This window comes from Leucobacter chromiiresistens, assembly GCF_001477055.1.
Lineage (GTDB): Bacteria > Actinomycetota > Actinomycetes > Actinomycetales > Microbacteriaceae > Leucobacter > Leucobacter chromiiresistens_A.
Map to the genome: position 1 here is coordinate 112,510 of NZ_LDRK01000018.1, position 57,671 is coordinate 170,180.

Sequence of the window (57,671 nt, forward strand, 5' to 3'; positions counted from 1 at the left end):
GCAGCAGTTCGAGGTACGGCTCAGCCGCCGTGCCCGGCTTGAGCGCGATGCCGGCGCGCGCACCGCGTTCGCGGAGGGCGCGCGCGACGGCTACGGGGTCGGCCGCCGCCTCGGCGTGGAACGTCACGGAGTAGGCGCCGAGTTCGGCGTAGCCGGGCGCCCAGCGATCGGCGTCGGCGATCATGAGGTGGACGTCGAGCGGCACCGGCGAGACCGCCTGGATGCGCTCGACGATGGGCGGACCCATGGTGAGGTTCGGCACGAAGTGGTTGTCCATGACGTCGACGTGCACCAGGTCGGCGGTGCGGATCGCCTCGAGTTCGGACTGCAGGTTGACGAAGTCGGCGGACAGGATGCTCGGGTTGATGCGCTGCTCGGTCACGGAGGACAGCCTACGGCGTCGCGGAGGTCTCGTCGGACGCCGGGGCCGGCGAGACCGGCGACGCGGGCGCGGGCGACGCGGGCGCGGGCGACGCGGGCGCGTCGGCGTAGCTCCGGGAGAGCACCCGGTATGCGCGCGTGCCGAAGGCGCCCGCGGCGACCAGCACCATCGCCGCTCCGGCCCACACGAAGATGAGCGCGATGCCGCGGCTCTCCCCCTCCCCGAGCAGCCAGCCCCACTGCGCGGCTCCGGCGGGCTGCTCCATGTACGGCACGACCCAGAACTCCGCGATGGGGGCGATCAGCAGCGAGGTGATCGGCGCCGCGGCCGCCTCGAAGGTCATCGCGAGCCCGAAGACACGCCCCTGCTTCTCGAACGGGACGACCTTCTGGATGACGGTCTGCTCCGCCGCCTCCACCGCGGGCATCATCGCCATGAACAACCAGATCCCGGCGATGAACAGCCACGGCCAGTCGCGCACGGTGAACACCATGCCGAGCACGCCGAGCAGACCGGCGAGCACGAGCATCGTGCGGATCGGGTTCCGCCCCAAGCCCCATTTCGCAACGACGGCGCCGCCGACGATGAACCCCGTCGAGGCGATGCCGAACACGACGCCCCACACCTCGACCGGGAACAGTTCGAGCCCGTACGGGTCGAGCAGCGCCATGAACACGCCGCCGGAGAGGTTGTTGAGCGTCGAGAAGAACACGAGGGCGATCAGGCCGGGGACCGCGAGCATCGCGGTCATGCCGCCGCGGAAGTCGACGGCGCTCCGGTTCGGGTCGTGCACGATCGCGGGCTCCGGAATGCGGAGGGCGAGCAGGTGGAGGATCGGCGCCCCCACGAACACGGTGGCGATGATGATCGTGCCGCCCATGCCGAGCAGCCCGACCGAGAGCCCGCTGAAGACGCTCGTGGCGATGAACGCGAGGCCCTGCACCGTGCCGACGAGCCCGTTCGCGTTCGCGTGCCGTTCCGTCGGGACGAGCAGCGTCACGGTCGTGGCCAGCGCGAGGTTGCGGAGCAGCTCGACGACGCACCCGGCGAGCACGATGAGCGTGAACAGCCAGAACCAGGGGCGATCGAGCCTGAGGAGCTCGCTCTGCGGCACGCCGAAGAAGATCACGCACCCCGTGACGAACGCCACGAGCGACGCGGTGGCGGAGACGAGCATGACCCGCTGCTTGCGCATGCGGTCGACGAGCGACCCGAACCACATCGAGCACACGGCGATGAGGATCATGTACACCGCGCCGAGTACGCCCGTCGCGAGAATGCTGCGCGTCTCGAGGTACACCCAGAACACGACGGCGAACCAGAGGAAGTTCGTCGTGAGGTTGGCCACCGCGGTGTTCACGAGCACGTGCAGGAAGGTGCGCATTCCTCCTGGCGGAGGCGTCGGTGCGATCGGAGGCGGCGCCGGCTCCGACCCGGGATGTTCGTCCATGCTGACAGGGTAAGCCCGGCCTCCGACATCCACCAGACTAGGCGCCGGTCGCCCGCCGTTCCACGAGCGCGATGAACATCGCGTCGGTGCCGTGCCGGTGGGGCCAGAGCTGCACGCTCAGCGACGCGCCGCCGAGATCGATCTCCGAGCGCGCGACTTCGCCCACCACCGCTCGCGCGTCGATCTCGCGCAGCTCGGGGTGGTCTCGGAGCAGGCGATCCAGCGTGACGCGGGTCTCCGCGAGGTGCGGCGAGCAGGTGACGTAGGCGAGCACTCCCCCCGGCGCCAGGTGCGCGGTCGCCTGCCGCAGCAGCTCCGCCTGCAGACGGGTCAGCTCGGGAAGATCGGACGGCTGCTTGCGCCAGCGCGCCTCGGGGCGGCGCCGCAGCGCGCCGAGGCCGGAGCACGGGGCGTCCACGAGAATGCGGTCGAACGCCTCCCCGCCGTAGGCGTCATCGCTCCTGCCGTCGAAGGAGACCACCTCGACGGCGTCCGCGACGCCGCTCACCGACCTCTGCACCAGCTCAGCGCGATGCTCGGAGACCTCGTTCGCGCGCACGCGCGCCCCCGCAGCGAGCGCCTCAGCGCCGAGCACCGCCGTCTTGCCTCCCGGGCCGGCGCAGAGGTCGAGCCACCGCTCCCCGCGGCGCACCGGACGCACGCGCGTGAGCGCCAGCGCGGCGAGCTGCGATCCCTGATCCTGCACGCGCGCGTAGCCGGGGCGGGCACCGCTGGCTGTGATCGCACGCGCGGGATCGCCCGCGCCGATCTCCACCCCGAGCGGGGAGGGGCCGGTGGCGGTCGCACCCGACTCGGCTGCGGCCAGTGCCGCCGCCGCGACGGAGACGCCTGCGCCGGGCAGGATCGCGAGGCTGACGCGCGGGGCGTCGTTGTCGGCAGCGAGCAGTGCGTCCAGCTCGGCCTCCCGCCCCTCCGCGCGCAGCGCGTCCTGCAGTGCCCGGATGATCCACGTCGGGTGCGACGCGAGTGCCGCGCGCGCGTCGTTCGCGCTCGTCGCGGCGTCGGCGATCCGAGCGTCCCACTCGTCGTTCGATGCGCGGCCGATGCTCCGCAGCACCCCGTTCACGAACCCGGCTGCCGCGCGGTTGCCCACGCGCCGCTGCAGCTCGACGCTCTCGTTCACCGCGGCGTGCGCGGCCGTGCGCATGCCGAGCAGCTGATGAGCACCCAACCGCAGCACCGTGCGCGTGCGCGCGTCGATGCGTTCGATCTCGCGCCCCGCGGAAAGTTCGATGATGCGGTCGTACCGACCGCGCCAGCGCAGCGCTCCGGCCGCGAGCTCGGTGGCGAGGCCGGCATCGCGGGCGTCGAGCCCCGCGTCCCGAATGCGACCGGGCAGTGCGAGGTTCGCGTAGGAATCACGCTCCTCGACATCTTGCAGCACCTCGTACGCCACGAGGCGGGCGGGCGAGATCCTCCCGCCGCCGGGGCGGCGCTGCCCGTCGGCTCGTGCGCCGCGCGCGCTGCCGCTCATGCGAGCACCGCGCTGCCGCCGCGTCCGCGCAGCCAGGCGACGCCGTCCATGGCCGCCTTCCCCGCCGGTTGCACGCGCACGAGCTCGAGGGCCCCGTCGTGCAGCGCGAGCATCGCGCGGCCGTCTTGCAGCGACACCGCGCCGACGCCCTCCGCGGCGCCCGCAGCAGACGCGCCCGTGCGGGCTTCGCCCGAGTCCTCGGGCACCGCCCGCAGTTCGAGCACTTTCAGCGGGGCGTGCTCATGCAGCGCATACGCTCCGGGCTCCGGAGTCATACCGGCCCACTGCGCGAGCACCGAGCGGCTGCCGCCGCCGAGCCGCAGGCGGCCGTCGTCCCGGGAGAGCTTCCGGGCGTACGTCGCCTCGCCTGCTTGCGCCTCCCCCGCCCCCGGGTCTCGGTCGAGGGCCGCCACGGCGCTCGTGAGAGCCGCCGTGCCGAACGACGCGAGCTCGGTGAGCGCATCCCCCGCCGGGGTGCCCTCGGCGAACTCGCGCGCGTCCCGCGCGAGCACGTCCCCGGCGTCGAGTGCCGGGACCAGACGGAACACGGTGACTCCGAGGCGCTGCTCGCCGGCTTCGAGCGCCCGCTGCACCGGGGCGGCGCCGCGCCACCGGGGCAGCTCGGAGAAGTGCAGGTTGATCCAGCCGAGCTTCGGCAGGCTCAGGAGCGGCTCGCGCACGAGCCCGCCGTAGGCGACGATCACCCCGAGGTCCGCGTGGAGCTCCCGCACCCACGCCGTCGCCGTCTCATCGAGCCGATTCGCGCGGAGCACCGGGATGCTGAGCGCCTCGGCGGCGACCGCGACGGGTGACGGCGTGAGCACGCGCTTGCGTCCGAGCGGCGCGTCCTCGCGGGTGATCACACCCGCGATCTCGTGGCCCGCGTCGCGGAGCGCTGCGAGGCTGGGCACGGCGAACTCGGGGGTTCCGGCAAAGACGATCCGCATCCCGCCATTCTCCCATGCTCCCGCAGCTCCCCGCGGCGGCCGGGGCAGCGTCACCCGTCGAAGACGCCCCGGTCGTCGAAGCGGAGCTTGAGCGCCTCGGGTCGGGCGCGCCCCGGCCCCCGGCCGCGCGCACGCGACGCCGATCCGGCCGCGTCGGCCACGAGCGCGCCGCGGAGGCGGCTCGCGACCTCCGCTCCGTGGCCGTAGTCGAACCGCACGATCGCACGCACGAGTCCCGACGGGGTGCGCGCGGGGCCGCCGGACGGCAGCGGCGTGGGGCCGAGGTGATCGACGCCGGGGATCGACGCGAGCTGCTGCAGGGCCCGTTCGACCTCATCGGGCCCTCCGCTGACGCTCGCCACGCGCACCGCCGGCGGGTACCTCAGGGCGTGGCGGTCGCGCAGCTCGTCGTGCAGCCACTCCTCCACGCGCCCCGTGACGAACGCCCGCACCACCGGCCCGCCTCCGGATGCCATCAGGCAGAGGCCGTCGGGCGCCGTCAGCGCCGCGGCGTTCTCCCACCAGCGCAGGCAGTCCTCGCCGGCGCGCAGCGTCTCGATGCTGAGCAGGCGCTCCGCGTCGAGCAGCACCACCGCACGGTAGCCGCCCGCCGCAAGCGGCTCGGCGCCGCGGGTGGCGACCACGATCGCGGGTCGGGCGTCGACGCGCTCGCGCGGATGCTCGCCGTCGCTCAGCAGCACCCGCGCCCCCTCGAACTGCCGCTCGAACTGCTCGACGGTGCGCCCGGATCCCATGCCGCGTTCGACGAGGCGGGTGCCGTCGCAGGTGCGGCAGTGCCAGTCGCTCGCGTACTCGCCGCACCAGCGGCAGGAGGCGCGGCCGATCACGCGGAAGCCGATCGGCCCGTTGCAGAAGCCGCACCGGGCGAGGTCGCCGCAGTCCTCGCAGACGGCGACGGGCGCGTACCCGGGCGTGGCGACCTGCACGAGCACCGGTCCGGTGCGCAGCCCCTCCCGGATCGTCCGCGCCGCGAACTCGGGAACCCGGCCCGCGAACGCGTCGGGGGCGAGCGCCGCGTCGGCGTGCACGACCCGCGCCCGTCGGGGCGGGTTGCGCTGCGCGCGCACGTAGCCCAGGTCGACGAGGCGCTGCACCTCGGCGCTCCGCGCGTGCGCCGCGAAGAACAGCCCAGCCGATTCCTGCTCGGCGCGCACCAGCGCCGCATCGCGCGCGTGCACGTAGGGCGAGAGCGGCTCGGCGAGCACGGGGTCGCCGTCGTCCCATATGATGATCGCGCCGAGGGCGTGGGCCGGCGCGTAGACCGCCGACCGGTTGCCGAGGATGATGCGCGGTTCCAGGTCTCGCGCGCGGAGGAACCCGGCGTAGCGCTCGGCGTTCGACTGGCGCGAGTCGACGCGCACGATGTCGTCGTGCCCGAGCGCAGCGAGTGCATCGCGCAGCTGATCGAGGTCTCGGTAGTCGGGGGCGACGAGGATCGCACTGCGCCCGAGCGCGTGCACCGCGATCGCGATGCGCGCCAACTGCGCGGCCCAGCCGCCGACCCATTCGCCCGTGTGCAGGCGGTCGGGTCCGTGGGATGCTGTGAGCGCGAGCCGGGAGCCGGCGATGAGCTGGGCGGCGATGTCGGCTTCGGCGCCCTCCTGCAGGGCCTCCAAGGCCTCCGGTGTGGCATCTTCCTCCGGCGCGGCGGCACCCTCGGACTCGGCGGCGCCCTCGGCCTCGGCGGCGTTCTCAGCCTCGGCGGACTGCTCCCGGGCAGCGGCCGCGGCGAGGTGCTGCTTCTCGACGCGCACCTGGCGCGCCGGAATCGCGAGGCGGAGGATGTCTCCTGCCGATCCGCCCGCCCGGTCGGCGACCGCTCGTGCGAGGCGCCACACCGGAGCCGAGAGCAGCGGGACGAGCGTCACGAGGTCGGCGATCGGCGAGAGCTCACCGCCGAAATCGCTGCGCTCGGCGAACCCGATCACGTACCCGAACGTCTTCCGCTCCTTGGAGCGGAACGGCACGCGGACGCGCTGACCGACGCGGATGTCGTCCGCCAGTTCGGGCGGTATCGCGTAGTCGAACAGGTGGTCGAGCTGCGGAAGCGCCGAGTCGAGGAGGATCTTCGCGACGGGGCGGCCGTTCGCCGCCTCGGCGCTCGTGAAGGGCGAAGCGGGCGCGAACGGCGCGGCCGGCGCGCTCGGATCGGGCATGCCGCGCGCCTACAGGCCCGCGGCGGCCCGCAGCTCGGCGACGCGGGGGGTCGACTCCCAGGTGAACTCGGGCAGTTCGCGGCCGAAGTGACCGTAGGCGCTCGTGCGCGCGTAGACGGGCCGCAGCAGATCGAGATCTCGGATGATCGCCAGCGGGCGCAGGTCGAAGACCTCGCGCACTGCGCGCTCGATGCGGTCGAGAGGGACGGTCTCGGTACCGAACGTCTCGACGTACAACCCGACCGGGTGGGCGCGCCCGATGGCGTACGCCACCTGCAGCTCCGCGCGGGAGGCGAGCCCGGCCCGTACTACGTGCTTGGCGACCCAGCGCATCGCGTACGCCGCCGAACGATCGACCTTCGAGGGGTCCTTGCCGCTGAAGGCACCCCCGCCGTGCCGGCTCGCCCCGCCGTAGGTGTCGATGATGATCTTGCGCCCCGTGAGCCCGGCATCTCCCATGGGGCCTCCGACGACGAAGGGACCGGCCGGGTTGATGAAGAGCTCGGCAGCCGCGCTGGAGAGCTCCACGCGCTCGAGCACCGGGCGGATCACGAGCCGCTCGACGGCCTCGCGCAGCGCAGGCTGCGACATGCCCGCGTGGTGCTGCGTCGACACGACGATGGCCTCGACGCTGGCTGCGCGGTCTCCGTCGTAGCCGATGGTGACCTGCGTCTTGCCGTCGGGCCGCAGCTCGGGCAGCTCGCCGCTCTTGCGCACCTCCGTGAGCCGCTCCGCGAGTCGATGGGCGACCCAGCTCGGGAGGGGGTGCAGCTCGGGCGTCTCGTCCGTAGCGAAGCCGAACATGATGCCCTGGTCGCCCGCGCCCTGCTGGTTCAGCGCATCATCCGCGTCGGCGCCGCTGCGCACCTCCAGCGACGTGTCCACGCCGCCGGCGATGTCCGGCGACTGCTGGCCGATCGACACCGACACGCCGCACGACGACGCGTCGAAGCCCATCTCCGAGCTGGTGTACCCGATGTCGCGCACCGCCTCGCGCACCAGCTGCGGGATCTCGACGTACCCCGTGGTCGAGACCTCGCCCGCGACGTGCACGAGCCCCGTGGTCACGAGCGTCTCCACCGCCACCCGCGCCCCCGGATCCTGCGCGAGCATCGCGTCGAGGATGGTGTCGGAGATGCGATCGCAAATCTTGTCGGGATGGCCCTCGGTGACGGACTCTGACGTGAACTGGCGAAGCGGCACGGTGCTCCTCAAGGTAAAGGCTGACGGCGGACGGATGGAGCCGGAAACAGCGGTGGCGCCGGACCCTGTTCAGGGTATCCGACGCCACCGACACTGCTCGTGAATGCAGCTGAAGATTACACTTCCTCGAGCTCGTCCGGCGCGCTCGCCTCTGCGTCGCGACGCGTCATCGTGAGCTTGCCCTCGACGATCTCGTGCAGCGCGATCGACAGCGGCTTGTCGTCGACGGACGAATCGACCAGCGGGCCGACGTTGTCGAACAGGTTGCCGTCGTGCAGATCCGTGTAGTAATCGTTGATCTGACGTGCACGCTGCGAGGCGAAGACCACCAAGGCGTACTTCGAATCGACCTTCTCGAGCAGATCGTCGATGGGCGGGTCGATGATGCCGTTGGGATTGGCCATGTACACACTCCTCTAGTTGACCGTCCCATCCTACCCGAGGTTTCGGCGCTTCGCTGGGCGCACCCCTCAGCCGAGCAGAGATCGCACGAGCACATGCCCGCGCGGGGTGCGCAGCCGCACCCAGGTCAGCGACCGGGCGACCTCGACGGTCGGCGCATCCTTCAGGAAGCCCATGGCCTCGGCGGCGAAGGCGGCGGCCGCCGGAATTCCGGGCGCCATCTCCAGCCCCCAGACCGATGCGCGCACGCGATGCACGACCGCCTCACCCGGGTCGGCCGGGAGCAGTGCGGCGACGCGCTCGATCCCCTCCGCCGCGACCGAGCCGAGCGACGGCCCGTCCAGGGCGCCCTGCGGCATCCACCCGGAGGTCGGCGGCAGCACACCCGCCCAGGCCGCCAGCGCGCTCGCATCCGGCAGGTCGAGCCGTCGACCGGAGAATCCCAACCGCGCGATGCGATCGAGCAGGGCACGGCCCGGCACGGTCGCGTCGACGGGCGCACCCGGATCCTCGGCGAGCCCGAAGGCCCGCATCACGAGCACGACGGGCACGGAGTCCGTGATGCCCCGCGGAGCCTGCACGCACCCGTACACCGCGAGTGCGCGCCCCCGCGACACCATGCGCACGTCCGGCTGTCCGGCGCGCAGCAGACGTTCGAGGAAGACGCGGAGATCGTCTCGCGTGGCGGCGTCGGAGAGCTCAAGCGTCACGGGCATGACGCCCGAGTCTACCGGCCGGAGATCCGCCGGGCGATGCGGAGCGGCGGAGCGCAGCGACGCGGAGCGCAGTGATGCGCAGCGATGCGGAGCGGCGGAGCGCAGCGACGCAGCAGACGCGCACCGGCGCATAGACTGAGGGCACCGATTCACATCGCGCCGACAACGGAGGATCCATGACCGCGTCGCAAGGTCTCCTGGACATGCTCACCGTCATCGACTCGGGAGCGCGCACGCGCGAGGACATCCTCATCGGCCCGCCGCTGCCCACGCCGCACGGCCGCTCCTTCGGCGGGCAGGTGCTCGGGCAGGCGATCGCGGCAGCCGGGAGCACCGCGCCGCGCGACCGCGAGATCCACTCGATGCACGGCTACTTCCTGCGCCCCGGCGATGCCGATGCCAGCATGACCTTCGAGGTGGATCGCCTGCACGACGGCCGATCCTTCTCCACCCGCCGAGTGCAGGCCTACCAGCACGGCGAAGCGCGGATGTCGATGATCGCGTCGTTCCAGACCGACGACCCCGGGCTCGAGCATCAGGAGCGGCTCGACCTCTCCGGGATCCCCGACCCCGAGTCGCTGCCGACGGTGTGGGACAAGTACGGGCATCTCTCGGGCAATGGTCGTGCGTCGTGGGTGCTCGACCGCCCCTTCGACTTCCGCTACGTCGAATCCGACATCATTCTGCAGGTGGCCGAGCGCACCTCCCGGCAGCGCGTCTGGATGCGGAGCCGGGAGGCGTTCGACGCCTCTCCGCTGCTCAACGCCGCGGCGCTCGCCTTCGGCAGCGACTACCTGCTGCTCGAGCCCGTGGCGCGTCGGCACGGCCTCCCCTGGGCGACGCCGGGAATGCGGGCGGCCAGCCTCGATCACGCGATGTGGTTCCATCGACCGTTCCGCGTGGACGAGTGGCTGCTCTACGAGCTCGACTCCCCGACTTCCCAGGGCGGGCGGGGCCTCGCCCGCGGCCGCTTCTACGACCGCGACGGCGTCCACGTCGCGACGGTCGCTCAGGAGAGCATGATGCGGCTCCCCGCGATCCCGCAGCAGGACGCGTAGCGGGCGCACGGCTCGCAGCCGCGCTCAGGTGCGGCGCAGCTCCAGCGGCGCATCCGTCCACTCGCCGACCGAGGCGCGGCCCGCATCCGAGAGGCGGATCGGCCGCAGCGTCTCCCCGTCGACGATCACGATGTGCGAGATGGCGCGGGCCACCACCGAGCGGTCGGCGGCGGCGCCGTCCACGACCTCGTAGTGCACCTCCAGGCTCGATCCTCCGAGCCGCCCGATCCAGAGCTCCACGGTGATCGGGTGCTCGGAGTACTCGAGCACCCGGAGGTACTCGATCTGCTGACCCGCGACGAGCATCTTCGGCCCGTGCGGATCATCGCTGCGGAAGTGCCGCTCCATGCCGGTGCGCTCCCGGCCGGAGCCGAGCCAGAACGTTCGCACCCGGGCCTCCTCGAGGAAGCGCGCGAAGGCGACGTTGTTCACGTGGCCGTACGCGTCCTGGTCGGCCCAGCGCAGCTCCATGTCGATGCGGGCGCGTGCCATTCCGCCTCCTCTCGTGTGCGCCGCCGATCGGGCGGCGGCGAGGAGGGCGCCGGGCCGGCGGCGCCCTCCTCGCTCGTCGACTAGTCGCGCGTGAGCTTCCGGTAGGTGACGCGGGAGGGCTTCGCCGCCTCCACGCCCAGGCGCTCGATCTTGTTCGCCTCGTAGGCCTCGAAGTTGCCCTCGTACCAGTACCAGTTCGCGGGTTCCTCCTCGGTTCCCTCGTAGGCGAGGATGTGCGTGGCGATCCGGTCCAGGAACCACCGGTCGTGCGTGATGACCACCGCGCAACCGGGGAACTCGAGCAGAGCGTTCTCGAGGCTGGTGAGCGTCTCGACGTCGAGGTCGTTGGTCGGCTCGTCGAGCAGCAGCAGGTTGCCGCCCTGCTTCAGCGTCAGCGCGAGGTTCAGACGGTTGCGCTCACCGCCCGAGAGCACCCCGGCGGGCTTCTGCTGATCCGGCCCCTTGAACCCGAACGTGGAGACGTACGCGCGCGACGGGATCTCGACGTTGCCGACCTTCATGTAGTCGAGACCCTCGGAGACGACCTCCCAGACGGTCTTCTTCGGATCGATGCCGCCGCGCGTCTGGTCGACGTAGCTCAGCTTGACCGTCTCGCCGATCTTCAGCTCGCCGCCGTCGAGGGGCTCGATGCCGACGATCGTCTTGAACAGCGTCGTCTTACCCACGCCGTTCGGTCCGATGATGCCGACGATGCCGTTGCGCGGCAGCGAGAAGGAGAGTCCGTCGATCAGCGTGCGGCCGTCGAAGCCCTTGTTGAGGTTCTTCGCCTCGAGCACCACGTTGCCGAGGCGCGGGCCGGCGGGGATCTGGATCTCCTCGAAGTCGAGCTTCCGCGTGCGCTCGGCCTCCGTCGCCATCTCCTCGTACCGGGCGAGACGCGCCTTCGACTTCGCCTGGCGTCCCTTCGCGTTGGTGCGCACCCACTCCAGCTCCTCCTTGAGGCGCTTCTGGAGCTTCTGGTCCTTCTTGCCCTGCACCTCGAGGCGCGCGGCCTTCTGCTCGAGGTACGTCGAGTAGTTGCCCTCGTAGGGGTAGAGCCGACCGCGATCGACCTCGCAGATCCACGTCGCGACGTGGTCGAGGAAGTAACGGTCGTGCGTCACGGCCATGACGGCGCCGGGGTACTTCGCGAGGTGCTGCTCGAGCCAGAGCACGCTCTCGGCGTCGAGGTGGTTCGTGGGCTCGTCGAGGAGCAGCAGGTCGGGCTTCTCGAGCAGCAGCTTGCAGAGCGCGACGCGGCGCTTCTCGCCGCCGGAGAGGTGCGAGACGATCGCGTCGGCCGGCGGGCAGCGGAGGGCATCCATCGCCTGTTCGAGCTGGCTGTCGAGGTCCCAGCCGTCGACGGCGTCGATGGCCTCCTGCAGCTCCCCCATCTCCGGGAGCAGCTTGTCGTAGTCGGCGTCGGGATCGGCCATCTCGAGCGAGATCTCGTTGAACCGGTCGAGCTTGCCCTTGATCTCGGCGACGCCCTGCTGCACGTTCTCGAGCACCGTGGCATTCTCGTCGAGCTCGGGCTCCTGCATCAGGATGCCCACGGAGTACCCCGGGGTGAGGTGAGCCTCGCCGTTCGACGGCGTGTCGAGCCCCGCCATGATCTTCAGGATCGTCGACTTTCCGGCGCCGTTCGGGCCGACGACGCCGATCTTCGCGCCGGGCAAGAACGCCATGGTGACGTCGTCGAGAATCACCTTGTCGCCGTGCGCCTTGCGCGCGCGGACCATCTGGTAAATGTACTCAGCCATATACACACTCGGGCGCACAGGCGCCCCGAACTCCCTTATTGGAATGGTGGGTTGCGGATCGCCACCACTCTACCGCGCCGGCGCGGACCTCAGCCGATCGGCGCCGTCTCGCCGATGAGGCAGATGTCGCCCGCCGGTCCGACGGCCGGCTCGTTCCGCGCCACGAAACTGCGGTCCTCTGCCACGACCTGCCCGATGAGGCAGTCGGATCCGATGCGCACGGACACGAAGATGTTGTCGGCCGGCAGGTTGGTCTTGCTCTGGTCGAAGCTGACCTGCATCGCCGCACGATCGAATCCGGCGTCGGCCACCGCCTGCACGATCGGGGCGCCCTGCACGGGCTCCGTCCCCGCGCTGAAGACGCGCAGCACCTCGGTGAAGTACGGCAGATTCTCCTCGGCGGTGCCGCCGGGAACGAACTCCGGCGCGGTCTCGGGCGCGGGGGCCTCGGTGCGCTCCGGGGTCTCCGGCTGCGGGCCCTCGAGCAGGGCGCAGCCGCTCAGCAGTGCAGTGCTGAGACCGAGGGCGAGGCACGCGAGCGCGGCGGGACGACGGCGGGAGATCGAGGCAACAGGCACGGCCCCAGTGTACGCACTCCGACTTCGGACGCCCGATACTCGCTCACAGTTTCACTTCCGGCGGTGACCCGCGCATCGCTCCACAGATCGCTGCTTCCGCCACGGCGCGACAGGCTCGCCGGGGCAGGCTGAAGGCGAACGGGCGGATCGGACTCCGCACGGCACGGTCCGCCCGATCACCCCATCCCCGCCCTCAGGGCTCAGCGAAGGAGCGCACCATGTCCACCACTGTCACCGTCATCGGCACGATCGCCACCGATCCGCGCACCATCAGCGCACCAGGGAAGGCGACATTCTGCACGCTCCGCCTCGCCAGCACCGACCGCAGGTTCGACCGCGAGCAGAACCAGTGGGTCGATGGCGAGACCAACTGGTTCACGGTCAACGCCTTCCGCAGCCTGGCGTCGCACGCCGGCGCGTCCTTCCAGAAAGGGCAGCGGGTCGTCGTGCACGGCCGCCTCCGCGTGCGCAGGTGGGAGACCGACGAGAAGTCGGGCACCAGCGTCGAGATCGAAGCCGACGCGATCGGGCACGACCTGCGCTGGGGCGTCACCGCCTTCAGCAAGCGAACGCCCGCCGAGCCCGAAACGGGCGACAACCCCGATCCGGAGACCAGCGACCGCCGCGAGGAGCTCGCAGCAGCCGTTTCCAGCGCGACGCCGCACGGCTGGCCGGGTGAGGCATCCGAGCCGGGGGCCCAGCAGAGCCCCGACACCGAATCAGATGCCGGGGCTCCCGCCTCAGGCGCGAACGCGCTGCGGTCGGCTGCTTAACGCAGATACTGCGAGAACGACGCGCGCACCTTGTTCACCTTCGGCACGGCCACCGCGAGGCAGTAGCCCTGCGTCGGGTTCTTGGCGAAGAAATCCTGGTGGTAGTCCTCCGCCGGGAACACCTCGCCCAGCGGTTCGATCGTCGTGACGACCTCCCCCGGCCAGAGCTCGCCCGCCCGTGCGCGGGCGGCCTCGAACGCCTCGCGCTGAGCGTCGTCCGCCGGGAACATCGCCGAACGGTACTGGGTGCCCACGTCGTTGCCCTGACGGTTCAGCTGCGTGGGGTCGTGCATGGTGAAGAACGCGTCCAAGATCACATCCGACGGAATGATCTCGGGATCGAAGGTCACGGCGACCGCCTCTGCGTGACCCGTGCGGCCGGTGCAGACCTGCTCGTAGCTCGGCCGCGCGGTGTCGCCCCCCGTATAGCACGAGAGCACCTCCGTGACCCCGTTCAGCGCGCGGTAAGCCGCGTCCAGGCACCAGAAGCAGCCCCCTGCGAGTACGTACGTAGTAGTCATGACTCCCCTTCTGCCGGCACCCACCACTCGTCGCCCGGAGCAACGGGAGGACGGCGCTTGTGCTCCGTCGCGCGGTACCGGCGCTCGAGGTTCTCAACGGATTCGTCCCCGATCGTGTTCCCGGTGAGGTAGGCGTCGATCTCGCGGTACGTCACGCCGAGACTCGACTCGTCCGACTGCCCCGGTTCATCGTCGAGCAGGTCCGCAGTGGGAACCTTCTGCCACAACCGCTCCGGCGCCCCCAGTTCCTGCAGCATCGCGGCGCCCTGACTCTTGGTGAGCCCGCCGAGCGGCACCACGTCGGCTGCGCCGTCGCCGAACTTCGTGAAGAAGCCCGTCACCGCCTCCGCCGCGTGATCGGTGCCGATCACCAGCAGGCCGCGGTCGCCCGCGATCGCGTACTGCGCGATCATGCGCATGCGCGCCTTGACGTTGCCCCGATTGAAGTCCGTGATCGGGAGACCCGCCGAGGCGACCGCGTCCGCCATCGCCGTCGTCGCAGGTTCGATGTCCACCGTCACGGTCTCGTCGGGCTGGATGAACGACAGTGCGAGCCGGGCGTCGTCCTCGTCGTGCTGCACCCCGTGCGGCAGGCGCACGGCGACGAACGTCGCCTCCCGCCCCTCCGCACGGAGCCGCTCGACGGCGAGCTGGGCGAGCCGGCCGGCGAGCGACGAATCCTGTCCGCCCGAGATCCCGAGCACGAACCCCCGGGAGCCGGGAACGGCGCGCGCATACTCCACCAGGAAGGCGACGCGGCGCTCGACCTCGCGGTCGGGAACGATATCGGCGCTGACATCAAGGGCTCGGATGATCTGCTGCTGCGTCTCACTCATAGGCCCACCCTACTCCGCCCGCGTTGCGACGGGGTTACACGAGATCCTCGACGGGGAGGAGGCATCGGGGGCCGAGCAGCCCCTTCAGCTCGCCGAACAGATCAGCCGAGATGCGCACCTGCTGCGGGAGTTCGAACACGCGGATCGCCGTGGACGTCATGAGGTTGATCCTCACCTCGCTGTCGCCGCGGTGGCGGGAGAGCGTGTCCTTGAGCTCTTCCATCAGCTTCTCCGTGGCTCGGGCATCGGCGAAGGTGATCGTGAGCGTCGACGCGTCCTCCTGAGCGGAGACGTCGATGGGCTTCACCCCGTACGCGTGCATCGACATGCCGTCGTCGCGCGCGTTCAGCTTGCCGCGCAGGGCGACCACGCTGTCGGGCTGCAGCAGGCTGCCGAACTCCTGATACGACTTGCCCATGAAGAGCGCCTGCACCTCGCCCGTGAAGTCCTCGATCGTGACCATTCCGTAGAGGTTGCCCGATTTTGCGGTGCGATGCTGCACGCTCGTCAGCAGACCGGCGACCGTGACGATCTCGCCGTCGAAGCTCGACGTCGCGTCCGGGTTGGTGATCTGCTGCACCGTCGCGCTGGCCTCCTTGGCGAGCGCGGCGTCCAGCCCGCGCAGCGGATGGTCGGAGACGTAGAGGCCGAGCATCTCCCGCTCGAATGAGAGCTTGTCCTTCTTCGTCCATTCAGGGCGGTCCGGCACCTGCGACACCGCTTCCGCGGGTCCGCCCTGCGCTTCGGCCGCCTCGGCGAAGAGGCTGTCGAAGTCGAACCCGACATTGCCGTTCTCGGCGTCGCGCTTCTCCTTCACCGCGCTCTCGATGGCCGACTCGTGGATCTCGACGAGCGCTCGGCGCGTGCCGCCCAGTCCGTCGAAGGCGCCCGCCTTGATGAGCGATTCGGTGGTGCGCTTGTTCAACGCGGAGAGCGACACCTTCTTCAGGTAGTCGTGGAACGACTCGAAGCGCCCCTTGGCCTCGCGCGCCTCGCGCACCGCGTCGACGACGTGCGTGCCGACGTTGCGGATCGCGCCGAGCCCGAACCGGATGTCGCTCCCCACCGCGGAGAAGTTCGCGAACGACTCGTTGACGGCGGGCGGAAGCACCTTGATGCCCATGCGCCGGCACTCGTTGAGGTAGATCGCGAGCTTGTCCTTCGAATCCCCGACGCTCGTGAGCAGCGCGGCCATGTACTCGGCCGGGTAGTGCGCCTTCAAGTACGCGGTCCAGTAGCTCACTACGCCGTAGGCCGCAGAGTGCGCCTTGTTGAACGCGTAGTCCGAGAAGGGCAGCAGGATGTCCCAGAGCGCCTTGATCGCGGCATCGGAGAAGCCGCGATCCCGCATGCCGCCGGAGAAGCCCGCGTACTGCTTGTCGAGCTCCGACTTCTTCTTCTTGCCCATCGCACGTCGCAGAATGTCCGCCTGGCCCAGGGAGAACCCGGCCACGCGCTGCGCGATCGACATCACCTGCTCCTGGTAGATGATGAGGCCGTAGGTGGTCGACAGGATGTCCTGCAGCGGTTCCTCGAGTTCGGGGTGGATGGGGGTGATCGGCTGGAGCCCGTTCTTGCGCAGGGCGTAGTTCGTGTGCGAATCTGCGCCCATGGGTCCCGGACGGTACAGCGCGAGCACTGCCGAGATGTCTTCGAAGTTGTCGGGCTTCATCAGCCGGAGCAGGCCGCGCATGGGGCCGCCGTCGAGCTGGAAGACGCCGAGGGTGTCGCCGCGGGCGAGCAGCTCGTACGAGGCGGCGTCGTCGAGTTCCAACCGCTCGAGATCGAGCTCCTCGCCGCGGTTCAGCCGCACGTTCTCGAGCGCATCGGAGATGATCGTGAGGTTGCGCAGCCCGAGGAAGTCCATCTTGATGAGGCCGAGACCCTCGCAGGTCGGATAGTCGAACTGCGTGACGATCTGGCCGTCCTGCTCGCGCTTCTGCAGCGGGATGATGTCGATGAGCGGATCGCTCGACATGATGACCCCGGCGGCGTGCACGCCCCATTGCCGCTTCAGGCCTTCGAGACCGAGCGCCGTGTCGTACACCGTCTTCGCCTCGGGGTCGGTCTGCAGCACGGCGCGGAACTCCGCGGCCTCCTTGTAGCGCGGGTGCTTCTCGTCGGTGATGCCGGAGAGCGGGATGTCCTTCGCCATCACTGCGGGCGGCATCGCCTTGGTGAGCTTCTCCCCCATTCCGAACGGGAATCCCAGCACGCGGGAGGCATCCTTCAGCGCCTGCTTCGATTTGATGGTTCCGTAGGTGACGATCTGCGCGACGCGCTCGTCGCCGTACTTCTCGGTCACGTACTTGATGACCTCGCCGCGGCGGCGATCATCGAAGTCGACGTCGAAGTCGGGCATCGAGACGCGGTCCGGGTTCAGGAAGCGCTCGAAGATGAGGCCGTGCTGGAGCGGGTCGAGGTCGGTGATGCGCATCGCGTACGCCACCATGGATCCCGCTCCCGAGCCTCGCCCGGGGCCGACGCGGATGCCGTTGTTCTTCGACCAGTTGATGAAGTCGGCGACGACGAGGAAGTACCCGGGAAATCCCATCTGCGTGATGACGCCGATCTCGTACTCGGCCTGCTTGCGAACCGCGTCGGGAATGCCGGAGGGGTAGCGGTAGTGCAGCCCCGCCTCGACCTCCTTCACGAACCAGCTGTCCTCGGTCTCGCCCTGGGGCACCGGGAACCTCGGCATGTAGTTCGCGGACGTGTTGAATTCGACGTCGCACCGCTCGGCGATGAGCAGCGTGTTGTCGCACGCCTCCGGGAAGTCGCGGAAGATGTGGCGCATCTCCGCGGCTGTCTTCAGGTAGTACCCGGACCCGCTGAACTGGAACCGGTTCGGGTCGTCGAGGCGGGAGCCCGATTGCACGCAGAGCAGCGCGGAGTGGGCTTCGGCATCCGACTCGTGCACGTAGTGCAAGTCGTTCGTCGCGACGAGCGGGATCGACAGATCGCGCGCGATCTTGATCAGGTCGGTCTGCACGCGCCGTTCGATCTCGAGCCCGTGGTCCATCAGCTCGCAGAAGAAGTTCTCCTTGCCGAAGATGTCCTGGAACTCCGCGGCCGCCTGACGCGCCTCCTGGTACTGCCCGAGCCGGAGACGGGTCTGAATCTCGCCGGAGGGGCACCCGGTGGTCGCGATGATCCCGGCTCCGTAGGTCTGCAGCAGCTCGCGGTCCATGCGCGGCTTGAAGTAGTAGCCCTCGAGCGAGGAGTAGCTGGAGAGCCGGAACAGATTGTGCATGCCCTGCGTCGTCTCGGAGAGCATCGTCATGTGCGTGTATGCGCCGGCGCCCGATACGTCGTCGCCCCCGCCGTCGCCCCAGCGCACGCGCGTCTTGTCCGATCGATGGGTGCCCGGCGTGAGATAGGCCTCGATCCCGATGATGGGGTTGAGCCCGTGGTCCTTCGCCTGCTTCCAGAAGTCGAACGCGCCGAAGGTGTTGCCGTGGTCCGTGACCGCGATCGCCGGCATCTGCTGCGCGGCGGCCGCCTCCATGAGCGGCCCCACGCGCGCGGCGCCGTCGAGCATCGAGTACTCGCTGTGGACGTGCAGATGAACGAATCCGTCGGAATCAGACACGGTTGAATCCCCTTTCGCCGCCCATCAAGCGTACTCCGCCCGCGGCGCCGCCGGCATCAGGCGAGCACCCCGCGCACGCGCGGCACGAGTCGCAGCAGCGCCGACGCGATGAGGCTGAGCGCGCAGGCGAGCAGAGTGACGAGTACGACGCCGACCGTCGGCGACGCGATCTCCGTGGAGATTCCGTACTGCCGCAGCGCCCAGAGGAAGAACGGGTGCACGAGGTAGACCCCGAACGACGCGCCCGCGACGAAGCCGATCGCACGACCCCAGCGCGGAGAGAGGCGGTGCGCATCGCCCCACGCCTTCGCGGCGCAGAACACGACGACCGAGACCACCGCGACGTTCAAGGTCGTGAAGTCGAAGAAGCGCTCGTCGGTCGCCCCCGCGTCGCGCGAGACTGCGCTCGTCCCCGCATAGGTGACGCCGATGCCGACGAGCGCGGCGACCGACCAGCCCACGAGCGCGCCGCGGCTCGGCGTCGCGGTGTGCAGCAGATGGCCGAGCAGGAAGTACCCGGCGTAGCCGAGCACCAGGTCGAAGCGCATGGACCCGAGCACATCCCCGAGCAGCTCGCCGAACACGGGGATCCCCGTGAGGAGGGGCAGCACTCCGGCGAACGGCACCGCGAGCGCGACGAAGTACCAGGCGATACGCCGATCCTCCGCGATCCTGCGCAGGATCGGCGTGCCGATGTTCAGCCCGATCAGCGCGAGGAGGAACCACAGGTGGAAGTGCCCGGTGACGGCGGCGGCCGCGAAGTCCCCGAGATCGCCGCTGCCTCCCGGCCCGTACACGTCGAGCGCCGCGTACGCGGAGGACCACACCGCGTACGCGACGAGGAGCCGGGGAATGCGGCGCCGGTACAGGACCCGGAGCGATACGGGCTTCGCCGGATCGAGGAACAGTGCACCCGAGATCATGAAGAAGATCGGGACCGAGAACCGCAGCGCGCTGTTGATCCAGGTCAGCTCGTCCCAGCGCGCGGATTCGACGGGAATCTCGTGCCACTCGGTGATCGCGGCATGGATCATGACGACCGCGAGGATCGCGATGCAGCGCAGCACGTCGAAGTACTCGACTCTCCCGGACGGCGCGCGGCTCGCACGCTCGCGGCGATCCGGTTCCGTCCTCATACCCGTTCACACTATCGAACCTCTCTGGGCGCGCCTCTGAGGGCGCCCAGTCGCCGAGCGGAGCCGGCCAGTCTCCTCGGGGGCCGCGCGGGGTAGGGTGAGCGGGAGATGCGCCTCGGCGGCCGGCAGGCTCCCGCCCCCGTGCGCTACCGACTTCGAGGAGAGAACGTGACCGAGACCGCGCCCGTAGTGAGCGTCGTGATTCCCGTATACAACTCGATGCCGTACCTCACCGGCACCGTCGAGTCGCTCCTGGCGCAGGAGCTCGCCGCCCTCGAGATCATCGCGATCGACGACGGATCGACCGACGGCTCGGGGGCCGAGCTCGACCGCTTCGCCGAGCTCGACGACCGGGTGACCGTCGTGCATCAGGCGAACAGCGGCTGGCCGGGGATGCCGCGCAATCGCGGGCTCGAACGCGCGCGCGGCACGTACGTCCTGTTCATGGACGCGGACGACACGATGGCGCCCGAGGCGCTCCGCCTGATGGTGGCGCAGGCCGATGAGCACGATGCCGACGTCGTGATCCCCCGCTTCGAGGGTACGGGCGGGCGGCAGGTGCAGGCGCTCTTCGAACGACATCCCGAGGGGCCGATCGAGCTCGCCCGCGCGATGGAGACGCTCTCTCCGCAGAAGCTCTTCCGTCGCGCGATGCTCGAGCGCATCGGTCTTCGTTTCCCGGAGGGGCGCGTGCGCCTCGAGGACGGCATCTTCGTCACGCGCGCGTACATCGAGGCCCGACGCATCATGTTCTGCGGAGCCGGGCCGCTCTACTTCATCGCGCTGCGCGACGACGGCGGGAACATCTCGGGCCAGCGCATCGACCCCGAGAATTATGTGGCGTCGTGCCGACGCATCGCCGAGACGCTGCTGGAGGGGACGCCCGATCGTGAGGCGGCAGTCGCGCTCGTACGGCAGTTCTTCGGCCGCAAAGGGCTCCGCTTCTACGCGCCGAAGCGCTGGCTGCGCATGGATGACGCGCAGCGCGCCCGCTGGGTCGCGCTGCACCGCGATTTCCTGCACGACCTCCTCCCGCCCGAGGCCGACGCGCGCATCGCGCACCCCACGGATCGGCGCAAGGTCGAGCTGATCCGGGCGGGCGATCTCGCCGGGCTCGACGCCCTCATCCGCGCGGCGGAGCTGCTGGAGCACACCGGAGTGGTCACGGGAACACGCGCGGTTCCCGGTGGCATCGAGTTGACGGTCGCCGTGCACGCCGCGCACGAGAACGCTCCGTCTCGGCGGGCGGGCGCCTGGCTGCGGGTGCGCCTCGCCGACCGCGTCTACCGTCTGCTCCGTCCCGTCATCACGAGGCGCACCGTGCGCGGGGCCAGCCGGGTGGCGGCCGATCTCCTCCTCCGCGATCGTCCGCGGGCGACGCTGCTCCTCTCCGGCCGCAAGCGGGGGCGGGCGGCGGCCGTTCCCGGCCGCCTCGCTCCCCCGGCTCCCGCCACCGGTGACGCTCCGCGCGACGCGGCGGCGCCCAGATACCGGTTCGTACTGCCGCACGACCTGCTGCGACGCTATCGCGGGGAGCGGGTCGACGCCTGGACCGTGCTGTACGCCGATCGAGCGACGAGCGGCGATCGCGCGCGTCTCACGGCCCAGCCGGGCCTCGACCGTCGCGTCGACGGCGTGCGCGTCTACGCGACGAACCGCGGCAACTGCAGTCTGCAGGTGCGCTCGACTCAGTGACTCCCTCCGCCGAGAAGGGTCAGCCGCCGAGCACGTCGAGTGCGAACCGCAGGTCCGCCGGGTAATCGCTCGAGAAGTGCACCGCCTCGCCGCTTCCCGGATGCCTGAACCCGAGGCGCTTGGCGTGCAACCACTGTCGGGTGAGCTGCAGACGCTCGGACAGCGTCGGGTCGGCGCCGTACATCCCGTCGCCGACGCACGGATGGCGCTGCGCGGACATGTGCACGCGGATCTGGTGCGTGCGCCCGGTCTCCAGACGGATCTCGAGGAGCGAGGCGTAGGGGAAGGCCTCGAGCGTCTCGTAGTGGGTGACCGACGGCTTGCCGTCTCGGGTCACGGCGAACTTCCACTCGTGCCCCGGGTGACGACCGATCGGGCCCTCGATGGTGCCGGCGAACGGATCCGGATGACCCTGCACGACGGCGTGGTAGATCTTCTCGACCTCGCGCTCCTTGAAGGCGCGCTTCAACTCGCTGTAGGCGCGCTCGCTCTTCGCGACGACCATCAATCCGCTCGTGCCCGCGTCCAGCCGGTGCACGATCCCCTGCCGCTCCGCCGGTCCCGACGTCGCGATGCGGTACCCGGCCCCGGCGAGGGCTCCGAGTACCGTCGGCCCCTGCCATCCGAGAGACGGGTGGGCCGCGACGCCCGCGGGCTTGTCGATCACCACGATGTCGTCGTCGTCGTGCACGATGCCGAGATCGGGCAGCACCACGGGAACGACCTCCGGGCCGCGCTTCTCCTCCCAGCTGACCTCGAGCCATCCGCCCGCGGTCAGGCGGTCGGACTTCCCGAGCTCGCGACCGTCCAGCTGCACGCCTCCGTCGGCCGCGATCTCGGCGGCGAAGCTCCGGGAGAAGCCGAGCATCTTCGCGAGAGCGGCGTCCACGCGATCGCCGACGAGCCCGTCGGGAACGGGAAGGCTACGCCGTTCCATGGGGTCCCTCCGCAGAAGTGCTCTCGGCGGCCTCCGGCTCAGTGGAGCGCTCCCGGGGTCGACCGTCGATCCGCACTCCGAGGAGCGAGATCACGACGAACAGCAGCATGCCGGAGACGATCGCGATGTCCGCGATGTTGTAGATCGCCTCCGGGAATCCGAGCCACATCCACGGTGTGGAGATGAAGTCGATGACGTGCCCCTGGGGAAACCCGGGCTCCCGGGTCAGGCGATCGGTGAGGTTGCCGAGCACACCGCCGAGCAGCAGCCCGAGGAAGAGCCCCCACGGCACCGACCGCAACCGTCGGATCTGCCAGAGGATGACGATGACGACGATCGCCGCGAGGATCGTGAAGATCCACGTCGATCCCGTGGCGAACGAGAACGCCGCCCCGGGGTTCCTCACGAAGTGCCAGCGCAGGATCTCTCCCCAGACGGGGACGGTCTGCCCTTCGACGAGATGGTCGACCACCCAGTTCTTGACGAGCTGATCGGCCGCGAACACCGCTGCCGCCACTCCCAGGAGGAGCAGCGGCACCAGCGCTCGACGCTGTGGCCCGGCCGGCGGCTTCACCAGCGGCTCAGAAGCGTCGCTCACGCTCCGGGTTACTGCAGACCGTCGGGCGCACCGGCCGGCTCGGGCGAGCCGTCGAGGCCGCGGAGCTGCGACTGGATGTACGACCGCAGCGTCGAGCGGTACTCGCTCTCGAACTGGCGCAGATCCTTGATCTTGTACTGGAGGTCGCTGCGCTCCTCGCCGAGCTGGCGGAGCTCCTCCGAGCGCTGCTTCTGCGCCTCGTCGACGAGCTGCTTGGCAGTGCGCTCGGCGTCCTGGATCATCTGATCGCGCTTCGCCTCGGCCTCCGAGATCAGCTTGTCGCGCGTCGCCTCGCCCTCGTGGACGTGCTTGTCGTGGAGCTCGAGCGCGAGCTGCAACATGGCGCTGGACTTCACCGCGTCGGGCTGGGGCACGGCGCCGCCCGTCTCGGCGACGGTCTGGCTCTGGGCGGGTGCGGCGGGCTGCGGCGTCGGCGCCGGAGCCTCGACCACGATGGTCTGCTCGGAGGCGGCTCCCTCGGAGTCCGCGCTCTCCGACACCGGCGAGCCCGCCTCGGCTGCAGCGAGCTTCTGCTTCAGCTCGTCGATCTGAGCGCGCAGCTCCGCCTTCTCCTGCTCGTGCTGACGGAGCTCCTCGACGATCGTGTCCAGGAAATCGTCGACTTGATCGAGATCGTATCCGTCGCGGAACTTCGTGATCGTGAACTTCTGGTTCACGACATCTTCGGGAGTCAAGGCCATCGTTACGTCTCTTTCGCTTCGGGACCACTGACGTGGTCTAGAACAACGCTAGCAAATAAAGTCGGGTTCGCGCAGATGCGCAGGTCGCGGTTACCAGGCGGAGAGGATCGCGATCAGGATGAGGCACGAGATCATCGTGAGCAACCACCCGAGATCGAGCGCGACGCGGCCGAGCCGGATGGGCGGGAAGATCTTGCGGAACATGCGAATCGGGGGGTCGGTCACGGTGTAGACGAGCTCGACGAGCACCGCCCATACGCCTCGCGGCCGGAACTGGCGGTTCAGCACCGTGACCCAGTCGAGCACGAACCGCGCCCAGAGCACGAAGGTGAAGATTCTGAGTGCCAGACGGAGGATGAACGCGATCGCGGCGACGATCTCCACGCTCAGGCCGACGGGGCTACGAAGAACGAGCCGCTGTCGTTCTTCTGCGAAAGATCGCTCCCGGTCTCGATGTGCTCGGGCGAGAGCAGGAAGACCTTGCTCGTCACGCGCTCGATGCGTCCGCTGAGCCCCATGGTGAGACCGCTCGCGAAGTCGATCAGGCGCTTCGCATCGCCATCCGTCATCCGGGAGACGTTCACGATGACGGGAATGCCGTCCCGGAAGCTCTCGGCGATGGTCTGCGCGTCGGCGTAGGCGGTGGGGTGCACCGTCAGGATCTCGTTCATCGGCTGCGAAGACGGCTGTCGCGTCGGCGTGACGCGGCGCAGCGGCGTGACCGCGGCCCGCTGGGCCGGCGGACGCGCGGCTTCCGGCTTCGGCGCCGGGGCGGTCTGCGCAGCGCGCGGGGCTGCCGGCTGGGCCGACTCGGCATTCTGGGCGTCGAGGTCTTCCTCGGCGAGGCCCAGGAACACCATGGTCTTCTTCAGCGGGTTGCTCATGTTTTCTCCCAACGGTGCGGTGGTTCGAGACTACCGGGGCTCCGGGCGTTTCCCGGTGATTGCGCTCCCGATCCTCAGGTGTGTCGCGCCGGCCGCGATGGCCTCGCGATAGTCGTGCGTCATGCCCGCGGAGATCGCGTCGGCCTCGGGCGCGAGAGCCCGCACGCGCTCGGAGTAGCTCGCGAGTCGCTCGAACGCCGCGGAGGCGGGCTCGTCCAGTGGTGCCACGGCCATCACGCCGCGGAGCCGGAGCGCGGGAGCCTCGAGCACCCGCTCGGCGAGGCGCTCGAGCTCCTCCGGAGCCGCGCCTCCTCGTGCCGGATCCTCGGTGAGGTTCACCTGGAGGAACGCGTCGATCACGCGGTCGCCGTCGACGAGCGCGTCGACGAGACGCTCCCGGTCGATCGAGTGGATCGCGTGCGCGTAGCGCGCGGCCTGGCGCGCCTTCTTCGTCTGCAGCTGACCGACGAAGTGCCAGCGCAGGTCGAGATCGGAGAGGGCCTCGGCCTTCTCCTGCGCCTCCTGGTGGCGATTCTCCCCCATGTCGCGCACGCCGAGCGCCGCGAGCGCGGCGACCAGCTCGGCCGGGTGGAACTTGGTGACGACGATCAGGTCGACGTCCTCCGGGCTGCGGCCCGCATCCCGGCAGGCATCTGCGATCCCTGCGCGCACGCCGCGCAGACGCTCCTCGAGCCCGGGGAACGCCTCGCCGCTGGATTCGCTCATGCGGACTACCTCAGGAACTCGGGGATGTCGAGGTCGTCGTCGTCGTCACCGTCGAATGCGGGGTCTGAGATCTGGGCCTCGACCGGAGGATTGGAGAGCACCTCGCCGAACTGCCCGGTGGGCGGATTCTGGGATCCCGACTCGCTCGCGGCCGACAGGCCCGAGTACGCCGCGCCGGCGCCGACCGAGGCGGCTCCGGCGGCGGCCGCGGGAGCCGCGACCTCGTCGAGGCTCTCCACGTGGCTGCCGCGCCGACCGCGCTCCGGTCCCGGCGCGGGAGCGGGCGTCTCGTCGTCGAACCCTGCGGCGATGACGGTCACGCGCACCTCGTCGCCGAGGGTGTCGTCGATGACGGTGCCGAAGATGATGTTGGCCTCCGGGTGCACCACATCCTGCACGAGCGTCGAAGCCTCGTAGATCTCGCTCAGCGCCAGGTTCGACGACCCCTGGATCGAGAGCAGCACGCCGTGCGCGCCCTCGACCGACGCCTCGAGCAGCGGAGAGGCGACGGCCAGCTCGGCGGCCTTGATGGCGCGGTCCGCGCCGCGCGCGGATCCGATGCCCATGAGCGCCGCGCCCGCACCCTGCATGACCGATTTCACATCGGCGAAGTCGAGGTTGATGAGACCCGGCGTGGTGATGAGGTCGGTGATGCCGGAGACGCCCGCGAGCAGCACCTGATCGGCCGCGGCGAACGCCTCGATCATGCTGATGCCCGGCTCGCTGATGTCGAGGAGCCGGTCGTTGGGCACGACGATGAGGGTGTCGACGGCCTCGCGGAGCGTGTGCACCCCGGCGTCGGCCTGCGCTGCGCGCCGCTTGCCCTCGAAGCTGAAGGGGCGCGTCACGACGCCGATGGTGAGGGCGCCGATGGACTTGGCGATGCGCGCCACGACCGGAGCGGCGCCGGTGCCGGTGCCGCCGCCCTCACCCGCGGTCACGAACACCATGTCGGCGCCGGCGAGGGCCTCCTCGATCTCCTCAGCGTGGTCCTCGGCGGCGCGACGCCCCACCTCGGGGTCGGCGCCGGCGCCCAGCCCGCGGGTGAGCTCGCGGCCGACGTCGAGCTTGACGTCCGCATCGCTCAGCAGCAGCGCCTGAGCGTCGGTGTTGACCGCGATGAACTCGACGCCGCGCAGCCCGAGCTCGATCATCCGGTTGACCGCGTTCACGCCGCCGCCGCCGACGCCGACGACCTTGATCACCGCAAGGTAGTTCTGGTTCGCTGACACGTGCTTCCTCCGCCCCTAACCTTCAACCTCTACTTAAGGTTAAGAGTTAGTATCGCCGTATACATTTCCTGCGCACCACCGTATGGGCGTGAGCGGTCGCGCACCGCTTGACACGCCGCGCGCCCGCCGAAAGAACGGCGCCCGCTACTCGAAGACCGGCGCCTCGGTCGCCGATACGTCGATGCGCGAGACCGACTGATCCGCGAGCGACGAGAGCATCGCCTGCAGCACCACCGCCTTCCGGCGACTGTCATCGGCATCGCCCCAGATCACCGTGATCCCGCTCGCGAGAGCGAACGTGACATCCTGAGCGCTCGTCGCACTCGCGCCGGTGATCTGCCCGCGGAGATCCGCGGGCATGTCGCGCAGCGCGCGGGAGGCCGATCTGAACGCCGCTGAGCTCAGGTCGGTCAGCGCACCCTCCCCGAGCGGCACGCCGGCCGGCGCCGCGTCGGCGGAGCCGAGCAGCACGCCGGCCGCGTCGTAGAGCTGCACGCCCTCCGAGCCGGCGACCGAGATCACCGGAGTGCGCTCCTCGATGCGCACCACGAGGGTGTGCGGCGGAACGCGCTCGACGGCGTACCGCTGGATCACCGGAAACGGCTCGAGCGCCCGGTGCACCTCGCCGTCGTCGATCAGCGCGAGCGGGCGGCCCTCGAAGCGCTCGAGCGCCTCCTGCACCTTCCCCGCGTCGACGCTCTCCACGCCCGATACCTCGATCTCCCGCACTGCCATGAGCGGCGTGAACACGCCCGCCGCGACGAACAGCACCAGAGCCCCCACCGCCGCGAGTACGACGTACCAGCGCCGCCTGCGCCTGCGGGCCTCGGCCGAGAACCGGCGTCGCTCGCCGCGCGCCTGCCGCCTGCGCTGCCGAGCAGCCGCGGCGAGTCGTCGCTCGGCGACGCGCACGGGATCCTGCCCGGTCCCGCGAAAGCGCTCCAGCATCGGCCGGCGAGGCGCATCGAGCGCCCCGAGGTCGACGGTGGCGTGCTCGTCGCCGAGCGTCGCCCCGGGGCGCAGGGCAGCCGTTCTCGCCGCGCGCACGTCGCTCAGGTCGATCGTGCCGGCGGAGTCGGGGGCCGTCGCCGGCGTCCGCTCCGGCTGCGGCCCGCGGACGCGACTCAGCCGCGGTCGTGGCGGACCGGTCGGGCTCTCCCCAGTCGCCGGAACCGACGCCGGAACCGACGCCGGAGCCGCCCCCGGCCCGTGCCGGCGCTCGTCGAATTCGGTTCCCGACTCCGGGCGAGGGGCATCCGGAGTCCGATCGAAGCCGCCCGGGCGCTTCACCGGGCCTCGAGCTCGAACCGGTCGCGCAGTGCCGCCACCACCTGCGGAATGATGCGGTAGACGGTGCCGCAGCTCATCGTGACCATGACGTCGCCCGGCCGAGCGAAGCGCGCGAGATACGCCGCGGCGTCCTCCCACTCCGGCACGTAGGCCACGCGATCCGCGTCGCGGAAGTCGTCCGAGACCAGCGCCCCCGTCACCTCGGGCACCGGGTCCTCGCGCGCGCCATCCACGGCGAGCACCACCGTGTGATCCGCGCCGCGCTCGAGCACCTCCGCGAACTCCCGATGGAACAGGCGCGTGCGACTGTAGAGATGGGGCTGATGGATCGCGATGAGCCGCCCGTCGCCGACGACCGCGCGCGCCGAATCGAGCAGCGCCGCGACCTCGGTCGGGTGGTGCGCGTAATCGTCGTACACGCGCACGCCGTTCACATCGGCGTGGAACTCGAAGCGGCGCTTCGTGCCCCCGAATGCGGCGATCGCCTGCAGCGCGGCGTCGGCCTCGAACCCGAGGCCCGTGAGCACGGCGAGCGCCCCCACCGCGTTGACGGCGTTGTGCCGGCCGTAGACGGAGAGCTGCGCGTCGTACCGTTCGCCGTCGATCTCGACGGCGAAGCGCACCGGGCCGGAATCGTCGACCTCGACGATGCGGACGTCGGCGTGCTCCGCCTCGCCGAACGTGCGCACCGGGGCGTGCCCGCCCTGCTCGCGCAGCGCGGCGAGCACCTCGAGCGCGCCCGGGTCGTCGGCGGAGATCACGATCTGCTCCCGCGCTCCCCGCGCGAAGTCGACGAAAGCCTGCATGAACGCCTCGCGGGAGCCGTAGAAGTCGAGGTGCTCGGGATCGACGTTCGTGATGAGCGCCACGGCGGTGTCGTAGAGCAGGAAGGACTTGTCCGACTCGTCGGCCTCGATGACGAACAGGTCGTCCGAGCCGGTGCCCGAGCTCACCCCGAGCGACTCGATGACGCCGCCGTTGACGAACGACGGGTCGGCCCCCGCACCGAGCAGTCCCGTCACCACCATGCCGGTCGAGGTCGTTTTGCCGTGCGCGCCCGCGACCGAGACGACGCGTGCGCTTCGCGCCAGCCAGGCGAGGGCCTGCGAGCGGTGCAGCACGGGAAGTCCCGAGGCGAGCGCGCGCTGGTACTCGGGGTTGTCCGTCCAGAGCGCGCCCGTCACCACGAGCGTGTCCGCTTCGCCGACGTTCGCAGCGTCATGCCCGATCGCCACGGGGATCCCGAGCTCGACGAGCGCGTCGGTCGAGTAGTTCGCGCTGCGGTCGGAACCCGTCACGGCGACGCCCGCCTGGTGCATCATGCGGGCGATGCCGCTCATGCCCGAGCCGCCGATGCCGACGAAATGGACCCGCCCGAGTTCGTCGGGAATCTGCAGTTCGAGGTCGGGATAGATCATGGCGCCTCCTCAGCACGAATCAACAGTCAAGCGTACCCCGACGCGAGGCCTCCGCGGATGCGGACCCGCTGCGCGTCGGGAGGCGCTCAGGTTCCGGGCGCGTCGATCGCCTCGCGCACCAGGTCGAACAGCCGCTCGGTGCCGTCCAGGCGTCCGGCTCCGCGCGCGCGCCGCGACATCTCCTCCAGGCGGGCGTCGTCGGTGAGGAGCGGCAGGAGCTCGTCGCGCACCCACTCGGGGGTGAGCTCCCCGTCGTCGACGAGCAGCGCGCCTCCCGCCCCGACGACACCGGCAGCGTTGAACCGCTGCTCGCCGTTGCCCACCGCGTAGGGCACGAGCACGGCGGGGATCCCGAGCCCGGAGAGTTCGCTCACGGTCGTCGATCCGGCCCGGGAGACGGCGAGGTCGCACGCCGCGAAGGCGAGGTCCATACGGTCGCAGTACGGGGTTACGACGTAGCCGGGCACTCCGGGGTCCTCGAGTTCGGTCAGGCCGCCCCAGACATGCAGCACCTGCACGCCGGCGTCGATCAGCGCTCGCGCCGAGCCCGAGATCCCCCGGTTCAGCGCCCGAGCACCGAGGGAGCCGCCCGTGACGAGCAGCGTGCGCCGCTCGGGGTCGAGGCCGAAGTGCCGTCGGGCGTCCGCGCGCAGCGCATCGCGATCGAGTCCGGTGATCTCCGGCCGCAGCGGCATGCCCGTGACGCGCGCCCCGGGCATCGGGGTGCCCGCGAACGTCACGGCGACGTGCGGGGTGCTCCGCGCACCCCAACGGTTCGCCATGCCCGGCTTCGCGTTGGCCTCGTGGATCACGACGGGGACGCGCTCCCGGGCTCCGGCCCGGTAGGCGGGAGCGGCGGCGTACCCGCCGAAGCCCACGACGACGTCGATGTCTCGAGCCCGGATCAGCCGGCGCACCTGCGTCACTGCGCGTGCGAACCGGGCCGGGAATCGCACGGCGGCGAGGTCGGGGCGGCGAGGGAACGGCAGGCGCTCGATGTGCACCAGCTCGTACCCCCGCTCGGGCACGAGCCGGGCCTCGAGGCCCTCACGGGTGCCGAGCACCACGATGCCGGCCTCGGGCTCCTCGCGCCGGATGAGATCCGCGAGGGCGAGCAGCGGGTTCACGTGCCCGGCAGTGCCGCCGCCCGCGAGCAGGTAATTGGTCATCGCAGACCCCTCTCTTCGTCGTGTCGCGCGGCGTCCCGAGCGATCGAGATCACGACCCCGATCGCGATGAGGCAGGCGATGAGGGCGGTGCCGCCGGCGCTGATGAGCGGCAGGGGCACGCCGAGCACGGGGAGCACGCCCACCACGACGGCGATGTTCACGAACGCCTGCCCGACGATCCAGACGAGCACGCCGCCGACCACCGCTCGCCCGAAGCGGTCGCGGGCCCGCACGATGAGCCGCAGCATCACGACGGTCAGGGCGATGAACAGCACGACGACGAGCAGGGCGCCGATCAGCCCGAGCTCCTCGCCGATGATTGCGAAGATGTAGTCGTTGTCGGCAGCGGGCAGCCACGACCATTTCGCCTTCGAGTTGCCGAGGCCGACCCCGAAGAGCCCCCCGCCCGCGAGCGCCCAGAGGCCGTGCGTCGCCTGCCAGTCGATGCCGCTGTAGTCGTCCGTTCCGCCGGCGTGGCTGAGGAGTCTCGCCATGCGGTTCGGGCTCGAGAGCACGAAGAAGGCGACGGCGAGAGCGCCGCCGATGGCAGTCACGCCGAGCGTTTTCCAGCTCATCCCGCCGAAGAACATGGCGCCGAACACCAGCGCGGCCATGATCATCACCGTTCCGAGATCCTTGCCGAGCAGCACGACGCCGAGCGCGATCAGGGCTCCCGGAATGACGACGGGGATCAGCTCGTGGCGCATCTGCCCGAAGAGCGGCTCCTTGCGCTGCATGACGGCGCCGACCCACACCACCAGGGCGAGCTTCAGCGCCTCCGACGGCTGCGCGGTGACGCCGCCGAGCTGGATCCAGTTGCGGTTGCCCGCGACCTCGAAACCGAGGGGGGTGAACACGAGCAGCTGGAGCACGATTCCGAGACCGAAGAGCGCCCACGCGTATCGCTTCCAGAAGCTCACGGGCATCGCGGCGGCGACGAGCATCAGCGGGATGCCGATCACCGCGAAGATGACCTGCCGCCAGAAGCCGCCGAAGAAGCCCTGGTCGGCGAGGTACGAGGTGATGGAGGACGCCGAGAGCACCATGATGAGGCCGAACCCCACCAGCAGGAGGGTGAGCGTGTACAGCGCGATCACGGTGCGGTCCGAGCCGATGCGCAGCATCCCGCCCAGCCGGATCAGGGCCTGGGCGGGAGCACGGCCCGGTTCGCGCTCGCTCGTGCGCGCAGACATCATTCCAGCTCTCGAACCGCGGCTTGGAAGCGTCGGCCGCGGTCTCCGTAGCTCTCGAACTGATCCATCGACGCGGCGGCGGGCGAGAGCAGTACGGTGTCGCCGGGCTGGCCGATGGCGAGGGCCTCGGCCACCGCTGCGGCCATGATGCCCGCCGGATCGCCCTCGGCTTCCGAGACCTCGACGATGGGGCGCTCGCCGAGGTGCCGCCGCAGCGCCTCCACGACGGGCGCGCGGTCCACCCCGATCACCACTGCGCCGCGGAGACGGATCGCGTGGGTGCGCACGAGCTCGTCGATGTCGACGCCCTTGAGCAGGCCGCCGAGCACCCAGACCACGTCGTTCAGCGCCCGGAGCGATGCGTCCGCCGCATGGGCATTGGTCGCCTTCGAGTCGTCGATCCAGCGCAGGCCGCGAATCTCGCCGAGCGGCTGCGCGCGGTGCGGATCGGGCACGAACGAGAGCACCCCCTGCGCGATCTCACCCGGCTCGATGCCCCGGGCGCGGGCCAGAGCGCTGGCGGCGAGCACGTTCTGCACCATGTGCGGTGCGGCGAGACCCCGCTCGGCGAGCTCGGCGACGGTGACGAGTTCGAACGCCTCGCTGCGCCGCTCGGCGTGGTAGCCGCGATCGACGAGGATCCCCTCGACCACTCCGAACCCGCTGCTCGGCGGCGTGTCGAGACCGAAGCTGATGGCGCGGGCGCCCTCGACGACATCGGCGGCCTCCACCATCCGCTCGGTGGCGGGATCGGCGCGGTTGTACACGCACGCGACCTGCGTGTTGCGGTACACCTTCGCCTTCGCCGACCAGTAGGCTTCGGGGCCGCCGTGCCAGTCGAGGTGGTCGTCGGCGAAGTTCAGGCAGGTGCTCGCGTACGGCGAGATCTCGCCGAGCCGCTCGAGCTGGAAGCTGGAGAGCTCGACGACGATCGCGTCGTAGCCCTGCGGATCGCGGAGCGCGTCGAGGATGGGCGTGCCGATGTTGCCCGCCGGAGTCACCCGGAGGCCGCCCGCGGCGAGCATGTGGGCGGTGAGCTGGGTCGTCGTCGTCTTGCCGTTCGTGCCCGTGATGCAGATCCAGTCCGCGATCCGGCCGGTCTTGTCGCGCAGTCTCCAGCCGAGCTCGATGTCCCCCCAGACCGTGACGTCGCGCGCGGTCGCCCAGGACGTCAGGGGGTGATCGGGGCGGTACCCGGGCGAGACGACGACGAGCTCCGGGTCGAACGCCTCGAGATCCGCCAGCTGGGCCTCGTCGTCGCCCTCGATGAGCCACTCCGCGCCGATGACGTCGAGCAGGCGCTCCCGCTCCGGATCGCGCGCGCCGGTGATCACGCGAACGCGGCATCCCAGTTCGACGAGCGTATCTGCGACGGAGAACCCGGTGACGCCGAGCCCGAGCACCGCGACGCGGAGCCCGCTCCAATCGTGGTGCCAGCTCGAGAGCGACTCGACGCGCTCGGCGACGAGCTTCGCGTAGATCGATGCGTCCCCGCTGCTGCTGTTCACGTCTGCTCCCATCACGGCTGCTGCAGCAGCCATTCGCCGTAGAAGGCCCCGACGCCGGCGATGACGAAGAGGGCGGCGATGATCCAGAACCGGACGACCACGGTCACCTCTGCCCAGCCCTTGAGTTCGAAGTGGTGGTGGATCGGACTCATGAGGAAGATGCGCTTCCCGTGCGTGACCTTGAAGTACAGGCGCTGCAGGATCACGGATCCGGTCTCGATGATGAACAGCCCGCCGATGAGGATCAGCAGCACCTCAGTGCGGCTGACGATCGCGAGCGCCGCGATCGCGCCGCCGATGCCCATCGAGCCGGTGTCGCCCATGAACACGTGGGCGGGGTTGGTGTTCCACCAGAGGAATCCGCCGACGCCGCCGAGGAACGCCGCCGCGATGACGGCGAGATCCATCGGATCGCGCACCTCGTAGCACCCGGGCTCCGACGCCGTGCTCGCGCAGCTCTGCGCCGCCTGCCAGAAGCCGATGATGAGATACGCCCCGAATGCGAAGATCGCGGCACCCGCGGCGAGTCCGTCGAGGCCGTCCGTCACGTTGACCGCGTTGGTCGTCGCGGTGACGATGACCATTACCCAGATGATCACGAGGCCCACGCCGATGATCGGCCCGAACGTCATGAAGTCGAAGGGCAGATCGCGGAACACGGAGATGTGCGTCGAGACGGGGGTGATGCCCGCGTCGTTCGCGAACTGGATGCCGAGAACGGCGAACGAGACGGCGATGACGACCTGTCCGACGATCTTCGCCCAGCCCCCGAGACCGGCCGACGCCTGCTGCCGGGTCTTCATGAAGTCGTCGATGAAGCCGACGAGCCCGGCTCCGACCGCCATGAGGATCACGAGGAGTGCCGAGGGCGAGGGCTGCTCGCCCATCACGAGCTTGCCGACGAAGTAGGCGATCACCGATCCGGAGAGGAAGATGAGCCCGCCCATCGTGGGGGTGCCGCGCTTGACCTCGTGCTCCTTCGGGCCGTCGACGCGGATCGGCTGCCCCCAGCGCAGTCGATTGAAGCCGCGCACGAACAGCGGGGTGAGCAGCAGCGAGTACAGCAGGGAGAACCCTCCCGCGATGAGGAGCGCGATCATGCGTACGCCTCCCCGAGTCGATCTCCGAGTCCCTGGAGGCCGGCCGCGTTCGACGACTTCACGAGCACGGTGTCGCCCGCGCGCAGTGTCTCGGTCAGGTAGGCGAAGGCCTCGTCCTGCTCGGAGAAGAACGTGCTCTCGCCGTCCCACGACCCCTCGTTGATGGCGCTGATGTGCAGCTGACGCGCCTCATCGCCCACCACCACGAGTTCGGAGATGCCGAGGCGCACGGCCTGGAGGCCGACCCGACGGTGCTCCTCGATGGAGTACTCCCCCAGCTCGCTCATCGCGCCGAGCACCGCCACCGAGCGGCCCTCCGGCTTGCGGATCTGCGCGAGTGTGCGGAGCGCCGCGCTCATCGAATCCGGGCTCGCGTTGTAGGCGTCGTTGATGACCGTGATGCCGTCGCGGCCGCCGAGCACCTCCATGCGACCCGGTGCGGCGAGCGTCGCAGACTCGAGCGTCGCGACGATGTCGGCCAACGGGATGCCGAGCGCGCGGCCCACGGCTGCGGCGGCAAGCGCGTTCATGACGTGGTGCTCGCCGAGCACGCGGAAGCGCACCGGCAGCGAGGCGCCGTCGGCGTGGATCGTGAACGACGTCCCGGTCGCCGAGGCATCGACGTCGGTCGCGCGCACGTCGGCGCCGTCCGAGAGTCCGAACCAGAGCACGCGGGCGCGCGTGAGGTCCGCCATCTGCGAGACGCGGGGGTCGTCGCGGTTGAGCACGGCGATGGCGTCCTCGGGCAGGTCGCGCACCATCTCGCTCTTCGTGCGGAACGTGGTCTCGATGCCCCCGAACTCGCCGGCGTGCGCGAGACCGACCGTGAGCACGACGCCGATGTGCGGCGGAGCCATCGCGGTGAGGCGGGCGATCTCGCCCTCGGCGCTCGCCCCCATCTCGGCGACGAGCGTCCGCGTGTCGGGCGCGACGCGCAGCATCGTCAGCGGTCCGCCCACCTCGTTGTTGAACGACTTGGCCGAGGCGACCGTGGGGCCCGTCCGCTCCGCCATCGCCGCGACGAGGTTCTTCGTCGTGGTCTTGCCGTTCGAGCCCGTGATGCCCACGATGGTGAGCCCGCCCGCGTCGCGCACGCGGCGGACGACCTCGGTCGCGAGCGCCCCGAGCGCAACAGTGCTGTCGCTGACGAGGATCTGAGGCGCACGCCGATCGACGTCGCGCTCGACGACGAGCAGCGCCGCCCCGGCGTCGACGGCGCGGTCGGCGTAGCGGTGCCCATCGGTCTCCTCGCCGCGGCGTGCGAAGAAGATCTGCCCCGGGCCGATCTCGCGGGAGTCGGTCTGCGACTCGCCGTCGATCACCGTGTCGGGCCCCGATCCGTCGTCTCCGACGATCAGGCGGCCGTTCACGGCGGTCGCGATCTCGGCCAGTGTCAGTGCAATCACGGGAGCAATCCTGCCTCGCGGAGCGCGCCGCGAACTTCGTCACGCGCCGAGTACGGGATGAACCGACCGGCGACCTCTTGATGGTCCTCGTGTCCGGGACCGGCATACAGAATAACGTCACCGGGATCGGCGAGCGAAATGGCGAGCCGCACGGCGGCGCGCGGGTCGCCCTCCTCGATCACGTCGGCGTGCCGGGCGGACCGCGCGCCCGCGATGAGCTGCGCGCGGATCGCCTCGGGCGGCTCCGAGCGGGGGTGGTAGTCGCACACGATGACGGTGTCCGCGCCCGCGGCCGCGATCCTGCCCATCTCCTCGCGCTTCGTGGTGTCGCGGTCGCCATCGGCGCCGAAGAGGAAGATGATCCTGCCCGGTGCGACCTCGCCGAGCGCATCGAGCATCGCTGCGAACGCGCCAGGGGTGTGCCCGTAGTCGACGTAGAAGCGGGGGCCGCTGCTGCCGCTCTCGGTGATCTGCTCGAGCCGGCCGGGGATGAACACCGGGATGCGACCGTGGTCGAGCCCGCGCGAGACCTGCTCGATGGGGATCCCGGCCTCGTGCAGCATGATGAGCGCGAGCGCGGCGTTCTCCGCCATGAAGCGGCCGAACACGGGGACGCTGCCGCGGAAGTGCGCGCCCTCGGGGCCCTGCAGCACGAAGGACACGCCGTCGAGCGTCTGCCGCGTGATCGCGAGATGCCAATCTGCGTCCTGCCCGTACTCGGTCGCGAGTCGCGTCACCGGGATGCGCGACTCGCGCGCGATGCGCTGCCCCCACGGCGAGTCGACGACGACGACGCCGCGCTCCGCGTGCTCGGGTGAGAAGAGCGCGAGCTTCGCCGCGAAGTAGGTCTCCAGGTCGCCGAACTCGTCGAGGTGGTCCTGCGAGAAGTTGTTGAACGCGACGACGTCGAAGTGCACCCCGTCGAGCCGGTGGCGCACCACGGCCTGCGCCGACACCTCCAGCGCGACGCCCGCGACGCCGACCTCGGCCATGCGCGCCAGCAGGCCGTGCAGCTCGGACGCCTCAGGGCTGGTGAGGTTGCTGACGACGACCTCGTCGCCGATCCTCCGCTCGGCGGTGGAGCTGAGACCCGCCGTGATGCCCGCCGCGCGCAGCAGTTCGGCGAGGAGGTAGACGACGCTGGTCTTGCCGTTCGTGCCGGTGACCCCGAAGATTCGCGCCGCGAACCCGTCGGTGCCGTAGACCGCCGCTGCGACGTCCCCGAGAACGGTCCGCGGATGCGCTTCGGAGACGAGTACGGGCAGGTCCGGAGCAGCCGCGGCGGCCAGCTCGGCCCCGGGGGCATCGGTGAGCATGGCACTCGCACCCGACGCCGCGGCCTGGCCGGCGAACTCGGCGCCATGGCGCTGCGCGCCCGGCATGCCCACGTACAGGTCGCCGGGACGGACGTCGCGGGAGTCGAGCGACACCCCGGTCACCGCCAGGCCCGTCGGCAGGCCCGACGTCCGCAGCCCGAACCGATCGACGATCGCGTCGACGGGAACGGGAACGGGGTGCTGCGGGCGAATGCTCAAGGCATCTCCGGTACTCACGGGTGCGGGCCTCCTGGGCGTGATCAATACTCGGTGGGGAGCGGCGAGAACTCCCCCGTGGACGGCGGAATGTGGAATGTGCGGATCGTCGCCTCTGCAGCCTGCCGGAATGCGGTGAGCGCGGCGACGCCGCCATCTCCCGCCGTCGGGAACGCAATCGATGCTACCGCGACGTACTGCGGGTCGTCGGCCGGGAAGATGCCCGCGAACGAGTGCACGTAGTCGGTGCGGTAGAGCCCGGTGTCGGGATCGACCTGCTCGGCCGTGCCGGTCTTGCCCGCGACGCGGTAGCCGGGGATGGAGATGAGGTCGGAGAACCAGCCCTCGGTGGTCACCGTCTCGAGCATGGCCATGACATCGGCGGCGGTCTGCTCCGAGACCGCCGTCTCGGGCTCGCCGTGGTCGGGCTCGGTGACCGAGCCGTCCGCCGCGGTGCACTGCTTGACGATGCTCGGCGGCACGCGGACGCCCTTGTTGGCGATCGTCTGGTAGACGCCCGCCGTCTGCACGATGGTGGACGAGAGCCCCTGGCCGAACATCGTGTTGTACGACGTCTGCCGGTCCCAGTCGCCCGGCTCGTACAGCAGGCCCGAATCCTCGACCGGCATGCCGGCCTGCGTGGCGGTGCCGACGCCGAACCGCTTCAGGTAGTCGTATCGCGTGTCGGCGTCGAGCTGCGCGCCGAGCATCGAGGTGCCGACGTTCGACGACTGCGTCAGAATTCCGGTGAGCGTCCAGGGCATCTCGGGGTGGTTGAATGCGTCGCCGAAGCGCACACCCGGTTCGGGCTCCAGGTAGTCGGGGGTGAGATTCTGCGAGGTGGGGGTGGCCACGCCCTGGTCGATGAGCGCGGCGGCGGTGATCGTCTTGAACGTCGATCCCGGTTCGTACGGCGAGGTGAAGGATCGGGCCTCGCGCTTCCCGGGGTCGGAGGCGTCGACGTCGTTCGGGTCGACGGATCCGTCCTCGGCGACGGCGACGAGTTCGCCCGTGTGCACGTTCATCACGGTGAGCAGGCCGTATTCGGCGCCGACGGACTGCACCTGCTGGTTGATCGCCTGCTGCGCCTCCCACTGCAGGTCGCGATCGATGGTGAGCTGCACGGTGCCGCCGTCCTCGACCTTGCGGGTGACCACGACGCTGCCCGGCAGCGCGACGCCGTCCTCGCTGCGCTCGTAGGTCTCGGTGCCGTCGACGCCGGTGAGGCAGGCGTCCTGCGACAGCTCGACGCCGGCCTGGGGCACGTCGTCGGCGCCGGAGAAGCCGACGATGTTGCCGCCGACCGCACCGTTCGGGTACGTGCGCTTGTGCTGGCTCTCGAACGTGAGCCACGGGATCTCGAGCGCCTTGAGCGCATTCAGCTGGGTCAGATCGATCGAGCGCTGCACGTAGGCGAAGTCGGATTTCGGGTTGTCGCGCAGCGCGTCGTCGACGATCTTTTGGATCTCCGCGCCGCTCTGGCCGGTCACCTCCCCGATCTCCTCGAACGCCTGCGCCGCTGAGACCTCGACGGTGCCCACGCCGCGCTCCGCGTCGAGGCGGTAGAAGACCCCGTCGTTGAGGCGGGTGTTCTTCGGCGACAGCTGCACGTCGTACCGCTCGTCGGTGGTGGCCAGCACCTCCCCGTCGCGGTCGACGATGTCGCCCCGCACGCTCGGTATGGCGACGGGCACGGCGCGCTTGTCCTTCGCGTCCTCGTTGAGGGCGGCGGCCGAGACGACCTGCACGTCGACGAGTCGCACGAGGAACACGAGCGCGGCGACGATGATGATGCCGAGCGCAATGGCTCGACGGAGCGACGATCCGCGCAGTCTCAGCATCCGATACCTCCCGGAGTTCTGCTGCTGCCTAGTGCGTGTCGGGCGCCGGCAGCTTGCCCGTCCACCGTACCGGCGGATCGATGCTTTCGGCCTGTGCGCCCGCGGCCTGTCCCGAGTTGCGCGGCACCAGCAGCCCGGCGGCGTCGACCACCGGCATGCTCTCGAGGGTCGCGTTCGCGACGAGGTTGCCCGACGCCTCCGTCGTCTCGGAATCGAGTGCTCCGAGCACCGCCCCGTCGCTCAGGCGGAGCGTAGCGGGGCGCGAGTTCTGCACCATGCCGAGCGCCGCGGCGTTCTCGGCCAGGTTCTGCGGCGAGGCGAGCTTGTCGACGTTCTGGGAGAGCACGCGCTCCACGCGCGCGAGGTCGCGCTGCTCCACCTCGAGCGCCCGCGTCTCGTAGGCGCCCTGGGAGATCGCGATGCTCAGGCCGAGCTGCGTCGCGAAGATTGTCAGCACCACGCCGACGGCGATGAGCGCCCCGGCGAGCGGGCTGCGCTTCGCGCGCGCCGCCGGTCGCGCTGCGGGCGCGGGCACCGGCCGCAGGTGCCGTTCGCGCTCGGTCGCGGGCGTCCCCGCGGGCGCGCCGAGCCGGAGCGCCGCTGCGTCGAATTCCATCGGCATCGTCGTGCTCATCGTGCGTCCCTCACTCGTTCGGCGGCGCGCAGGCGCACGGGGATGGCGCGCGGATTGCGCGCCCGTTCCGCATCGTCCGCGAGTTCCGCGCCTCGGGTGAGGAGGCGGAACTCGGGCCGATGCTCGGGGAGCTCCACCGGCAGCCCGGCGGGCGCGGTGGAGGCGGTGCGGCGGGCGAACTCGCGCTTGACGAACCGGTCCTCGAGGGACTGGTACGACATCACGACGGCGCGCCCACCGACGCGCAGCAGGTCCAGCGCCGCGGGGATGGCGCGCTCGAGCACGGAGAGCTCCGCGTTCACCTCGATGCGCAGCGCTTGGAATACCCGCTTCGCCGGGTGGCGCTGGTCGCGCACCGCTGCGGGCGTCGCCGCCTGCAGCACGTCGACCAGCTGGCCGCTGCGCAGAATCGGCTCCTCGGCGCGGGCCGCGATGATGGCGCGCGCGTAGCGACCGGCGAGCGGCTCTTCGCCGTAGCGCTCGAAGATCGCGCGCAGGCGACCCTCCGGAGCCGTCGCGAGCACATCGGCGGCGGTCTCGCCGCTGCTCTGATCCATCCGCATGTCGAGCGGCGCGTCTTGAGCGTATGCGAAGCCGCGGTCGGCCTCGTCGAGCTGCAGGGAGGACACGCCGAGGTCGAACAGCACGCCGTCGATGCGGGAGTAGCCGCTGTCCGCGACCGCGCGCGCGATCTCGTCGTACACCGCGTGCACGCGGATCGCCCGATCGCCGAAGCGTGCGAGTCGCGCGCCGGCGAGTTCCAGCGCCTCGGTGTCGCGGTCGAGGCCGATGACGTGCAGGTGCGGGAACCGCTCGAGCAGCGCCTCGGTGTGACCGCCCATGCCGAGCGTCGCGTCGACGACCACCTGCGGCGCCCCGGAGTCCCCGTCGGTCACGGCGGGGGCGAGCAGCTCGATGCAGCGCTCGAGCAGCACGGGCGTGTGCAGCGCGCTCGGATCGCGTGTGTTGTCGTGTGCCATAGCGATTCCGGGCTAGAACATGCCCGGGATCACCTCCTCCTCGATCTCGGAGAACGCCGCCTCCTGCGCTGCCAGATAGGTCTGCCAAGCCTCCGCGTCCCAGATCTCCGCGCGCGAGCCGGCGCCGATGACGGCGAGTTCGCGATCGAGCCCCGCGTATTCGCGGAGGTTCTGCGGGATGGTGACCCGGCTCTGCTTGTCGGGGGTCTCGGGGTGCGCCCCGGAGAGGAAGACGCGAAGGTAGTCGCGCGCCTGCTTGGATGCCAGCGGCGCGCTGCGCAGGCGCTGGTGCATCTGCGCGAACTCCGTCTCGCTGAAGACGTAGAGGCACCGCTCCTGGCCGCGGGTGATCACGAGCCCGTCGGCGAGTTCGCTGCGGAACTTCGCGGGGAGGATCAGGCGGCCTTTCTCGTCCAGGCGCGGCGTGAAGGTTCCCAGGAACAATGGGACCTCCTTTCGCCGACTCGTCCTCGAGCACCAGTTTACTCCACTTTCCTCCACTCTTCCCCTCCGCGCACTGCGAATTGCGCGTTTTTCGCGGGAGATGGCGAAAAGACGCGGGTGCGACCATCCCCGCGTCGGTCACTCGACCGTCGCTCCCACGCCGGAGCAGCCGCGCCACGACGGAGGAACGGACAGTCGGGCAGCTGCGATCGCACCTGAGGGGAGCAAAGTGGAGTGAGCGGGGAACGCCGTACCGAACCGTGCCGCGGGCACGAAAAAAGCGCCAGGTCACCGACCTGGCGCTGCGCGCTGAGTGCGTAGGGGCGGGTTAGCGCTCCCCCTCCATCCGCTGATCCCAGCGGCGCTCCATGCGCTCGCTGAGCGACTCCCGCGACGACTTCGCGGCCCTCGGCCCCGCGCTGGCCGAGGTGATGTCGTCGACCGTCAGCGGGCCCGACGAGCGACGCGACAGCATGAGCACCACGCCGCCGAGCATGATGGCGAAACCGACGAGGCCGAGCCAGAGCAACTGCACCGCGACACCCGCGACGAGAACGCCGATTCCGGCAACCACGACGATCACGCCGAGCACGAGAGACCGGTAGTTGAGGCGGCGGGGCTCGGCGGAACCTGCTTGCAGAACATCGGCTTCGCTCTGGTAGAAGCCGCGCTCCATCTCGTCAAGCAACCGCTGTTCGTGCTCTGACAGCGCCATGACGACCCTCCTGCATCTCGTGAAACGTGGTACCCATCAGTCTACGACCCGTGCCCGTGAGTAGGCTAGGCGCGTGCAAGAAACGACTCGACTCGCAGGCCTCGTTCAGGAGCGCATCGGCGACATTCTCGAACGGCACCGCGACGAGCTCGCCGCCCTCGGAGACGACGCCTCGGCGCTCCTCGACGAAGCGGCGCAGTTCCTCACGGGCGGCAAGCGATTCCGCGCCCAGTTCGCCGTGCTCGGCTACCGCTCCGTGCGCGAGCTCGATTTCTCCGACGGCGTCGACGGCGCCGCCGATTCGGTACTCGACGCCGCCTGCGCACTCGAGTTCTTCCACGCCGCCGCGCTGATCCACGACGACATCATCGACCGCTCCGACACCCGCCGCGGACGCCCTGCGGCGCACCGCGCCTTCGCGGCACTGCACGCGACCGCGCGCTGGGCGGGCGAACCCGAGCACTTCGGGGTCGCCGCAGCGATCCTGCTGGGAGACCTGCTGCAATCGTGGGCCGACGAGCTCATGGAGAGCGCGTGCGACGGCGCCGCCTCCCCGGACGCGGCGCGCGCTGCCCGAGCGCATTTCAACCGCATGCGGAGCGAGGTGGCCGTCGGACAGTACCTCGACGTGCTCGAGGAGCAGCAGCCCGCCTTCGCGGCCCACGACGCGCAGCTCGAGCGCTCGACGCGGGTGCTCGTCTACAAGTCGGCGAAGTACAGCGTCGAGGCGCCGCTGCTCATCGGGGCAGCGCTCGCGGGTGCCGATGAGGAGCAGGAGCAGGCACTCCGCGACTACGGTCTGCCGATCGGCGTCGCGTTCCAGCTGCGGGACGACCTGCTCGGCGTCTTCGGCGACGCCTCCGTCACGGGGAAGCCCGCGGGGGACGATCTCGTGGAGGGCAAGCGCACGGTGCTGGTCACGCTCGCTCGCGAGAACCTTCCCGGCACGCAGCGGCGCATCTTCGACGACCTGCTGGGCAACGACCTCGCGCCCGAGCAGGTCGCGATCCTGCAGCGCACCATTCGCGAGAGCGGCGCCGTCGAACGCGTCGAGCAGATGATCACCCGCAACGTCGAGCGGGCGATCTCCGCCCTGCAGGCGTCGCCGGCACGTCCGGATGCGGGCGAAGCACTCACCCGACTCGCGGATCGGGCGACCCGGCGCGAGTTCTGAGCCGGGCACCGGTCAGCGGGCTCTGCCACCCCGGGTCTCCGTTATGCGGAGCGGCGAGACCGGCGGAGCGCTCACCCGACTGAGATTGCGAGCCCGCCGAGCCGCAGCATCGCGGGAGAGCCTCAGAAGGCGAGAGCCTGCGTCGCGCGGCGCACCGCGCTCTTCCGTCCCGACTGCAGCGAGTCGATCGGGCGCTCCCCGAGCTCCTCGTTGGTCGACAGCATCCAGATCACCGCCTCCTCCTCGGAGAACCCGGCGTCGTTCAGCACGAGCAGTGTGCCGCGCAGCGACGGCAACGGCTCGTCGCCCTGCAGGAACTCCTCGGGAACCCGAACGGCCCCGTCGATGCGGACCGACGCGAGCACATGGTCCTCGATGAGGCGATGCAGGCGGCCGGGCGTGATGCCGAGGCGGTCGACGAGCTCCGGAACGCTGAGCATCGGCGCCGTCGTCAGCGGGCTACGGTCTGAAGCGGTGTTCTCTGCCACGATCCCACTTTGCCAGCGCGTTCCGGCGAGCGCAATCCGACCGCGCCCGGCGCGCATCATGAAACGGTCACCCGAAGTTCCGTAGACTCTCCGGGTGACCTCCGTGCCTTCCGACCCGCTGATCGGGCAGACGCTCGACGGCCGTTACGCGATCAGATCGCGCATCGCCCGGGGCGGCATGGCGATGGTCTACCTCGCAACGGACCTCCGGCTGGAACGCCGCGTCGCGGTGAAGGTGATGCACGAGCACCTCGCGGAGGACGCGAATTTCACGCGGCGCTTCGAGCAGGAGGCGCGCAGTGCCGCTCGGCTGTCGCACCCGAATCTCGTGAACGTCTTCGATCAGGGCCACGACCTCGGCCGCACCTACCTCGTCATGGAGTACCTGCCCAGCATCACGCTGCGCGAGCTGCTGAAGCAGCAGCGCCGCCTCACCGCGGAGCAGTCGCTCGAGATCGGCGAGGCGGTGCTCTCGGGTCTGGCGGCGGCGCACGGGGCGGGGATCGTGCATCGCGACCTCAAACCCGAGAACGTCATGCTCGCCGACGACGGGCGCATCAAGCTGGGCGACTTCGGCCTCGCCCGGGCGGTGAGCGCCAACACCACGACGGGTCAGGCCCTGCTCGGCACCATCGCGTACCTCTCCCCCGAACTCGTCACCCGAGGAGTGGCCGACGCGCGCAGCGACATCTACGCCTTCGGCATCATGCTCTACGAGATGCTCACGGGTGCCCAGCCCTTCGTCGGCGAGCAGCCCATGCAGATCGCCTATCAGCACGCGCACTCAGACGTGCCTGCTCCGTCGCTGCAGAGCGCCGAGGCGAGCCCGGCGCTCGACTCCCTCGTGCTGTGGATGACGCGTCGCGAGCCCGACGAGCGTCCGCGCGATGCTGGCGAGGCGCTCGAATCGCTGCGCGGCATCGCCGGCGCCGAGGCGGGCTCGGGGTCCACCCGGGTGCTGCCGCGCATCGCCGACGAAGGCGCGCCCACTCCCGCGACCTCGGTGCTCGATCCCGCTCAGCGCTGGGCGCTCGCCGGCAATGCCGACGACGCCGCCACGACCGTCGCGCCCGCGGTGGAACCCGGGGTCGAGCCTGCTCGGGCTCCCGCGCCGATCGACCGCGCCGCGGATGCCGGACGGGCGCGGAGACGGCGCGGCCGGATCATCGCGGGGTTCGCCGTGCTGCTGATCGCGACGGCCGGGGCGCTCGGCTGGTGGTTCGGACAGGGCCCGGGGTCGCAGGTCACCGTCCCCGACGTCGCCGGCCAGGAGATCGCCGCTGCGCAGGCCGCGCTCGAGGAGCACGCGCTGGTCGTCACGCTCGCCGAGTGCTCGAGCCTCGAGTATCCGGCCGGGCAGGCGGCCGAGACGGAGCCCGCTTCCGGGTCGCGGGTGGATCGCGGCACCGCCGTGCAGCTCTGCCAGTCGACCGGCCCGCAGCTCCTCCCCGTGCCGACGCTGGTCGGCCTGTCGCTCGATGAGGCTCGGGCGCTGATCGAGGATCAGCGGTTCACCGTCGGGGAGGTGCTCGAGCAGCGCTTCTCCGACGACGAGGCGGACACGGTGCTCGCCGCCCTCGGAGCGAACGGGGACGCGCTCGGCGACACGTACCCGGAGCTCGGCACCATCGATCTCATCACCTCCGCAGGCCCGGTGCCCGACGTGGCCGGCCTGACCGCCGATGAGGCCACGGCCCGGCTCGCCGACAGCTCGCTCACCGTCGATCCCGCAGTGGGCGCCGAATCGTACAGCGCCGACGTGCCGCAGGGTTCGGTCATCTCGCTGCTGCCGCAGACCGATCCGATGCGGCCGGGAGACAGCGTCGGCCTCGAGATCTCGCTCGGCCCCGAGCTCTTCCCCGTACCCGACGTCTCCGATCTCCCCCTGCAGGAGGCGATGGACGCGCTGAGCGCCGCGGGCTTCACCCCGACGACCCTCGTCCCCGACGCGCTGCGCAGCTTCGCGAAGGCCACCGGAACGGACCCGGCCGCGGGCGAGAAGGTCGCCGCGGGCACGGAGATCCGCATCAGGAGCACGATCTCGCTCTGACGGTTCATCGTCGGCGGGCGCGCGCACGGCGCCGCACTCCGGGCGCCCCGCGCAGAGCGCGTGCGCCCCACGCAGAGCGCCCGCCCTCAGTCGCGCTGACGGAGGGCGGGCGCTCTGTACGATCCCACGCGCGCTACGAGATCTTCTTGAGCTCCTCGGCCACCTGGAACGCGAGCTCCAGCGACTGCATGTGGTTGAGACGGGGATCGCAGACCGACTCGTAGCGGGTCGCGAGCGTCGCCTCGTCGATGTTCTCCGAGCCGCCGAGGCACTCCGTGACATCGTCGCCGGTGAGCTCGATGTGGATGCCGCCCGGGTAGGTGCCGACCTCGCGGTGCGCTTCGAAGAAGCCTCGCAGCTCATCCATGACGTCGTCGAATCGGCGCGTCTTGTAGCCGGTGGCGGTGGTCATGCCGTTGCCGTGCATCGGGTCCGTCACCCAGAGCGGCGTCGCGCCCGCGTCGCGCACCCCGGCGAGCAGCCCCGGGAGCACGTCGCGGATCTTGCCCGCGCCCATGCGCGTGATGAACGTGAGACGCCCCGGCTCGCGCTCGGGATCGAGCTTGTCGATCAGGCGCAGCGCGTCGTCGACGGTCGCCGTCGGACCGAGCTTCACCCCGATCGGGTTGCGCACGTGCGAGAGGAACTCGACGTGGGCGCCATCGATGTCGCGCGTGCGCTCGCCGATCCAGAGCATGTGGCCCGAGGTGTCGTACAGGTCGCCGGTGCGCGAGTCGACGCGGGTCAGCGGCCGCTCGTAGTCGAGCAGCAGCGCCTCGTGGCTGACGTAGAACTCGGTCTGCGTGAGGGCGGTGTTGTCGACCCCGCACGCCGCCATGAACCGCAGTGCGCGGTCGATCTCGCCCGCGAGCGACTCGTACCGCTGGTTCGCCGGGTTCGAGACGAACCCCTGGTTCCAGGCGTGCACCTGGCGCAGATCGGCGAATCCGCCCTGCGTGAAGGCGCGGATCAGGTTGAGCGTCGACGCCGATACGTGGTAGCCCTGCACGAGCCGGGCCGGGTCGGCAGCGCGCGATTCCGGCGTGAAGTCGTATCCGTTGACGAGGTCGCCACGGTATGCGGGCAGGGTGACGCCCTCTCGCGTCTCCTCGTTGCTGGAGCGCGGCTTCGCGAACTGGCCGGCCATCCGCCCGACTTTGATGACGGGCATCGACGCCCCGTAGGTGAGCACGACCGCCATCTGCAGCAGCGTCTTGACGCGATCGCGGATGCGATCGGCCGTCGCCGCGGCGAAGGTCTCTGCGCAATCGCCGCCCTGCAGCAGGAACGCCTCGCCGCGCGCGGCGGATGCGAGGCGGTCGCGCAGCTGATCGGCCTCACCCGCGAATACGAGCGGCGGCTGCGACGAGAGCTCTCGGGCCGAATACGCCACCGCTTCGGGATCGGGCCAGACCGGCTGCTGCTTGGCCTCGAGCGCCTGATAGGCGTCGAGCTCCGCGAACGCTCGTTCGGCAGCAGTCTCGTGAATCTGGCTCGTCATGTCGATCCCTTACGTGAGGTGGGTACAGAAAGGTCGCGGCGAGGCGCCGCGACCGTATCAGCCTACTGCCTCATCGGCTCCGCGCGCGCCGCGGGCAGGGCGCCTGCGGCGAACACGGGCGGGATCAGCGGTTGCGCACGCTCGACGCGTAGACGTCCACGTAGGTCTGCCCGCTGAGCTTCTGAATCTCGAGCATGATCTCGTCCGTCACACTGCGCAACACGAAGCGGTCGGCGCTCATGCCGGCGAAACGGCTGAAGTCGAGGGGCTTCCCGACGACGGTGCCGATCCTGCGGATCTTCGGCAGCTTGGCCCCGATCGGCATCGCCTTCTCAGTGTCGATCATCACGGCGGGCACGACCACGGCGCCGGATTCGAGCACGAGACGGGCGACGCCCGTGCGACCGCGGTACAGTCGCGCGTCGGGGCTGCGGGTGCCCTCGGGGTAGATGCCGAGCACGTCCCCGCGATCCAGCACCCCGAGTCCCGTGTTCAGCGACGCCTCGGAGGCCTTGCCGCCCGACCGGTCGATGGGGAGCTGGCCGACCGCGGTCATGAACGATTTCACGAGCCAGCCCTTCACCCCCGTGCCGGTGAAGTAATCGCTCTTCGCGAGGAAGTACACGCGACGGTCGATCATCGTCGGCATGAAGAAGGAATCGATCACCGAGAGGTGGTTTCCTACAATGATCACCGGCCCGGTCGCCGGAATGTTCTCGGCACCCTCCAGCCACGGGCGGAACACCGTTTTCAAGATCGGCCCGATGATCAGGTGTTTGAAAATCCAGTAGAGCACGGCTCACGATTCCTCTCGACTGGGAACACCCTACCCGAGCCGGGGGCTCGGCGGAGGTATGCATATAAGGTGGCAGAACACATGTGCGACGCGCGAGGCCGCGTCGCGAACGACGGATACATGAGTATCGAAGGAGCTGCCGTGAATCAGTCCGAGACCCCGATCCTCGTCCCGCCGGTTCCCGAGGACAACATCACCGACCTCCTGGAGCAGCGGGCGCAGGCGACCCCCGATCGCGCACTGTTCGCGGTGCCCGTCGGCGACGGCTGGCGCGACATCTCCGCCTCCGCGTTCCGCGCGGAGGTCGTCGCACTGGCCAAGGGCCTGGTCGCCTCGGGCATCGAGCCCGGCGACCGCGTCGCGTTCATGTGCAAGACGAGCTACGAGTGGACGCTCGTCGACTTCGCCATCCACTACGCCGGGGCCGTCATGGTGCCGATCTACGAGACGTCCTCTCCGCTGCAGGTGCACTGGGTGCTCGAAGACTCGGGCGCGCGCGCAGTGCTCACGGAGACCGAGGATCACGCCGCGCGCTTCGAGGAGGTCAGAGACGACCTCCCGACCGTGTCGCTGGCCTGGCGCCTCGACCGGGGCGCGCTCGCCGAACTGCGCGAGTCGGGTGCGGCGATCCCCGACGCGGAGATCGACCGGCGCCGCGGGCTCGCTCAGGGTTCCGATATCGCGACTGTGATCTACACCTCCGGGTCGACCGGCCGGCCGAAGGGGTGCGTGCTGACCCACGCCAACTTCGTCGATCTCTCCCGCAACGCCGCTGCGGCGCTCTCCGACGTGGTGCAGCAGCCGGGGGCCGCGACGCTGCTGTTCGTGACGCTCGCCCACGTCTTCGCGAGATTCATCTCGGTCATGTCGGTGCACGCGGGGGTGCGCGTCGGGCACCAGGCCGATACCAGCCAGCTCCTGCCGGCGCTCGGCACGTTCCAGCCGACCTTCCTCCTCGCCGTGCCGCGCGTGTTCGAGAAGGTCTATAACTCGGCCGAGCAGAAGACCGAGGCCGAGGGCAAGGGCAAGATCTTCCGCGCGGCGGCGAAGGTCGCCGTCGCGCACTCAGAGGCGCTCGACGCCGGCAAGGTGCCGTTCGCGCTCGCGCTGAAGTTCCGCCTCTTCGACAAGCTCGTCTACGGCAAGCTCCGCGAGAAGCTGGGCGGCAAGGTGCGCTTCGCGGTGTCGGGATCGGCGCCGCTCAGCCACTATCTCGGTCACTTCTACCGCAGCCTCGGCGTGAAGATCCTCGAGGGGTACGGCCTCACCGAGACCACCGCCCCGGTGACGGTCAATCTGCCCGATCACTTCAAGATCGGCACCGTCGGCCCGCCGCTCCCCGGGCACACCGTCCGAATCGCCGACGACGGCGAGATCGAGGTGCAGGGCATCGACGTCTTCAAGGAGTACTGGAACAACGAGGAGGCGACGCGTGACGCCTTCACGGCCGACGGCTTCTTCCGCACGGGCGACATCGGCTCGCTCGACGAGGACGGCTACCTGACGATCACCGGCCGCAAGAAGGAGATCATCGTCACCGCGGGCGGCAAGAACGTGGCGCCTGCGGCGCTCGAGGATCCGATCCGTTCGAACACCATCATCGGCCAGGTCGTCGTCGTCGGCGACCAGCGGCCGTTCATCTCGGCCCTTGTCACGCTCGACCCCGAGATGCTCGCGCCCTGGCTGAACAACAACGGCGAGGATCCGATGATGTCGCTCGAGGAGGCTTCCGTGCATCCGAAGGTGCTCGCGGAGGTGCAGAGCGCCGTCGACCAGGGCAACGCGTTCGTCTCGCGCGCCGAGTCGATCCGCAAATTCGTCATCCTGCCGACGGAGTTCATCGAGGCGAACGGGCACCTGACTCCGAAGATGAGCATCCGGCGCGACAACATTCTGCGCGATTTCGCCGGCGAGATCTCGGCCATGTACGGCGAGCACCCGCAGACCGAGAACGTCGGCGTCGTCAGCTAGCGGCCCGCCGCGCCGCGGGCCGCGAGGCGCGGCGGGGTCGTGCCCTCGCGTTCAGAACCAGCTCGAGCTGCGGATCTGCCGCATCGCCTCACCGCGGGAGTCGCGGTCGAGGCGCGACAGGTACAGCTTCCCTTCGAGGTGGTCGCACTCGTGCTGCAGCGCTTGCGCCAGCAGTCCCTCGCCGCTGATCTCGACGGGATCGCCGTTCAGGTCGATGCCCCGCACGGTCGCCCGCGGGTGCCGCGGCACCTCGAACCAGAGATCGGGAACGGAGAGGCACCCCTCGCCGGTGAGCACCGGCTCCCCCTCGAGTGAGACGATCTCGGGGTTGATGACGTAGCTGATCTCGCCGTCGATGTTGAGGCTGAAGACGCGCTGCGTGTGCCCGATCTGCGTGGCCGCGAGCCCGGCACGGCCCTCCATGTCCACCGTATCCAGCAGATCCTGCACGAGCGCGCGCACACCCTCGTCGATCTCTGCGACGGGTGCGCACACGGTGCGGAGGACGGGGTCTCCGAAGACCCGGATTTCACGAATCGCCATGGCACCCGAGCCTAGCGCCTCGCCGCGGCGTCGGTCCGCGGCGAGGCGCTCGACTCACCCCTCGGCAGCCGTGATCTCGGCGATGAGGTCGCCCGATTCCAGGCCCCGCGTGCCCGTGAACACGACCCGCTCCACACGGCCCGCCACGGGCGCGGTGATCGCGGCCTCCATCTTCATCGCCTCGATCGTCGCGACCGGCTGACCCGCCTCCACCCGATCCCCGACGGCGACCTTGACCGTCACCGTGCCCGAGAACGGTGCGGCGACATGCCCCGGGATCGCACGATCCGCCTTCTCCGAGAGCGCCGCCTCGACCCGCACCGACTCGTCCTTCACGAACACCTGCCGCAGCTGACCGTTCACCCGCACCATCACCGTGCGCAGCCCCTTGTCGTCGGCCTCCCCGATCGCCTCGAGCGCGACGTACAGGCGCACACCCTTCGCGAGATCGATCGCGTGCTCCTCGCCCGCCTGCAGCCCGTACAGGTAGTCCGCGGTCTCCAGCACCGACACGTCGCCGTGCTGCTCGCGCACCTGAGCGAACTGCTGCGCGGGCTGCGGGAAGAGGAGACGGTTCAGCGCGTCGCGCCGCTCCGCGCTCGAGCCCCGCAGCAGCGCCTCATCGCTCTCCGGCACCGGCGCGACGTCGATGTTCACCGACCGGCCGGCCAGCACCTTCGACCGGAACGGCTCCGGCCAACCCCCCGGGATCTCCCCCAGCTCGCCCGCGAGGAACCCCACCACCGAGTCCGGGATGTCGTACTTCTCCGGGTGCGCCTCGAAATCCGCCGGATCGGCATCGACCGCCGACAGGTGCAGCGCGAGATCGCCCACGACCTTCGACGACGGCGTCACCTTCGGGATGCGCCCCAGCATGCGATCGGCCGCCGCGTACAGATCCTCGATCCGCTCGAAGTTCTCCGCGAGCCCCAACGCGATCGCCTGCTGGCGCAGGTTCGACAGCTGCCCGCCCGGGATCTCGTGACTGTACACCCGGCCCGTGGGGCTCGGCAGGCCCGACTCGAACGGCCGGTACAGCCCGCGCACCGCATCCCAATACGGTTCGAGCGCGAACACCGCCTCCTGCGAGAGGCCCGTATCGCGATCCGTGTCGGCGAGCGACGCCACGAGCGCCGACAGCGACGGCTGCGACGTGGTGCCCGACATCGGCGCCGACGCCGCGTCGACCGCATCCACCCCCGCCGCACTCGCCGCGAGCAGCGTCGCGAGCTGCCCGCCCGGCGTATCGTGCGTGTGCAGGTGCACCGGCAGCTCGAAGCGCTCCCGCAGCGCGGTGACGAGCTTCGCCGCAGCCGCCGGGCGCAGCAGCCCCGCCATGTCCTTGATCGCGAGCACATGCGCCCCCGCGTCGACGATCTGCTCGGCCAGGCGCAGATAGTAGTCGAGGGTGTACTTGTCCTCGGCCGGGCTCAGCAGATTGCCCGTGAACGACATCGCGACCTCGGCGACCGCCGTCCCGGTCTCGCGCACCGCGTCGATGGCGACCCGCATCTGGTTCACGTCGTTGAGCGCGTCGAAGATGCGGAACACGTCCACCCCCGTCGACGCCGCCTCGCGCACGAATGCCTGTGCGACCTGCTCCGGATACGGCGTGTACCCGACCGTGTTCTGCCCGCGCAGCAGCATTTGGATCGGCACGTTCGGCAGCGCCTCCCGCAGCGCCGCGAGCCGCTCCCACGGATCCTCCCCCAAGAAGCGCAGCGCGACATCGTACGTCGCCCCGCCCCACGCCTCCACCGACCACAGCTCCGGCGTCAACCGCGCCACATACGGGGCGACCCGGGCGAGGTCCTTCGTACGCACCCGCGTCGCCAGCAGCGACTGGTGCGCATCGCGGAACGTCGTCTCCGTCACCGCGAGCGCCGTCTGCTCGCGCAACCGCCGCGCATACGCGTCGGGCCCGATCTCCACCAGCAGCTGCCGATTGCCCGCGGGAGCCGGGCGCGACAGATCGGCCGCGGGCAGCTTCGCCTCCGGATCGATCAGCCGCGGCCGAGCACCATGGGGCTGGTTCACCGTCACGTGCGCGACGTGCTGCAGCAGCCGCGTCGCGCGATCCTTCGAGGGATTCATCCGCAGCAGCTCCGGCCGCTCGCCGATGAACTGCGTCGACACATCCCCCGACTGGAACTCGGCATCCGCGAGCACCGCCTGCAGGAACGGGATGTTCGTCGCCACGCCCCGGATGCGGAACTCGGCCAGCGCCCGCTGCGCCCGCCGCACCGCATCCTCGAACGTGCGACCGCGACACGTCAACTTCGCGAGCATCGAATCGAAATGCGGGCTGATCTGCGCACCCACCTCGATCGTGCCCCCATCCAGACGCACCCCGCCGCCGCCCGGCGACCGGTACGCGGTGATGCGGCCGAGATCGGGCCGGAACCCGTTCGCCGGATCCTCCGTCGTGATCCGGCACTGCAGCGCCGCCCCGCGCAGCCTGATGCGATCCTGCGTGAGCTCGAGCTCCTCCAGCGACGCGCCCGCAGCGATCCGCATCTGCGCCCGCACCAGATCCACATCGGTGACCTCCTCGGTCACCGTGTGCTCAACCTGGATGCGCGGATTCATCTCGATGAACACGTGCTCCCCGGCACGCTCCCCGGCCGTGTCGAGGAGGAACTCGACCGTTCCCGCGTTCTCGTACCCGATGGACTCCGCGAACGCGATCGCGTCGCGCGTGAGCTCGGCGCGCTTCTCCTCGCTCATGTTCGGCGCCGGCGCGATCTCCACGACCTTCTGATGCCGGCGCTGCACCGAGCAATCGCGCTCGAACAGATGCACCGTCGCACCCGACGCATCCGCCAGCACCTGCACCTCGATGTGCCGCGGCCGCAGCACCGCCTGCTCGATGAACATCGTCGCGTCCCCGAACGCCGACTCCGCCTCCCGCATCGCCGACTCCAGCGCGTCGCGCAACTCCTCCACGCGCTCCACACGCCGCATGCCACGGCCCCCGCCACCCGCGACCGCCTTCGCGAACACCGGGAACCCGATCTCCTCCGCCCCCGCGATCAACGCATCGATATCCGTCGACGGCGGCGTGGAGCGCAGCACCGGCACACCCGCCCGGATCGCGTGCTCCTTCGCGGCGACCTTGTTGCCCGCCATCTCGAGCGCCTCCCGGCCCGGCCCGATGAACCGGATCCCCGCAGCCTCCGCCGCGGCCGCGAGATCCGGGTTCTCCGACAAGAACCCGTACCCCGGATAGATCGCGTCCGCACCCGACTCGACCGCGACGCGCACGATCTCCGCGACATCCAGATACGCCCGCACGGGATGACCGACCGTGCCGATCAGATACGCCTCATCAGCCTTCAACCGATGCAGCGAATTGCGATCCTCGTACGGGAACACCGCCACCGTCTGCGCACCCAACTCGTGCGCCGCCCGAAACGCCCGAATCGCGATCTCCCCGCGATTCGCCACCAAGATCTTCTGGAACACTCCGCCTCCTTGCTACTGTTCACTCCGCCGGGTGCCCGCACCGTCGAACTGGTTCGATATCAAGATACATGCTCGCCCCCTCGGGGTGAGCTATATGACGCGCGGCGCGCGCCCTCTCCGCGGATGCAGGGTTCGCCCCCGTTCGCCCACGACGAAGTCGGGCGACGCTCGGGTTGAATCCACTAAACTTGCCACGTGCATGTATTGAGTGTGAGTTCCCTCAAGGGCGGCGTCGGCAAGACGACCGTGACGCTCGGCCTCGCCTCGGCCGCCTTCTCGCGCGGTCTGCGGACCCTGGTCGTGGACTTCGACCCGCAGTCCGACGTGTCGACGGGCCTGGCGGTGAACCCCGAAGGCTTCGCCAATGTCGCGAATGTGCTCGAGAGCCCGAAGGAGAAGACCGTGCGCAGCGCGATCGCTCACAGCGGCTGGAACGACTACCACGAGGGCGGTCGGATCGATCTGCTCGTCGGCAGCCCCTCGGCAATCAACTTCGACGGTCCGCACCCCTCGACGCGCGACATCTGGAAGCTCGAGGAGGCCCTGGCGATCGTCGAGTCGGAGTACGACCTCGTGCTCGTCGACTGCGCCCCCTCGCTCAACGCGCTGACGCGCACTGCCTGGGCCGCGAGCGATCGCGTACTCGTCGTGGCCGAGCCGAGCCTCTTCGCCGTGGCGGCGACCGATCGCGCGCTGCGCGCCATAGAGGAGATCCGGCGCGGCGTGAGCCCGCGGCTGCAGCCCCTGGGCATCCTCATCAACCGCACGCAGCCCCAGTCGCTCGAGCACCAGTTCCGCATCCGCGAGCTCCGCGAGATGTTCGGACCGCTCGTGCTGAACCCGCAGCTGCCCGAACGCACCTCGCTGCAGCAGGCGCAGGGCGCCGCGAAGCCGGTGCACATGTGGCCCGGCGAAGCGTCGCAGGAGATGGCGGCCAACTTCGATCTGGTACTCGACCGGATTCTGCGCTCCGCCGGCATGGACGCCGCGCGCGCCGGAGCCTCGAACGCTCCCACGGCGACGGTCGTCGAGAACTGACGCACGGGCTCCGCGCCCGATGCGTCGCGGGTCCGAGCCGAATCGCGCGGCCCGTTCCGCTCCGTCGCGCGCGCAGTGACCAGCACGCAACGTGCTGCGATCACCAGGAGACGATGAGCGTGCGGCGATCAGCGGGAGACGATGAGCGCGCGGCGGAGGCGACGCGCGCTGCGTGCGGATCGTGGAACGGCGCGGCTCAGGAGATCTTGCGAGACTTCCGACGAGCGGCGAGCTCGTCGACTGCGGCATCCGTCGAGGCCTCTTCGCGATGCTCGTCCATGTCGACCAGCGAGGTCTCGACCTCGCGCAGCACCTTCCCCACCGCGATGCCGAAGACGCCCTGGCCGCGGCTGACGAGGTCGATGACCTCGTCGCTCGACGTGCAGAGGTAGACACTGGACCCGTCGCTCATCAGGGTGGTCTGCGACAGGTCGTGCACGCCGGCCTCGTGCAGCTGCGCCACCGCGGTGCGGATCTGCTGGAGGGAGATGCCGGTGTCGAGGAGGCGCTTCACGAGCTTGAGCACGAGGATGTCGCGGAACCCGTAGAGCCGCTGCGATCCCGACCCCTGGGCGCCCCGCACGGTGGGTTCGACGAGCCCCGTGCGCGCCCAGTAGTCGAGCTGGCGATACGTGATGCCCGCAGCTCGCGCCGCGGTCGCACCCTTGAACCCGCCGTCCTGGTTGGGACGCGGGAGCCCGTCGTCGAAGAGCACCTCGGCGTCGACGGAGACGGGGGTGAACGCTGCGGGATCAGCCACGATGCCGGCCTCGGAGAGCGCTTGCGCGGAGGGGATCGCCGCATCGCCGCCCGGGCGCTGTGTGTGCTCCATCGTGTTCCTTTCACCTCGGCGGGCGCAGAATCGCCGCCGAACTTCACCAACGTTATCGAGCGCGCAATGCCGATGCAACGACCGTCGGGTCTCAATTCTCGCGTGTCGACCTCAGGTTGAACTTGAAGGTTGAAATCACGCCGAAATCTGCAGCGTCATGCGCCGCCGATACGCCTCCGCAACACGCCGGAGCGCACCGTCTCGAGGTGATCGGCGATCTCCAGGGCGCCCTCCATCGCGGCGGGCGAAGCCGCGCGCACTCCCCGACTCGACACGGCGTGCGCGATCATCTCGGCATCCCGCTCGGCCGAGACGCGCAGCGCGCGGAGGTGCCGAGGCGTGATCCCCCGCTCCGACAGCTTCAGCAGCGCCGTCACCTGGGCGACGGCGTCGTGCGGAAACACCTCTGCAGCGGGCAGCAGCCCCGCCGCGATCGCCTCGCCGATGAAACGGGCGCTCGCACCCGTGATGCGGCGCAGCTCCTCCCCGCTGAGCACGCGCTTCGGCGCGAGAATGCTCGACGCGCTGCGGGAGGCCGCGCCGGGGATGATCGGGTCGCGCCCGGCATCCAGCTCATCGAGCACTTCGGCGATGACCTTCAGCGGCAGATAGTGGTCCCGCTGGAGGGTGAGGATCAGCCGCAGGCGCTCGATGTGGGCCTGCGAGAACTTGCGGTAGCCCGACTTGGTGCGCTCGGGCGCGACCAAGCCCTGCTCCTCCAGGAAGCGGAGCTTCGATGGAGTGAGGTCGGCGAAGTCGTCTTGGAGGCGCGCCAGCACCTGACCGATGCTGAGGAGTCCTGCGGGATGCTGTCGGGCCTGCGCGGCCGCCACCCTAGTTCTCCTCGGCGAGATCGAAGCGCGAGGCGAAGAAGGTGAATCGGAACTTTCCGACCTGCACCTCCGCACCGTCCGCGAGCACGACCGAGCCGTCGATGCGGGTTCCGTCGCAGAACGTTCCGTTCAACGAGCCCAGGTCTGCGACGGAGAACGCCGTGCCGTTGCGGCGGAACTCGGCGTGACGCCTCGAGACCGTGACGTCGTCGAGGAAGATGTCGACGGCGGGGTGGCGACCGGCCACAGTGACGTCTTGATCGAGCAGGAAACGGGCTCCCTGATCGGGGCCGCGACGCACGACCAGAAGCGCTGCTCCGGAGGGCAGCGCCTCGACGGCCTCGCGCTCATCGATCGTCAGATCGGTCGCCCGCGTGCGAATGATCGCGCTCAGATCTTCTCGGAACTGCTGGGTCGATCGCACCTCGGTGCTCTCAGCGCGACGGGCATGACTGTCGCTGCTCATGTCCTCACCCACTTCTCCACTCGGGGCCTCCGCAAGCCGTTCGACTCGGTGCATCTACGCTATCGCAGGCGAGGGGCGCGGCGCACCTCGATGATCACTTTTGTGGCATTGCGCGGCGCGCCGTCCACGAACTTCCCGGCTATTCGTGAGATTCGAGAAATGCGTACACCTCGTGCGCATCGACTCCTGGGAACGTGCCCGTCGGGAGCGCCGCGAGCAGGCTCGTCGGCGTCGCAGCCTCCGGCCACGCCGCGGCCTCCCACTTCCGGGTCAGCTCGGCCGACGCCTGCCGGCAGCACTGGTCGTCGGGGCAGAAGGACTGCGACCGGTGGGCGGTCTCCCGCCCCCGGAACCACTTCACATCCGAGAAGCGCACGCCGACGCTCACGGAGTACAGCCCCTCCTTCGCCTTCTCGACGCGCGACGTGCACCAGTACGTTCCGCCGGCCGCCATGTCGGTGTACTGGTACCAGGGGTTGAAGCGGTCGGGCTGCCCGAACACCGTGCGAGCGGTCCAGTTGCGGCACACCATGGCGCCCTCGAAGTTGCCGAGCGCGTCGGAGGGGAAGCGGACCCCGTCGTTCTCGTACGCCTTGATCAGCGTTCCCGACTCGTGTGCTTTCATGAAGTGCACCTCGAGCCCGAGCCGCTCGCTCGCGAGGTTCGTGAACCGGTGCGCCGCCATCTCGTAGGAGACGCCGAACGCGTCGCGCAGATCCTCCATGGAGATCTGCCGCTGCTGCTTCGCCTCCGAGAGGAGCGGGACCGCAGCGGCCTCGGGGAGCAGCACCGCTCCGGCCAGATAGTTCGCCTCGACCCGCTGCCGCAGAAACTCGCCGTAGCTGCTCGGCTCCTCATGCCCGCAGACCACACTCGCGAGCGCCCGGAGGATCGGCGCGCGAGCGTCGCGCGACGGCACGGCGCCGCTCAGGTACACCCGGCCGTTGCGCCGGTCGATGACCGACCGCGTCGAGTGCGGCATGTCTCCGA

At 70.2% G+C, this 57,671-nt stretch carries 51 protein-coding genes (2 of these 51 only partly in view); 7 read left to right on the plus strand and 44 right to left on the minus strand.

Translation table 11 applies throughout. The annotated features are described in order from the left end of the window. From rpe to NS354_RS04230, 8 genes are all read right to left on the minus strand, one after another. Positions 1–382: the 5' portion of a ribulose-phosphate 3-epimerase gene (rpe, locus tag NS354_RS04195; protein ID WP_058593338.1), read on the minus strand. 281 nt of this gene lie to the left of the window's left edge; only the first 382 of its 663 coding nucleotides appear in the window; it begins with the start codon at positions 380–382; its stop codon lies beyond the left edge, outside the window. Between the two features lie 10 nt (positions 383–392). Then, positions 393–1,766: an MFS transporter gene (locus NS354_RS04200; RefSeq protein ID WP_058593339.1), complete on the minus strand. Its 1,374-nt coding sequence runs from the start codon at positions 1,764–1,766 to the stop codon at positions 393–395. Between the two features lie 103 nt (positions 1,767–1,869). After that, positions 1,870–3,327 (minus strand): RsmB/NOP family class I SAM-dependent RNA methyltransferase, encoded by a 1,458-nt coding sequence (locus NS354_RS04205; protein WP_082677884.1) that lies wholly within the window; start codon positions 3,325–3,327, stop codon positions 1,870–1,872. Beyond that, a complete protein-coding gene (locus NS354_RS04210; protein WP_058593340.1) occupies positions 3,324–4,274 on the minus strand; it encodes a methionyl-tRNA formyltransferase in 951 nt (316 codons plus the stop codon). Before NS354_RS04210 ends, NS354_RS04205 begins: the two co-directional genes overlap by 4 nt. Positions 4,275–4,324: 50 nt before the next feature. Next, the gene (locus NS354_RS04215) at positions 4,325–6,451 is read right to left on the minus strand and encodes a hypothetical protein (RefSeq protein WP_058593341.1); all 2,127 of its coding nucleotides are present in this window, start codon (positions 6,449–6,451) and stop codon (positions 4,325–4,327) included. Positions 6,452–6,460: 9 nt separating this feature from the next. Then, entirely contained in the window at positions 6,461–7,654 is a 1,194-nt protein-coding gene (gene metK / locus NS354_RS04220; protein ID WP_058593342.1) for a methionine adenosyltransferase, read from the minus strand. 116 nt (positions 7,655–7,770) lie between these two features. Further along, on the minus strand, positions 7,771–8,058 hold the full coding sequence (gene rpoZ, locus NS354_RS04225) for a DNA-directed RNA polymerase subunit omega (RefSeq protein WP_058593343.1): 288 nt from the start codon (positions 8,056–8,058) through the stop codon (positions 7,771–7,773). 66 nt (positions 8,059–8,124) lie between these two features. Continuing rightward, a complete protein-coding gene (locus tag NS354_RS04230; RefSeq protein WP_058593344.1) occupies positions 8,125–8,772 on the minus strand; it encodes a hypothetical protein in 648 nt (215 codons plus the stop codon). Positions 8,773–8,948: 176 nt separating this feature from the next. Here NS354_RS04230 and NS354_RS04235 point away from each other — a divergent pair, with 176 nt between their 5' ends. Continuing rightward, entirely contained in the window at positions 8,949–9,830 is an 882-nt protein-coding gene (locus tag NS354_RS04235) for an acyl-CoA thioesterase (RefSeq protein WP_058593345.1), read from the plus strand. Between the two features lie 24 nt (positions 9,831–9,854). On the opposite strand, the gene NS354_RS04240 is transcribed toward NS354_RS04235, so the two are convergent. From NS354_RS04240 to NS354_RS04250, 3 genes are all read right to left on the minus strand, one after another. Then, a complete protein-coding gene (locus NS354_RS04240; protein WP_058593346.1) occupies positions 9,855–10,322 on the minus strand; it encodes an acyl-CoA thioesterase in 468 nt (155 codons plus the stop codon). A gap of 80 nt (positions 10,323–10,402) precedes the next feature. Further along, complete coding sequence (ettA, locus tag NS354_RS04245; protein WP_058593347.1) at positions 10,403–12,085, minus strand: energy-dependent translational throttle protein EttA; 1,683 nt, start codon at positions 12,083–12,085, stop codon at positions 10,403–10,405. Between the two features lie 89 nt (positions 12,086–12,174). Then, positions 12,175–12,663, minus strand: a complete 489-nt coding sequence (locus NS354_RS04250) for a DUF6993 domain-containing protein (RefSeq protein WP_058593348.1) — start codon at positions 12,661–12,663, stop codon at positions 12,175–12,177. Positions 12,664–12,881: 218 nt separating this feature from the next. Here NS354_RS04250 and ssb point away from each other — a divergent pair, with 218 nt between their 5' ends. Then, positions 12,882–13,436 (plus strand): single-stranded DNA-binding protein, encoded by a 555-nt coding sequence (gene ssb / locus NS354_RS04255; RefSeq protein ID WP_058593349.1) that lies wholly within the window; start codon positions 12,882–12,884, stop codon positions 13,434–13,436. Here the strand turns inward: ssb and msrA are convergent. The 4 genes from msrA to NS354_RS04275 form a co-directional block, all read right to left on the minus strand. Continuing rightward, entirely contained in the window at positions 13,433–13,957 is a 525-nt protein-coding gene (msrA, locus tag NS354_RS04260) for a peptide-methionine (S)-S-oxide reductase MsrA (protein WP_058593350.1), read from the minus strand. The two genes, ssb and msrA, sit on opposite strands and share 4 nt — an antisense overlap. Continuing rightward, positions 13,954–14,793, minus strand: a complete 840-nt coding sequence (gene nadE / locus NS354_RS04265; RefSeq protein ID WP_058593351.1) for an ammonia-dependent NAD(+) synthetase — start codon at positions 14,791–14,793, stop codon at positions 13,954–13,956. Before nadE ends, msrA begins: the two co-directional genes overlap by 4 nt. A gap of 34 nt (positions 14,794–14,827) precedes the next feature. Then, on the minus strand, positions 14,828–18,334 hold the full coding sequence (dnaE, locus tag NS354_RS04270) for a DNA polymerase III subunit alpha (protein ID WP_058593396.1): 3,507 nt from the start codon (positions 18,332–18,334) through the stop codon (positions 14,828–14,830). Between the two features lie 107 nt (positions 18,335–18,441). After that, positions 18,442–19,521 (minus strand): acyltransferase, encoded by a 1,080-nt coding sequence (locus NS354_RS04275; protein WP_058593352.1) that lies wholly within the window; start codon positions 19,519–19,521, stop codon positions 18,442–18,444. A 168-nt stretch (positions 19,522–19,689) separates the two neighbouring features. On the opposite strand from NS354_RS04275, the gene NS354_RS04280 reads away from it, so the two are divergent. Beyond that, positions 19,690–21,216 carry a glycosyltransferase family 2 protein gene (locus NS354_RS04280; protein ID WP_058593397.1) on the plus strand — a complete coding sequence of 509 codons (1,527 nt, stop codon included), beginning with the start codon at positions 19,690–19,692 and terminating at the stop codon, positions 21,214–21,216. A gap of 19 nt (positions 21,217–21,235) precedes the next feature. Here the strand turns inward: NS354_RS04280 and NS354_RS04285 are convergent, their stop codons facing one another. The 20 genes from NS354_RS04285 to NS354_RS04380 all read right to left on the minus strand — a co-directional run bounded on the left by NS354_RS04285 (position 21,236) and on the right by NS354_RS04380 (position 41,524). After that, positions 21,236–22,153 carry an RluA family pseudouridine synthase gene (locus tag NS354_RS04285; RefSeq protein ID WP_058593353.1) on the minus strand — a complete coding sequence of 306 codons (918 nt, stop codon included), beginning with the start codon at positions 22,151–22,153 and terminating at the stop codon, positions 21,236–21,238. Then, positions 22,140–22,751 (minus strand): signal peptidase II, encoded by a 612-nt coding sequence (gene lspA, locus NS354_RS04290; protein ID WP_241490330.1) that lies wholly within the window; start codon positions 22,749–22,751, stop codon positions 22,140–22,142. Before lspA ends, NS354_RS04285 begins: the two co-directional genes overlap by 14 nt. Before the next feature lie 8 nt (positions 22,752–22,759). Beyond that, complete coding sequence (locus NS354_RS04295; RefSeq protein ID WP_058593355.1) at positions 22,760–23,452, minus strand: DivIVA domain-containing protein; 693 nt, start codon at positions 23,450–23,452, stop codon at positions 22,760–22,762. Between the two features lie 90 nt (positions 23,453–23,542). Further along, positions 23,543–23,836, minus strand: coding sequence for a YggT family protein (locus NS354_RS04300; RefSeq protein WP_010157353.1), 294 nt, complete (start codon positions 23,834–23,836; stop codon positions 23,543–23,545). Between the two features lie 2 nt (positions 23,837–23,838). Then, entirely contained in the window at positions 23,839–24,336 is a 498-nt protein-coding gene (locus NS354_RS04305) for a cell division protein SepF (protein WP_058593356.1), read from the minus strand. Between the two features lie 30 nt (positions 24,337–24,366). Next, the gene (locus NS354_RS04310; protein ID WP_058593357.1) at positions 24,367–25,062 is read right to left on the minus strand and encodes a YggS family pyridoxal phosphate-dependent enzyme; all 696 of its coding nucleotides are present in this window, start codon (positions 25,060–25,062) and stop codon (positions 24,367–24,369) included. A 5-nt stretch (positions 25,063–25,067) separates the two neighbouring features. Then, positions 25,068–26,294 carry a cell division protein FtsZ gene (gene ftsZ, locus NS354_RS04315; protein WP_058593358.1) on the minus strand — a complete coding sequence of 409 codons (1,227 nt, stop codon included), beginning with the start codon at positions 26,292–26,294 and terminating at the stop codon, positions 25,068–25,070. A gap of 144 nt (positions 26,295–26,438) precedes the next feature. Further along, entirely contained in the window at positions 26,439–27,341 is a 903-nt protein-coding gene (locus tag NS354_RS04320; protein WP_153002104.1) for an FtsQ-type POTRA domain-containing protein, read from the minus strand. 239 nt (positions 27,342–27,580) lie between these two features. Next, positions 27,581–29,002, minus strand: coding sequence for a UDP-N-acetylmuramate--L-alanine ligase (gene murC, locus NS354_RS04325; protein ID WP_058593360.1), 1,422 nt, complete (start codon positions 29,000–29,002; stop codon positions 27,581–27,583). 86 nt (positions 29,003–29,088) lie between these two features. Next, positions 29,089–30,171 (minus strand): UDP-N-acetylglucosamine--N-acetylmuramyl-(pentapeptide) pyrophosphoryl-undecaprenol N-acetylglucosamine transferase, encoded by a 1,083-nt coding sequence (locus tag NS354_RS04330; protein ID WP_058593361.1) that lies wholly within the window; start codon positions 30,169–30,171, stop codon positions 29,089–29,091. Then, positions 30,168–31,364 carry a putative lipid II flippase FtsW gene (gene ftsW, locus NS354_RS04335; RefSeq protein ID WP_058593362.1) on the minus strand — a complete coding sequence of 399 codons (1,197 nt, stop codon included), beginning with the start codon at positions 31,362–31,364 and terminating at the stop codon, positions 30,168–30,170. The genes NS354_RS04330 and ftsW overlap by 4 nt, the downstream gene beginning before the upstream one ends. Beyond that, positions 31,364–32,884, minus strand: coding sequence for a UDP-N-acetylmuramoyl-L-alanine--D-glutamate ligase (gene murD / locus NS354_RS04340; protein WP_058593363.1), 1,521 nt, complete (start codon positions 32,882–32,884; stop codon positions 31,364–31,366). Before murD ends, ftsW begins: the two co-directional genes overlap by 1 nt. Next, positions 32,884–33,972, minus strand: coding sequence for a phospho-N-acetylmuramoyl-pentapeptide-transferase (gene mraY / locus NS354_RS04345; protein ID WP_058593364.1), 1,089 nt, complete (start codon positions 33,970–33,972; stop codon positions 32,884–32,886). The genes murD and mraY overlap by 1 nt, the downstream gene beginning before the upstream one ends. Continuing rightward, the gene (locus NS354_RS04350) at positions 33,969–35,378 is read right to left on the minus strand and encodes a UDP-N-acetylmuramoyl-tripeptide--D-alanyl-D-alanine ligase (RefSeq protein ID WP_058593365.1); all 1,410 of its coding nucleotides are present in this window, start codon (positions 35,376–35,378) and stop codon (positions 33,969–33,971) included. The genes mraY and NS354_RS04350 overlap by 4 nt, the downstream gene beginning before the upstream one ends. Further along, positions 35,375–36,931: a Mur ligase family protein gene (locus NS354_RS04355; protein ID WP_058593366.1), complete on the minus strand. Its 1,557-nt coding sequence runs from the start codon at positions 36,929–36,931 to the stop codon at positions 35,375–35,377. The genes NS354_RS04350 and NS354_RS04355 overlap by 4 nt, the downstream gene beginning before the upstream one ends. A 23-nt stretch (positions 36,932–36,954) precedes the next feature. Further along, entirely contained in the window at positions 36,955–38,751 is a 1,797-nt protein-coding gene (locus tag NS354_RS04360; protein WP_058593367.1) for a peptidoglycan D,D-transpeptidase FtsI family protein, read from the minus strand. Between the two features lie 28 nt (positions 38,752–38,779). Further along, positions 38,780–39,385, minus strand: a complete 606-nt coding sequence (locus tag NS354_RS04365; protein WP_058593368.1) for a hypothetical protein — start codon at positions 39,383–39,385, stop codon at positions 38,780–38,782. After that, positions 39,382–40,365, minus strand: a complete 984-nt coding sequence (gene rsmH / locus NS354_RS04370; protein ID WP_058593369.1) for a 16S rRNA (cytosine(1402)-N(4))-methyltransferase RsmH — start codon at positions 40,363–40,365, stop codon at positions 39,382–39,384. The genes NS354_RS04365 and rsmH overlap by 4 nt, the downstream gene beginning before the upstream one ends. 12 nt (positions 40,366–40,377) lie before the next feature. Beyond that, a complete protein-coding gene (mraZ, locus tag NS354_RS04375) occupies positions 40,378–40,809 on the minus strand; it encodes a division/cell wall cluster transcriptional repressor MraZ (protein ID WP_058593370.1) in 432 nt (143 codons plus the stop codon). 328 nt (positions 40,810–41,137) lie between these two features. After that, positions 41,138–41,524, minus strand: coding sequence for a DUF3040 domain-containing protein (locus tag NS354_RS04380; protein ID WP_058593371.1), 387 nt, complete (start codon positions 41,522–41,524; stop codon positions 41,138–41,140). 73 nt (positions 41,525–41,597) lie between these two features. Here NS354_RS04380 and NS354_RS04385 point away from each other — a divergent pair, with 73 nt between their 5' ends. Beyond that, positions 41,598–42,698 (plus strand): polyprenyl synthetase family protein, encoded by a 1,101-nt coding sequence (locus NS354_RS04385; RefSeq protein ID WP_058593372.1) that lies wholly within the window; start codon positions 41,598–41,600, stop codon positions 42,696–42,698. A gap of 122 nt (positions 42,699–42,820) precedes the next feature. Here the strand turns inward: NS354_RS04385 and NS354_RS04390 are convergent, their stop codons facing one another. Continuing rightward, positions 42,821–43,186, minus strand: coding sequence for an Rv2175c family DNA-binding protein (locus NS354_RS04390; protein WP_345994174.1), 366 nt, complete (start codon positions 43,184–43,186; stop codon positions 42,821–42,823). A gap of 94 nt (positions 43,187–43,280) precedes the next feature. On the opposite strand from NS354_RS04390, the gene pknB reads away from it, so the two are divergent. Beyond that, the gene (gene pknB / locus NS354_RS04395; RefSeq protein ID WP_241490332.1) at positions 43,281–45,236 is read left to right on the plus strand and encodes a Stk1 family PASTA domain-containing Ser/Thr kinase; all 1,956 of its coding nucleotides are present in this window, start codon (positions 43,281–43,283) and stop codon (positions 45,234–45,236) included. A 133-nt stretch (positions 45,237–45,369) separates the two neighbouring features. On the opposite strand, the gene NS354_RS04400 is transcribed toward pknB, so the two are convergent. Together NS354_RS04400 and NS354_RS04405 are read right to left on the minus strand one after the other, a co-directional pair. Then, positions 45,370–46,737 carry a class II 3-deoxy-7-phosphoheptulonate synthase gene (locus NS354_RS04400; protein WP_058593374.1) on the minus strand — a complete coding sequence of 456 codons (1,368 nt, stop codon included), beginning with the start codon at positions 46,735–46,737 and terminating at the stop codon, positions 45,370–45,372. 124 nt (positions 46,738–46,861) lie between these two features. Further along, positions 46,862–47,533 carry a lysophospholipid acyltransferase family protein gene (locus tag NS354_RS04405; RefSeq protein ID WP_058593375.1) on the minus strand — a complete coding sequence of 224 codons (672 nt, stop codon included), beginning with the start codon at positions 47,531–47,533 and terminating at the stop codon, positions 46,862–46,864. A 141-nt stretch (positions 47,534–47,674) separates the two neighbouring features. On the opposite strand from NS354_RS04405, the gene NS354_RS04410 reads away from it, so the two are divergent. Continuing rightward, on the plus strand, positions 47,675–49,504 hold the full coding sequence (locus tag NS354_RS04410; RefSeq protein WP_430735994.1) for an AMP-dependent synthetase/ligase: 1,830 nt from the start codon (positions 47,675–47,677) through the stop codon (positions 49,502–49,504). Positions 49,505–49,555: 51 nt separating this feature from the next. Here the strand turns inward: NS354_RS04410 and def are convergent, their stop codons facing one another. Together def and NS354_RS04420 are read right to left on the minus strand one after the other, a co-directional pair. Continuing rightward, on the minus strand, positions 49,556–50,047 hold the full coding sequence (gene def, locus NS354_RS04415; protein ID WP_058593376.1) for a peptide deformylase: 492 nt from the start codon (positions 50,045–50,047) through the stop codon (positions 49,556–49,558). A gap of 54 nt (positions 50,048–50,101) precedes the next feature. Further along, complete coding sequence (locus NS354_RS04420; RefSeq protein WP_058593377.1) at positions 50,102–53,512, minus strand: pyruvate carboxylase; 3,411 nt, start codon at positions 53,510–53,512, stop codon at positions 50,102–50,104. A 195-nt stretch (positions 53,513–53,707) separates the two neighbouring features. Here NS354_RS04420 and NS354_RS04425 point away from each other — a divergent pair, with 195 nt between their 5' ends. Further along, complete coding sequence (locus NS354_RS04425) at positions 53,708–54,550, plus strand: ParA family protein (RefSeq protein ID WP_029608353.1); 843 nt, start codon at positions 53,708–53,710, stop codon at positions 54,548–54,550. A gap of 196 nt (positions 54,551–54,746) precedes the next feature. Here NS354_RS04425 and NS354_RS04430 read toward each other — a convergent pair whose 3' ends face one another. From NS354_RS04430 to NS354_RS04445, 4 genes are all read right to left on the minus strand, one after another. Then, on the minus strand, positions 54,747–55,382 hold the full coding sequence (locus NS354_RS04430; RefSeq protein ID WP_241490335.1) for a MerR family transcriptional regulator: 636 nt from the start codon (positions 55,380–55,382) through the stop codon (positions 54,747–54,749). A gap of 155 nt (positions 55,383–55,537) precedes the next feature. Continuing rightward, positions 55,538–56,215, minus strand: coding sequence for a transcriptional regulator FtsR (locus NS354_RS04435; RefSeq protein WP_058593378.1), 678 nt, complete (start codon positions 56,213–56,215; stop codon positions 55,538–55,540). A 1-nt stretch (position 56,216) separates the two neighbouring features. Beyond that, on the minus strand, positions 56,217–56,681 hold the full coding sequence (locus tag NS354_RS04440; RefSeq protein WP_010157384.1) for an FHA domain-containing protein: 465 nt from the start codon (positions 56,679–56,681) through the stop codon (positions 56,217–56,219). Between the two features lie 139 nt (positions 56,682–56,820). Next, positions 56,821–57,671: the 3' portion of a helix-turn-helix transcriptional regulator gene (locus NS354_RS04445; protein WP_058593401.1), read on the minus strand. 625 nt of this gene lie beyond the right edge of the window; only the last 851 of its 1,476 coding nucleotides appear in the window; the start codon falls outside the window, past its right edge; the stop codon is at positions 56,821–56,823.

Coding starts and splice junctions, on each gene's coding strand:
- NS354_RS04200 (WP_058593339.1), bottom strand. CDS start 1,766: ATGCGCACCTTCCTGCACGTGCTCGTGAACACCGCGGTGGCCAACCTC.
- NS354_RS04205 (WP_082677884.1), bottom strand. CDS start 3,327: ATGAGCGGCAGCGCGCGCGGCGCACGAGCCGACGGGCAGCGCCGCCCC.
- NS354_RS04210 (WP_058593340.1), bottom strand. CDS start 4,274: ATGCGGATCGTCTTTGCCGGAACCCCCGAGTTCGCCGTGCCCAGCCTC.
- NS354_RS04215 (WP_058593341.1), bottom strand. CDS start 6,451: ATGCCCGATCCGAGCGCGCCGGCCGCGCCGTTCGCGCCCGCTTCGCCC.
- rpoZ (WP_058593343.1), bottom strand. CDS start 8,058: ATGGCCAATCCCAACGGCATCATCGACCCGCCCATCGACGATCTGCTC.
- NS354_RS04230 (WP_058593344.1), bottom strand. CDS start 8,772: ATGCCCGTGACGCTTGAGCTCTCCGACGCCGCCACGCGAGACGATCTC.
- NS354_RS04235 (WP_058593345.1), top strand. CDS start 8,949: ATGACCGCGTCGCAAGGTCTCCTGGACATGCTCACCGTCATCGACTCG.
- NS354_RS04240 (WP_058593346.1), bottom strand. CDS start 10,322: ATGGCACGCGCCCGCATCGACATGGAGCTGCGCTGGGCCGACCAGGAC.
- ettA (WP_058593347.1), bottom strand. CDS start 12,085: ATGGCTGAGTACATTTACCAGATGGTCCGCGCGCGCAAGGCGCACGGC.
- ssb (WP_058593349.1), top strand. CDS start 12,882: ATGTCCACCACTGTCACCGTCATCGGCACGATCGCCACCGATCCGCGC.
- msrA (WP_058593350.1), bottom strand. CDS start 13,957: ATGACTACTACGTACGTACTCGCAGGGGGCTGCTTCTGGTGCCTGGAC.
- nadE (WP_058593351.1), bottom strand. CDS start 14,793: ATGAGTGAGACGCAGCAGCAGATCATCCGAGCCCTTGATGTCAGCGCC.
- dnaE (WP_058593396.1), bottom strand. CDS start 18,334: ATGCTCGACGGCGCCGCGCGCGTGGGGCCGCTCATGGAGGCGGCCGCC.
- NS354_RS04275 (WP_058593352.1), bottom strand. CDS start 19,521: ATGAGGACGGAACCGGATCGCCGCGAGCGTGCGAGCCGCGCGCCGTCC.
- NS354_RS04285 (WP_058593353.1), bottom strand. CDS start 22,153: ATGGAACGGCGTAGCCTTCCCGTTCCCGACGGGCTCGTCGGCGATCGC.
- NS354_RS04295 (WP_058593355.1), bottom strand. CDS start 23,452: ATGGCCTTGACTCCCGAAGATGTCGTGAACCAGAAGTTCACGATCACG.
- NS354_RS04305 (WP_058593356.1), bottom strand. CDS start 24,336: ATGAGCAACCCGCTGAAGAAGACCATGGTGTTCCTGGGCCTCGCCGAG.
- NS354_RS04310 (WP_058593357.1), bottom strand. CDS start 25,062: ATGAGCGAATCCAGCGGCGAGGCGTTCCCCGGGCTCGAGGAGCGTCTG.
- murC (WP_058593360.1), bottom strand. CDS start 29,002: ATGATCTATCCCGACCTCGAACTGCAGATTCCCGACGAACTCGGGCGG.
- NS354_RS04330 (WP_058593361.1), bottom strand. CDS start 30,171: ATGACCAATTACCTGCTCGCGGGCGGCGGCACTGCCGGGCACGTGAAC.
- ftsW (WP_058593362.1), bottom strand. CDS start 31,364: ATGTCTGCGCGCACGAGCGAGCGCGAACCGGGCCGTGCTCCCGCCCAG.
- murD (WP_058593363.1), bottom strand. CDS start 32,884: ATGGGAGCAGACGTGAACAGCAGCAGCGGGGACGCATCGATCTACGCG.
- mraY (WP_058593364.1), bottom strand. CDS start 33,972: ATGATCGCGCTCCTCATCGCGGGAGGGTTCTCCCTGCTGTACTCGCTG.
- NS354_RS04360 (WP_058593367.1), bottom strand. CDS start 38,751: ATGCTGAGACTGCGCGGATCGTCGCTCCGTCGAGCCATTGCGCTCGGC.
- NS354_RS04365 (WP_058593368.1), bottom strand. CDS start 39,385: ATGAGCACGACGATGCCGATGGAATTCGACGCAGCGGCGCTCCGGCTC.
- rsmH (WP_058593369.1), bottom strand. CDS start 40,365: ATGGCACACGACAACACACGCGATCCGAGCGCGCTGCACACGCCCGTG.
- NS354_RS04380 (WP_058593371.1), bottom strand. CDS start 41,524: ATGGCGCTGTCAGAGCACGAACAGCGGTTGCTTGACGAGATGGAGCGC.
- NS354_RS04400 (WP_058593374.1), bottom strand. CDS start 46,737: ATGACGAGCCAGATTCACGAGACTGCTGCCGAACGAGCGTTCGCGGAG.
- def (WP_058593376.1), bottom strand. CDS start 50,047: ATGGCGATTCGTGAAATCCGGGTCTTCGGAGACCCCGTCCTCCGCACC.
- NS354_RS04430 (WP_241490335.1), bottom strand. CDS start 55,382: ATGGAGCACACACAGCGCCCGGGCGGCGATGCGGCGATCCCCTCCGCG.
- NS354_RS04440 (WP_010157384.1), bottom strand. CDS start 56,681: ATGAGCAGCGACAGTCATGCCCGTCGCGCTGAGAGCACCGAGGTGCGA.